Here is a 57,671-nt window from a genome sequence, read left to right on the forward strand (position 1 = left end):
TGGTATATCTGACAGACCTCTTATGGCTGTGCATACAGATATAACCATTGATAAGAATACTGAAATTAATTTTATTCCAACATATATAGTATCATCCATAGAAATAGAATTGGATAATATACCGGTTGATATCCAAAAAATACATGTTGAAATTTCTCCTGCTAGTTGCGGGTACGAAATAGATGGTGGTTATTCTGATAGGATTATGCAGTCAGTAGTGGATTGTTATCCTAAAAATAATAAATGGGTATCAGGACAGATATTTTTATTTCCTATGGAAGGCTATAAAACAGTTATAACCGTAATTTTGGATAATGGTGATTCAATTAAGAGTTATTCATATACATTGTCTGAAGGTTTTAAACAGGGACAACCTTATAAAATTACCGGTGGGTTTGATGATGAAGGTGAGCTTGGTATTAATGGAAACTTTCAAATATCCGGATGGAACTTAGAAGAAGAAATTGTACTTGACTTTGAAAATGAAATATCTGATGATGAAGGTGAAACGGATAGTGGGGATTCCTCAATAGAGGATGATGTTTATTTCGTTGATGCATTCCCTATTGCTAATTCCATTTGGGGACCGTTCTATGTATGGAAAGTAACGGAACAAGATTCAGATGAAGCTTTTGTTACGTTGATATCTCCAGATCAATGGTTTAAAATCTTTAAGGAAGGTGAGGCTATGGAATTACTTGAAGGATATGAAATAGATGGAATTACAGGTTGGAGTACTTTTTCAAGAGACGAAGCTGAGGAATTCTACAAAGAATTTTCAGATGATCTTAATGCTTTAAATACATTGTTGAGAGAAAATGGACATAATATTTTTTATACTGAAAACAGATATTTATGTGAAAATGGTGAGTCAGCCTTCAATATGTTTGGAGGAATTAATATTCGGCCTGCTGGATATACCGTAAAATATCATCTTAGACCTGTGATTACAATAAAGTTACGAAAAAGATAAATTGTGGTACTTAAGTAAACTTTTTGATTTATTTATCTTGGTAAAAGTTGTAAGTTATACACTTAATTGTATCTTTGCGCCATTGTTTTGTTAACTATAAAAATAATGGGAAACATGAGAAAACTGTATTTATTAGGATTGATGTTCTTTGCATCAGTAGGTGTAGGGGCTGCTTTGCCTCAAAAAATTAAAACATTTCCAGTTAGCGAGGTAAGATTGACTACCGGGGTATTTAAGAATGCTGAAAGTTTGGGCAAATGTTATCTTTTGGGACTTAACCCTGATAGATTATTGGCTCCTTATATGAAGGAGGCAGGTTTGTTGCCAAAAGCCGAAAATTATCCTAATTGGGAAAATACTGGATTGGATGGTCATATAGGTGGTCATTACTTGTCAGCTTTATCTTATATGTATGCATCTACTGGAGATGCAGAAATTAAAGCTAGGTTGGATTATTTTTTGTCTGAAATGAAACGTTGTCAAGATGCGTCTCGTAATGGTTATTTGTGTGGCGTTCCTGGTGGAAAAGCAATTTGGAAAGAAATTAAAGATGGAAAAATTAATGCCAATCCTTTTGGCTTGAATAATAGATGGGTTCCACTGTATAATATACACAAAACTTATGCTGGATTGCGTGATGCCTATGTTGTTGCCGGACAGGAAGATGCAAAAGATATGCTTATAGCACTTACTGATTGGATGATGGAACTAGTTTCTGGATTAAATGATGAGCAAATACAAGATATGCTTAGAAGCGAACATGGAGGCCTTAATGAAATCTTTGCAGATGTGTATGGTATTACTGGAGATGAAAAATACCTGGAATTGGCAAAACGTTTTTCACATAGAGTTGTACTTGATCCTCTTTTGGAAAAGAAAGATGCTCTTACAGGAATGCATGCAAATACACAGATCCCAAAAGTTATTGGGTTTAAAAGAATTGCCGATTTGGGTAGTAATAAGGATTGGAGTGAAGCTTCAGAGTTTTTCTGGAATACTGTTGTAAACAATAGAAGTGTTTCTATTGGTGGAAATAGTGTTAGAGAACATTTCCATAAGTCGGATGATTTCTCGAGTATGATGACTAGCGAACAGGGACCTGAGACTTGTAATACTTATAATATGCTTAGGTTGACAAAGATGCTTTATCAGACTTCTGCTAACACATCCTATATGGATTATTATGAGCGTGCATTATTTAATCACATTTTATCAAGCCAAAATCCGGTGCAGGGAGGGTTAGTTTATTTCACACCAATGCGTTCAGGACACTATAGAGTTTATTCTCAACCACAAAATTGTTTTTGGTGTTGTGTAGGTTCTGGTATGGAAAATCACGCCAAATATGGAGAGATGATATATGCTTTGCGAGATAAAGAACTTATTATTAATCTGTTTATTGCTTCTGAACTTAATTGGAAAGAAACAGGCATGGTATTTACCCAAAAGACTTCTTTTCCAGAGATGGAAAGTACAAAAGTTGTAGTAAATACCTCAAAAACGAAAAAAATGAAAATAAGTTTCCGTTGCCCTGAGTGGATTGATAAAGATAGAGTTGCTTTTATGGTAAACGGAAAAAAAGTTGAGGCTGTATTAAATAACGGATATTATACGCTTGACAGGAAATGGAACGATGGGGATGAAATAGAGATGTCTTTACCTATGAACTTGCGTGCAGTACAGCTTCCTGATAAGTCTTCTTATTATTCTTTTATGTATGGTCCTATTGTATTGGCTGCAGATTTGGGCAAGGAAAGACTTGATGGACAATTTGCCGATGATAGTAGAGGTGGGCATATTGCATCGGGACCGCAATTACCTTTACAAGGATTTCCTGTAATAGTAGGTGATGAAAATAATATAGTTTCTAATATAAAGAAAGAAAGTTCTGATAAACTTGAGTTTAGACTGTATGGAACATATCCTTCAAGATATGAAGGTATGACGCTTAAACCATTCTATAAAACGCACGAATGCAGATATATGATTTATTGGGAAGTTGTATCAGGTGAGGAGTTGAAAAAAAGGCAAGAGGAACTTACCAAAGCAGAAGAACAGCGCATTAAATTGGAGAAAATTACTGCTGATATGGTAGCTTGTGGTGAACAGCAACCAGAAAGTGATCACTTTATAGAAATGGAAAATTCAGTTATAGGCAGTGAACAGGGAACTCCTTGGCGTGAAACGCGTGGATGGTTCTCTTATAAGATGAAGTCTAATGGAAAACCGGTAAATGCCATAATGGTGAAAACTTTTTGGGATTCATCAAGAAATGCTGTGCTTTATGTTAATGGAACTAAGGTAGGTGATATTGATGGTAATATCACACAGAATGTACTGAAACTTCCTAAGGAATTGTTGAAAGCATCAGAATGGAATGTGAAAATTATGCGTGGGACATCTGATGTTACTCAGAAGTTCTGTTCCATCAGATTGATTTTTGAATAATAATATAACCGACCGTATTCCTTGGAGATTAAGTGAATACGGTTGGTATTTGACTTAATTCCATGTCGTTTGACAGGTGTCAAACGGTTGTCCGACACGTGTCAAATAATTGTCTGACAACTGTCAAACGATTGTCTGACACCTGTCAAACGATAGAAAAACCCAAATTTTATGTGCGTTATTACGATTGTCTGACTTATTTCTGTGAAAAAAGAAGTAAGCAAGGTCTTTTAATGCCTAAATTAAACGATGAATTCCAAATCTGAAACTTTAGTTATTTATATTCTATTGTCTGCTCCCCACATCATTTTTTCTCTGAGTGTATTGAAAAAAGTATGATTTTTTCTCTTTACAATCTTTGTAAAATGATTGGCCCTTTTTATTGTAAGCTTTGTCTCTTCGTGACAACTTTCGCTTCTGCCATCAACCGCAATCAGAAAATTATGGCTTCTGCTTGCAACCTCTAGTGTTATTTCCCAATCATCACGTATGACTATAGGACGCACGTTGAGACTGTGTGGCGCTACAGCAGTGATACTAATGGTCCCGCTTTGAGGAACCATGATAGGACCATTAACGCTTAGTGAATATCCGGTAGAACCGGTTGGAGTCGCAATAATAAGACCATCCGCCTGATATATATTTAAAAGCTCATTGTTTATGTATGCTTTTATTGTTATCATGGAAGAGCTGTCTCTTTTTAGGACTGCTATTTCATTTAAGGCATAAGGACAACCTTTTAGAATGTTGTTTTCACATGTAAGTTTAAGTACTCTTCTTGGCTCTGCAATGAAATCTCCATTATATATATCATCAAATGTTTCTTCCATTTCGTCTGGTGATATAGCTGCCAGAAATCCTAATCTCCCGGTGTTAATACCCAAAATAGGTATTTCTTTTTCTCCTACACGGCTAGCGGCTTTTAGAAATGTTCCGTCTCCACCAATACTTAATACCATGTCGGCTGTGAAATCGTTTCCATCAAATATTTGAAGAGAACTTAAATCTGTCTGAGTGTGTATTCTTAGAAATTCATAGAATTCGTGACTAATACATATTTCTGCGTTTCTTTTACGCAAAATCTTAAGTAAATGAGTTATGTGGGCTGATTTGTGTTCTTGATATGTATTTCCAAAAATGGCAAATTTCATCTCCTTTTGCATAAAGTGTAGCTTGTTATCAATCTTTTTTAACCTGTATGTTAGTTGGTTTATGATAAAACCTACTAACTTTGCATTCTGATATGCAAAGATATAAAAATCATCAATTATGACCAAACTAAGTGTAAATATAAACAAGATTGCAACTTTACGTAATGCACGTGGCGGTAATAACCCTAATGTCGAGAAGGTTGCATTGGATTGTGAAACTTTTGGAGCTGAAGGTATAACTGTACATCCCCGTCCTGACGAACGTCATATCAGGTATAGTGATGTGTATGCATTGCGTCCACTTCTTAAAACAGAGTTTAATATTGAAGGTTATCCTTCTGCCGATTTTATAGATCTGGTGCTGAAGGTTAAACCCCATCAGGTTACATTAGTTCCAGATGCTCCTGATCAGATAACATCAAATTCGGGATGGGATACAAAGAAAAATTTGGAATTTTTGTCTGATTTGATGGATAGATTTGGAGAGGCTGGTGTAAGAACTTCTATATTTGTAGGAACAGATATAGAAATGATTGAATATGCTGCTCGGGCAGGTGCTGATAGAGTGGAATTGTATACCGAACCATATGCGTCTGCATATAAAAAGAATCCTGAGGAGGCAGTAGCTCCTTTTGTAGAGGCAGCCAAAGCTGTGCGCAAGTTAGGTATGGGGCTTAATGCCGGTCATGATTTGAGCCTTGAAAACTTGGAATTTTTTCATCGTAATATACCTTGGCTTGATGAGGTCTCAATAGGTCATGCTTTGATATGTGATGCTCTATATCTGGGATTGAAGAAAACTATTGGGGAATACAGAAAATGTTTGGAGTGAACTGACATTTAAAACTAATATTAAACAACAAAAAACTCATGCAATTAATCACTCTTATGGCAGCTGCGCAGACAGTGGCCGACACAATGGCGGGTGCCAATCCGGTTCTTACTCCGGTGGTAGATGCTGAACCGCAAATGAATCTTTGGGATATGGCTCTTAAGGGCGGATGGATTATGGCTGTGCTGGCACTCATGTCGGTTGTGGCATTTTACATCTTTTTTGAACGTGCTTTTACTATAAGCCGGGCAGCGAAAGAAGATCCGTTGTTTATGGACAGAATACGTGATTATATACGTAGTGGAGAAATAAAATCGGCTATTAACTATTGTCGTATCGCTAATACTCCTGCTGCAAGAATGATAGAAAAAGGTATCACCCGTATGGGACATCCTGTGGCAGACGTTCAGGCTGCAATAGAGAATACGGGAAATATAGAAGTGGCAAAGTTGGAGAACGGACTTTCAATAATGGCTACCATTTCCAGTGGAGCCCCTATGTTGGGTTTCCTGGGAACTGTAACGGGTATGGTACAGGCTTTCTGGAATATGGCAAATGCCGGTAATAATATTGATATCACTCTTCTGTCAAGTGGCATTTATGAGGCTATGATTACTACAGTTGGTGGTCTTGTCGTTGGTATTATAACAATGTTTGCCTATAATCATCTGGTTTATAGAATAGATAAAGTTGTAAGCCGGATGGAAGCTCGTACAATGGCTTTTATGGATTTACTGAACGAACCTAACGAAAAATAATATCATGGCACTGAAGAGAAGACAAAGGATATCACCGGGATTCAGTATGTCGTCAATGACTGACCTGATATTCCTGTTACTGATATTTTTTATGATTACTTCTACCATGGTTTCGCCTAATGCCATTAAGGTGTTGCTTCCGCAAGGATCACAGCAGACATCGGCCAAGCCTATGGCAAGAATTATCATAGACAAGAATTTGAATTATTATGGCGCTTTCGGTAATGAAGATGAAATGCCGTTGTTTATAGATGAGGTGACGGGCTTTCTACAGAATTGTGCAGCCAAGGAACCTGAAATGTATGTGGCTCTGTATGCCGATGAGTCTGTTCCTTATAGGGAGATAGTACGCATTCTGAATGTAGCAAACGAAAATCATTTTAAAATGGTGTTGGCCACAAGGAGACCTGATAAAAAATGAAGAAAAGCAAAATAACAGGATTTGTAGGAACACTGTCTGTACATGTTCTTGTCGTAGTGTTGCTTCTCTTGCTTAATCTGGATATACCGGAAAAGCAGGAGGAGGGAGGTGTACCTGTTATGATGGGGAATACCGACCTTGCTCAAGGTAACGCAGACCCATATATGATGACTGAGGTGGACGTGATGCCACAGCCCCAACCTGATGTGCAGAGTTTGCCGGAGCAGCAGACGGAAGTGGAGCAGCCTATGATAACACAGCAGGATGAACCATCGCTGACGGTCAAGGAAGAAAAAACTGAGGTAGTAAGGGAGAAAACAGAGGCAGAGAAACGTGCCGAAGCCGAAAAAGCGGCAGCTCAGGCTGCAGCGAGCAAAATTGCAGGAGCTTTCGGGAAGGGAGCTCAGATGGGTAGTAAAGGTACTGCAACATCGGGTTCTGGAGTACAGGGCAGGACTGACGGTAATAATTCTACGGGAGGAATGTCAGGTATAGGAGGTTATGGAACTTTCGATTTGAATGGACGTAGTCTTGGACAGGGTGGACTACCGGTGCCAGTATATAATGTACAGGAAGAAGGACGTGTGGTAGTAACTATTGTTGTTAACCCTGCAGGGCAGGTGATAAGTACAAGTATCAATAAACGTACAAATACGGTGAATCCTGCATTGAGAAAAGCTGCTGAGGATGCAGCTCGTAAGGCTCGTTTCAATGCTGTGGATGGGCCAGATAATCAGAGTGGTACTATAACGTATTACTTCAGACTTAGATGATGGAAAATTAATACTGAAAAAAACTAAAAACCAAAAATATGAAACCAATGATTTTTCTTGCTGAAGGATTCGAGGAATCCGAAGCTTTGTTGCCGCTTGATATTTTACGTCGCGGTGGTGTGGATGCTATTACAGTTTCTGTATCCTCAGATAAAATTGTGAAAAGTTCTCATGGTGTTCAGGTTGTTGCTGATGCTGTAATGAACGAAATATCTGCTGCTGATGTACGGATGATTATTTTGCCGGGTGGACTTCCCGGGGCAACAAATCTTGATGCTTGTGAAGCTCTTGACAGAATGATTATGGACTTTGCAGCGGCCGGCAAGCCTATGGCTGCCATTTGTGCTGCTCCTATGGTGTATGGCAAACGTGGTTTGCTCAAGGGAAAGAAGGCTACTTGCTATCCTGGTTTCGATAAATATCTGGATGGAGCTGAATACACTGGCAATTTAGTGGAATGTGTAGATAATTTTATCCTTGGTAAAGGTCCTGCCGCCGCAGCAGAATTCGGTTTTGCAATATTGGAGAGCCTTGTGGGACGTGAAAAGGCTGATGAGGTGAGAAAAGGTATGCTTTACGCATGATGAAACAACATGTTATTATAGTAGCAGGAGGAAAGGGATTGCGTATGGGAGGTGATTTGCCCAAGCAGTTTCTTCCTCTTGCTGGCAAGCCTGTGCTGATGCGAACGATGGAGAATTTTTTTTCCTTTTCGCAGAAGATAAATATCATTCTGGTTCTTCCACAGGCTCATCAAGAATACTGGCATAATCTGTGTGAGGAATACTCATTCGTGGTGCCACACCGAATTGCAGATGGAGGTGAAACCCGTTTCCATTCGGTACGTAACGGCTTGGCGCTAGTGGACGATGAAGATGCAGTGGTGGCCGTTCACGATGGAGTACGCCCGTTTGTGTCGCACGATGTTATCAGTCGATGTTTTGATATGGCTGCTGCCGGAAAGGCTGTAGTACCGGTGACTGGTGTAATAGAAACGCTCAGACTGGTGGAGCATAACGGTATGAGTGTTACTGTGCCACGTGATTCTTATAGGTTAGTTCAAACTCCTCAGGTGTTTCCGGCACAGATGCTGAAAGAAGCATATTCCGCAGGTTATAGGGAAGAGTTTACAGACGATGCTTCTGTTGTTGAAGCTATGGGGCAGAGCATTGAACTGGCAGAGGGCAATAGGGAGAATATTAAAATTACCACACCTTTCGATATGGTTGTGGCCGAAGCACTGTGGAAATGTCCTTATCATCCCGCGATATAAAATTCCTGCCCGGTGTGGGACCACACAGAGCAGAAATTCTTGAAAAGGAACTGGGTATCCGTTCCTTTAAGGACTTACTGTATCATTTCCCATACAAGTATGTAGATCGCAGTCGTATATATTATGTTTCAGAAATAGATGGTACAATGCCTTACATCCAACTTAAAGGGCAGATTCTGAGTTTCGAAACTTTAGGTGAAGGAAGACAGCGCAGGTTGGTCGCTCATTTTTCTGATGGTACAGGCGTGGCTGATCTGGTATGGTTTCAAGGATTAAAATTTGTTACAGGAAAGTATAAGTGCAGGCAAGAGTATATTGTATTCGGCAGGCCGACTGTTTTCGGAGGTAGGGTGAATATTGCTCATCCGGATATTGAAAGAGCCGATGAAGTAACGCTCTCGTCTATGGGACTCAGACCGTATTATAATACTACAGAGAGAATGAAGCGCATGAATATATCATCGGGCGCGATAGAAAAACTCATGGCTACTCTCTTCAGTGTGGTAGGGGATGATATTAATGAAGAAACATTGAGTCCCGGTATAGTATCTGCACATGGATTGATGCCGATTGCAGAAGCTTTGCGTAATGTACATTTCCCGCGGAATCCGGAAGTGCTTAGGCGTGCACAATACAGACTGAAGTTCGAGGAATTGTTCTACATACAACTTAATATCTTGCGTTATTCACGTGAGAGAAGAAACCGTTTTGGTGGTATTGTTTTCAGCAGGGTGGATGAAAATTTCAACACTTTTTATTCTGAATATTTACCTTTCAGTCTTACGGGAGCACAGAAACGTGTGGTTCGTGAGATGCGTCGCGACATGGGTAGTGGACGGCAGATGAATCGTTTGCTGCAGGGAGATGTGGGGAGTGGAAAGACTCTTGTAGCACTATTGGCAATGCTTATTGCGCTTGATAATGGATGTCAGGCGTGCATGATGGCTCCTACTGAGATTCTGGCGTCGCAACATTACGAGACATTGTGTCGTTTTCTTGCCGGGATGAATGTAAGGGTGGAATTACTTACAGGTTCTGTCAAAGGAAAAAAACGCGAGACAATACTCGGAGATCTTATGGCAGGTACTGTGAATATACTTGTGGGAACACATGCTGTGATAGAGGATACGGTGGAGTTTGCATCTTTGGGATTGGTGATTATAGATGAACAACATCGCTTTGGGGTGGAGCAGAGAGCCAGACTGTGGGCCAAAAACAAGATTTTACCACATGTGCTGGTTATGACGGCTACTCCTATTCCACGTACACTGGCTATGACGCTTTATGGCGATCTGGATGTGTCTGTAATAGATGAGTTGCCTCCCGGCAGAAAACCTGTTACTACCGTGCACCGTTTTGAAAGTATGAGGGCTTCTATGTATGAGTTTGTGCGTGGACAGTTACGTATGGGGCGTCAGGCGTATATCGTCTATCCGCTGATACAGGAGAGCGAGAAGATGGATATTAAAAACCTCGAGGATGGATATGCTACCGTGTGTAACGTGTTCCCTGAATATAAAGTAAGTCGTGTACATGGGAAGATGAAACCGGTGGAGAAGGATGAGGAAATGCGTCGTTTTGTATGTTGTGAAACACAGATTATGGTTGCAACTACAGTGATAGAAGTAGGTGTTAATGTTCCTAATGCATCAGTAATGGTTATAGAAAATGCCGAACGTTTCGGACTTTCTCAGTTGCATCAGCTTCGTGGAAGAGTAGGTAGAGGGGGCGATCAGTCTTATTGTATTCTAATGACAGGATATAAGCTGTCGGAAGAAACTCGCAAAAGGATTCAGATAATGGTTGATACAAACGATGGCTTTGAAATAGCTGAAGCAGACTTGAAATTACGTGGCCCCGGCGATATAGAGGGAACTCAGCAGAGTGGGGTGGCTTTCGACTTGAAAATTGCAAATCTGGCACGCGACGGGCAGCTGTTGCAGTATGTGCGTAATGTCGCGGAACGTATTATCGATGACGATCCGCAAGCCGTAAAACCTGAGAATGCTGTGGTGTGGCGACATCTGGCGGAAATCAGGACACGCAGTGTTGATTGGTCTGCAATATCATAAAAAAATATATTTGTGGGGCGCGATGTAACATACAGCAAAGTTTTTGTTACATTCCGTCTTCCCCATGTAACCTCTCACAAACCCTTTGTATCATACGGACAATCCTCTGCCACGGGTTTTAGCTATCTTTGCCTTAAATAAAATATTATCATGAAGACACATAGTTTATATTCTGTTATTACCGCTCTGCTATGGATGGTGGCACCGCTGTCCGGAATTGTGGCAGGGGTGAGGATGTCCCCTCTGTTTGCCGATGGCATGGTGCTTCAACGCGGACGCGTGGTGGAGATAGGCGGATGGGCGGATCCGGGAGAGAAAATCAGTTTCAGTATGGCAGGCACGAACAGCACTGTATATGCCGACAGCCTTGGCCGATGGACCGTAAGGCTTCAGCCTATGAAGGCAGGTGGGCCGTATGTGATGAAGGTGAACGATGTTACCTTGAGGGATGTGTTGGTGGGCGATGTGTTTCTGTGCTCAGGACAGTCGAACATGGAACTCACTGTGGCCAGGGTGATGGACAGGTTTGCCGACGAAGTGAACGGATATGAGAACACGCGCGTGAGGTATCTCAAGGTGCCTTATGCATGGCGTTTCGATAATCCGGCAGACAGCATACGCCGCGAGCCCTGGAAGGCTATGACGGAGCGAAACGTGCCGGGATTCTCGGCCTTGTGTTATTTCTTCGGCAGATTGCTGCAGGAGCGCACGGGTGTGCCGGTGGGTATTGTGAATGCCAGTTGGGGTGGCACGCCGGTGGAGGCATGGACCGGCGAGGATGCGCTGAAGGATTTCCCCGAATATATAAATCTGAAATCAATGTATGAGAACAAACAGCTGACGGACGAGATTACGCGTATGGAACGTTTGCGCTCGGCGCAGTGGGGCAGGCAGCTGTACATGACCGATCCTGGTATTCATGCTCCTGTACCCTGGTATGCGGCTGATATGGACGACAGCAGCTGGCAGAGGGTGGATATGTTCTCGCCATCATGGGCTATGCGCCGGGGGCGTCCGGCAGCAGGTTCGCATTGGCTCAGAAAGGATTTCACACTGACGGCACAGATGGCGCAGGGCGAGGCTGTGTTGCGCCTGGGGTGCATGGTGGATGCAGACTCGGTGTATGTGAATGGCCGTCTGGTGGGCTCTACAGGCTATCAGTATCCTCCACGCATATATAAGGTGCCTGCCGGATTGCTCCGCGAGGGTAGGAATCAGGTCACCATACGCCTGGTGAGTTATGGTGGAAAGCCGTCGTTCGTACGCGAGAAGCCTTACAAAATTATATGTCGTGGCGGTGAAGTGTCGCTGGAGGGAGAGTGGAAACACTGTGCCGGGGCACAGATGCCGTCGGCTCCACAGTCCACGTCTTTTCAGAATATGCCAACGGGACTTTATAATGGCATGATTTATCCACTCAGAGACTACACGTTCAAGGGGGTGGCATGGTATCAGGGCGAATCGAATGTGGGACGCTGGAATGAATATGCAGCCTTGCTCTGTGCGATGATGAAGGACTGGCGATGTACTTTCGGCGATAATCTTCCTTTTTATATAATAGAACTTGCCGATTTCCTTGCTCCTGAAGATCCTGGCAGAAAGGCGTGGGCTGAGATGAGAAAGCAGCAGGCTATGGCGGCACAGCAGGATGGCAATGCTACTCTGATAAAGAACAGCGATACGGGTGAATGGAATGATATCCATCCGCTGGACAAGAAAACGCCGGCAGAAAGACTGGTCAGAGCTGTACTCTCTTCTCTTAATGAATAATTAAGAATTAAGAATTCAAAACTTAAAACTAAAAAACTAATAACCTCACACTCATGAATATTCTTAACAAAAAAGTGTCCATGGCCGAGAAGGTAGGCTACGGACTGGGAGACTGCTCGGCAAACCTCGTCTTCCAGATGATGATGATTTATCAGACAAAGTTTTATACCGATGTGTTCGGGTTGGAGGGTGCCATAGCCGGCACCGTGATGCTCGTGGCACGCATAGTGGATGCGTTTGTGGATCCCACTGTGGGTATTATCTCCGACAGAACCAACACTCGCTGGGGAAAGTATCGCCCGTGGGTGCTATGGACCGCACTGCCATTTATGGTGTTCTATGTGCTGGCGTTCTATAACCCCGGCATCGAGGATAAAGGGCTTGTGGCTCTGTATGCCACTATATCGTACACTTTGCTCATGACTATGTACTCTTTCAACAACACTCCTTATTCTTCATTGGGAGGAGTGATGTCGGCCGATATAAAAGAACGTACCAGTATCACTTCGGTGAGGTTCGTATTCTCCACCATAGCGCAGTTCGTGGTGCAGGGACTTACTCTCCCACTGGTGAGCAAGTTCTCAGAGGGAGCGGACAAGGCGCACGGATGGCTGTGCACCGTCTCGCTGTTTGCAGCTGTGGGACTGGTGTTCCTGCTCGTGGTGTTCTTCTCTAGCAAGGAGCGTATCACTCCTCCGGCAGGACAGAAGAATGACACCCGCCAGGATATAAAGGATGTGCTTGGCAGTGTGCCTTGGAAGGCGATGTTCGTACTTACCCTCTTCGTCTTTATTACCCTGGCCATGTGGGGAAGTGCCATGAATTACTACTTCGAGAATTATGTGGACCCGGTGGCTTTGTATGCTTTCCTGGATAATATAGGATTGGCTTCGGCCGAGGTATCCGACTCTTGGGGATATACCGTGCTCAATGCCTTTGGACTGATTGTGAACTCGCCTGATAAGGCTTACGAGGTAGGTTTCGGCGTGTTTAATATGCTGGGTGCGCTGGTTCAGTTCTTCGGCGTGATTTTCCTGTCGGAATATCTGGCAGCCAAGTATGGCAAGAAACGTACGTTCATAGTGTGTCTTGCTCTCACTGCAGTATTCACAGCCATGTTCTATTTCCCTGCCAGGGACAACATCGGATTTATGTTTGCACTTAACTTCCTTAAGAGTCTGGCTTATGCACCTACTGTTCCTCTGCTTTGGGCTATGATAGCCGATGTGGCCGATCATTCGGAATATGTCCACTATCGCCGTGCCACAGGCTTCGTGTTTGCCGGAGTGGTGTTCGCCCTAAAGGCAGGCTTGGGTGTTGGAGGTGCCATCCTTGGTTTCCTGTTGTCCGGCTTCGGGTATGTGTCCGGCGCGGGTGTGGCACAGACGGAATCTGCAGTGAACGGTATCGTACTTTCTTCAAGTATCATCCCGGCAGCATGTTTCTTCGTGGGAGTGATAGCACTCTTCTTCTATCCTATCAGTAAGGAATATAACGAAAAGATGCAAGCAGAACTGAAAATCAGAAGAAGCCGAAACGACTACTAACAACTAAAAACCAACAACTAACAACTAAAAACTCATACTCATGAAATTCAAAAACATTTTTGCCGCGTCAGTTTGCGGTGCCATGATGGCAGCTTGTGCAGGAAACTCTGCAGATGTAACTGTAGAAAAAGGGCTTAAAGATGCCGTAGGCGACAAGTTCCTTATCGGAACAGCACTTAACGTATGGCAGTCTGGTGGTATTGATACTTCGGCAGTGAAGATTGTGAAACGACACTTTAATGCCATTGTTGCAGAAAATTGCATGAAGATGGAGGAAGTGCATCCGGCGGATGGAGTGTATGACTTCAAGGAAGCCGACAAGTTTGTCAACTTCGGTATTGAGAACGGACTGACTGTGATAGGTCACTGTCTGATATGGCACTCACAGTGTCCCAAGTGGTTCTTCCTCGATGAAAAAGGAAATACTGTTTCACCGGAAGTGCTTAAGCAGAGAATGAAAGAGCACATCACTACAGTGGTTACCAGATATAAAGGAAAAATTAAGGGATGGGATGTGGTGAACGAAGCCATTGTGGAAGATGGTTCGTACCGCAAAAGCAAGTTCTATGAGATTTTGGGCGAGGAGTTCATCCCATTGGCATTCCAGTATGCTCACGAGGCTGACCCGGACGTGGAACTTTATTATAACGACTACGGCATGAATGTGAAGGGCAGACGCGACGGCGTGGTGAAGATGGTGAACCGGCTCAAGGAACGTGGATTGCGCATCGATGCCGTTGGTATGCAAGGACACATGGGAATGGATTATCCTGATATAAAGGAATTTGAAGAGAGTATGCTTGCTTTTGCAGCTACCGGCGTGAAAGTAATGATTACTGAATGGGACATGAGTGCACTGCCTACAGCACGTCAGAGTGCCAATATCTCGGATACCGTGGCGTTCAAGAAATCTCTCAACCCTTATCCGGAAGCATTGCCAGACTCGGTAAACAAGGCCTGGAATGACAGAATGATGCAGTTCTTCAATCTATTTGAGAAACATGCCGACATCGTTACACGCGTCACAGCATGGGGAGTGAGCGATGGCGATTCGTGGAAAAACAACTTCCCGGTGAAAGGTAGAAAGGATTATGCATTGCTGTTTGACCGTAACTATCAGCCTAAAGAATTCGTAAAAGAAATTATTAACAGGGACTAGATACTAGGAACCTAGTCAACTAGTACCTGGTGTCTAGTATCTGAAAATAAATAACAACTAACAACTAAAAAATCATGAAAAAAGAAGAAAGATACCTTTTCCCTGCCGACTATATGGCAGACCCATCAGTACATGTATTCAACGGCCGTCTGTATATCTATCCTTCGCACGACCGCGAGTCCGGTATTCCTGAAAATGATAACGGTGACCATTTTGATATGAATGATTATCATGTTCTCTCTACCGACGATGTCATGCATGGCGAAGTAACCGACCACGGTGTAGCACTGCGTGTGGCAGACATCCCTTGGGCAGGACGTCAGCTTTGGGACTGCGATGTAGCTTATAAAGACGGAAAGTATTATCTTTATTTTCCTTTGAAAGACCGTAATGACATTTTCCGTATGGGTGTAGCCATTAGTGACAAGCCTGAAGGTCCTTTTATCCCTCAGCCTGACCCTATCCGCGGAAGTTACAGTATCGATATGGCTGTGTTCCGCGATGACGACGGCAGCCACTATATCTATTTTGGTGGTATCTGGGGCGGACAGTTGCAGCGCTATCGTGACAACAAGGCTATCGAGAATCCTCACCTTCCTGCCGATGATGAACCGGCATTGCCTAGCCGAGTGGTTAAACTTGCCGATAATATGCTTGAGTTTGCTGAAGAACCACGTCCGGTAATAATTCTTGGAGAGGATGGAAAGCCTCTTACTGCAGGCGACCCTCACCGTTTCTTCGAAGCTTCTTGGATGCATAAGTATAACGGCAAGTACTATCTGTCATACTCTACAGGCGACACTCATCTGTTGTGCTATGCTGTGGGGGATAATCCTTACGGACCATTTACATATCAGGGAGTTATTCTTACTCCTGTCATCGGATGGACTACCCATCACTCTATTGCCGAGTATAAAGGAAAGTGGTATCTTTTCCATCACGACTGTGTACCATCAAACGGAAAGACATGGCTTCGCAGCCTGAAGGTTGTGGAATTGGAGTATGATGCCGACGGAAAGATTATAACTATTGAAGGAAGTGAGGATATAAGTAAGTTTGGACAGAGATATTGATAGGTTACAAGGCTTTTCTATAGTTGATAAGGTCTCTATCCGGAAGGCAACCTTGTCAATTTAAAATTATATGACATAAGTACATAAGAACATATACAAGTAAAAAATCTGTTCTTTTGTTCTTTTGTCAAAAAATATATTCACAAGCTTAACACTTTTTCATGCTGAAACGAATATTATTAGCTTTGTTTATATGCACTGCAGCGCTGCCATCCCATGCCGAGGACGGCAGCCGTCTGTGGTTGCGCTATGACACTGTGTCCGTCTGTCCACAGATAGAAAATGATGTAGAATCACCCACCATGCGCATTGCCGTGAACGAGCTGTCAACCTTCTGGCATGGAGGTAAAGTCTCACTACAGCTAATGGCAGATGATAAATACTACTCTCTGGGCAAAGACGGATATACCATTACTGCAAAGGACAATGTTATAACCTTGCGTTCACTTTCCGAAACAGGACTTCTTTATGCAGTCTATCATCTGTTGCGCTTGCAGGCCTCAGGAAAAGACTGTTCTGCTTTGGATATCTGCGAGAAACCGATGAACGATATTCGCATACTTAATCATTGGGATAATCCCGACGGAACCATTGAACGAGGATATGCCGGACGTTCACTATGGAAATGGGATGAGCTGCCTGCCACCCTCTCGCCAAGGTATGCAGAATACGCTCGTGCCAATGCATCAATAGGAATTAATGGCACTGTGCTGAATAATGTCAATGCCTCACCAGATGTCCTTTCGTACGACAATCTGAAAAAAATCAAGGCATTGGCAGACCTCTTCCGCCCTTACGGGATAAAAGTCTACTTGTCTGTGAATTTTGCTACACCGATGAAACTCGGCGGACTTACCACAGCCGACCCACTAGACAAGAAAGTGGCTGACTGGTGGAAAATGAAGGTGCATGAAGTGTATTCATTGATTCCAGATTTCGGTGGATTTCTTGTTAAAGCCAATTCCGAAGGACAACCTGGCCCGTGCGATTATAACCGTACTCATGCTGAGGGAGCTAACATGCTGGCTTCTGCTATGAAACCTTATGGAGGTATCGTGATGTGGCGAGCCTTTGTCTACAGTCCTACGGATGATGACCGTGCCAAGCAGGCATATCTTGAGTTCAAACCTTTGGACGGTAAGTTCCTTGACAATGTCATTGTTCAAGTCAAGAACGGACCTATCGACTTCCAGCCACGCGAACCATACAGTCCGCTTTTCGGTGCTATGCCCCATACCCGGCTAATGGTAGAGTTTCAGGTCACACAAGAGTACCTGGGACACTCCAACCATCTGGCATACCTCGCCCCCATGTGGAAAGAGTTCTATCAGTACTTTCCCCCATCGGCTATGCGCGCGGCCGCCGGAGTGGCAAACATAGGCGACGACACCAACTGGTGCGGAAACGACCTGGCACAGTCCAACTGGTATGCTTTCGGCCGTTTGGCATGGAATCCCGCGCTCACATCTCAGGAAATTGCAGAAGAGTGGCTGGCACAGACATTTACTACTGACAGACGTTTCCTTCGCCCTATGACTGAAGTTATGCTGCAAAGCCGTGAGGCCGTGGTAGACTATATGATGCCGCTCGGTCTGCATCATATATTTGCCTGGGGACATCATTATGGCCCTGAACCTTGGTGTGAGATAGAAGGTGCACGTCCTGACTGGCTCCCTACATACTATCATCGTGCTGATATCGAAGGCTTAGGTTTCGACCGTACCACAGAGGGTAGCGATGCCGTTTCGCAGTATCCTGATTCTCTGGCTGCAGTATTAAATAATATTGATATTTGTCCTGAGGAATTCATTCTATGGTTTCATCATGTTCCGTGGAAGTATGAAATGAAGTCCGGGCGTACTATGTGGGATGAACTTTGTATGCACTATCAGCATGGTGTGGATGCAGTACGAAGTTTTCGTGATACATGGACTGCCATGTCACCTTACGTGGATGCTGAACGTCATGCCGCTGTGTTGCATCGTTTTGAGATACAGGCATCAGATGCAGTATGGTGGAAAGACGCCTGCCTGGAGTATTTCCGCACATTCTCACATATGAAATATCCAAAGGGAGTGGAGAAACCCCATTTCAGTTTGAAGAAATTGAAGAAAGTAAATCTCCCAATAGATAATTATACTTGTCCGTCTGCAGAGATGCTCCCCGGATTCAAGAAATAAAGGAACATTGTTTAGGTTTGATTATAGGAATAGAGGCTGCTGCATATTTGGGATGCGGTAGTCTCTTTTCGTATTCCACTTCATCTTAACTGACATACTACATGGTTTCTGCCTGTTTTTCGTTTTCGCGTAACCTGAAGTATCTGTTGCTGTAATAAGTTGAAATAATGATGTAACGTAAAGAACACTATATGTAACAATAACTTTTTGTGATAGCCGCCCGGTATGTGTGGACAGGCTATATTACAATCCCGACGGAACTATGAAGCCTGTGATACAGACTCAGGAAGGAATAAAGTAGAAAAGTATTAGAGTAATAAAGAATAAAAGGAGACAGAGCTACACATTTTGGCCCTGTCTCCTTTATATTTTATTGTCTTACAGTCTTTTGGAATTATTTCTTTCCTGCAAGTTCCAGCAGCTTGTCTACAGCCGCATTCAGTCCATCGGTATTCTTGCCACCCGCTGTAGCGAAGTGAGGCTGACCGCCACCGCCACCTTGAATCAGTTTCGCAGCTTCGCGAACCATAGCTCCTGCATTCATTCCGGCCTTCACCAGGTCCTCGCCAAGCATCACAGTAAGCATAGGCTTGCCTTCGTATGCGCTACCTATAGCTACAAGCAAGTTGGCACCCAATTCGCCCTTCAGCTGGAATGCCAGGTTCTTCACTGTGTCGGCAGGCAGAGGAAGCACTGCGCTCACCACTTTCATTCCTTCCACGTCTTTTGCGTTTTCTATCAGCTTGGCCTTAACAGTAGCCTCTTTCTCTTTCATGAACTCTTCAACCTGCTTTTTCAGACCCGAGTTCTCTTCAATGTATTTGTTTATTGCCACTTTAAGGTCCGGAGCATTATTGAACAGCGCCTTCAGGTCAGTCAGAGTATCCTGTATAGTGTCCAGCATCTCTTCCACCTTGGCACCCGTCACAGCCTCGATACGGCGTACGCCAGCAGCCACAGAGCTCTCGGAAATGATTTTCATCATACCTATCTTGCCGGTAGCCGATACGTGAGTACCACCGCAGAATTCTATGGACGAACCAAATTGAACCACGCGAACTTCGTCACCGTATTTTTCGCCGAAGAGTGCGATTGCACCAAGTTCCTTAGCCTTTTCTATAGGCAGATTGCGATATTCAGTCAAAGGTACATTCTCACGTATCCTGGCGTTTACCAGATGTTCCACCTCGCGGATCTGTTCAGGAGTAACCTTCTGGAAGTGAGAGAAGTCGAAACGCAAGGAGTCAGGAGTCACCAGAGAACCCTTCTGCTCTACATGCGTACCAAGCACGCTGCGCAAGGCCTCGTCCAGCAGGTGAGTACAAGAGTGGTTGGCAGCACAAGCGCTGCGTTTGTCCGTATCCACGCACGCCATCATCGGAGCCTCAGGATGTTCCGGCAATTTCTTTGCGATGTGTATAGGCAGATTGTTTTCCTTCTTCGTGTCGATAATGTCGATAGTCTCAAACTCGCTCACCAGCACACCCGTGTCGCCCACCTGGCCACCACTTTCGGCATAGAAAGGAGTGTCGCTCAGTACAATCTGGTACAGAGTCTGATTTTTCTGTTTCACCTGCCTGTAGCGCAGGATGGAAGTCTCATATTCAGTATAGTCGTATCCCACGAACCGAGTTTCGCCTTCCTTCAGTGTCACCCAGTCGCCGGTCTCCACAGCTGCAGCATTACGCGCACGCGCTTTCTGCTTTTCCATCTCCGCCTCGAAACCCTTCACATCGGCAGTAAGACCGTTTTCGCGGAGGATAAGTTCTGTAAGGTCGAATGGGAAACCGAATGTATCGTACAGAGTGAAAGCATCCACACCGCCGATTTCAGTCCGTCCGGCAGCCTTAGTTTCGTTCATCGTCTTGTCCAGCAGGCGTATACCGGTTTCAAGAGTACGCAGGAATGATTCTTCCTCTTCCTTAATAACCTTCTCTATCAAGCTCTGCTGAGCCTTCAGTTCAGGATAAGCGCCACCCATGTTTTCCACCAGTACAGGAACCAGACGATACATGAAAGCCTGCTTCTGTCCCAGGAAAGTATAAGCATAGCGCACAGCACGACGCAGGATACGACGGATCACGTAACCCGCCTTTGCATTAGATGGCAGCTGTCCGTCAGTGATAGAGAAAGAGATAGTACGTATATGGTCTGCAATAACGCGCATTGCCACGTCAGTTTTCTCCTCTTTTCCGTAAGTCACACCTGCCATGTCGCCTATCACTTTGATGATTGGCTGGAACACGTCAGTATCATAGTTAGAACGTTTTCCCTGCATAGCCATACACAGACGTTCGAATCCCATACCTGTGTCGATAACCTTTGCAGGCAGCGGCTCCAGGCTGCCGTCCGCCCTGCGGTTATACTGCATGAACACCAGGTTCCAGATTTCTATCACCTGTGGATGGTCGTGGTTTACAAGTTCACGTCCCGGCACAGCCGCACGTTCTTCTTCCGTGCGAAGGTCGATATGGATTTCCGAGCAAGGTCCGCACGGTCCTGTATCTCCCATTTCCCAGAAATTGTCATGTTTGTTGCCGTTTATGATATGATCTTCCGGCATATACTGTGCCCAGTAGCCTGCAGCCTCGTTGTCGCGTTCCAATCCTTCTTCAGGACTTCCTTCGAACACTGTTGCATAAAGGTTCCGTGGGTCAATCCCCAGTACGTCTACCAGAAATTCCCATGCCCATGAGATAGCTTCCTTCTTGAAATAATCTCCGAAAGACCAGTTTCCCAGCATTTCGAACATTGTGTGGTGGTAGGTGTCGTGTCCCACCTCTTCCAGGTCATTGTGCTTTCCACTTACACGCAGACACTTCTGAGAGTCTGTAACACGTTTATATTTTGCCGGATGATTTCCCAGAATAATATCCTTAAACTGGTTCATACCTGCATTGGTGAACATCAGCGTAGGGTCATCTTTTATCACCATAGGTGCCGAAGGCACAATCTGATGCCCTTTCGACTCGAAAAATTTTACGAACGAGTCGCGGATTTCATTTGCTGTCAACATATTTATATTTGATGATGGTTAATATTCTAAAAATTGATTTGCAAAGATAACTTGTTTTATTATTTTTGTCGTTAAAATTGGTGCAAAATATTGATATCTTGTATCTTATTTTTTCATAAAACAGGAAAGAATGCGCAAAGTTTATTACATATATAATCCAAAGACCAGAACTTACGATCGCATTTATCCCACTTTACGTCAGAGGATAATGAGTTATTTGAGGCGTTTGTTTGTAGGTATGGGATTAGGGGCCGGAAGTTTTCTGGTTTTCTTTATTATTTTTGGTTCTCCGTCCGAGAGAGGGTTACGTACAGAGAATTCTCAGTTGCAAGCACAGTATCACATTTTATCTAGCCGCCTTGATGAAGCTCTTAATGTTATGAAGCAAATTCAGCAGCGAGATGATAATTTATACAGGGTAATTATGCAGGCTGATCCTGTGAATGATAGGTTACGACTAGCAAGTTATGGTAATACCAACAGATATGGCGAACTTATGGATATGGCTAATTCAAGACTTGTAGTTAATACATCAAAGAAAATGGACTTATTGGCCAGACAGTTATACATACAGTCGGAATCCTTTGACGAGATAGTTGAACTGTGTAAGAAACATGATGAAATGATTGAATGTATTCCAGCCATCCAGCCAGTTTCTAATAAAGATTTAAAACGTACAGCTTCAGGTTACGGAACACGAATAGACCCGATATACAAAACTGTCAAGTTCCACGAAGGTATGGACTTTTCGGCTAATATAGGTACTCCTGTGTATGTTACTGGAAACGGTAAGGTGATAAAAGCCGGCTGGGAAGGACTTTACGGTTACTGTATTAATGTAGATCATGGCTTTGGCTATGTAACCAAGTATGCACATCTTAGTAAAATAAAAGTAAGAGCGGGTCAGAATGTTGTCAGAGGTGAGATAATTGGTGAAGTAGGAAGTACCGGAAAAAGTACAGGACCGCATTTGCACTATGAGGTTCATGTAAAGGGTAAAGTGGTCAATCCGGTAAATTATTATTTCATGGATTTGAATGCTGAAGATTACGACAAGATGGTTGAAATAGCTTCCAATCATGGAAAGGTTTATGATTGATTTTAAAGTATTATTCTATGGTTTTACGTCCTGATAAAGAACTGAAAATATATTATTCTATAAGTGAAGTCGCACAAATGTTTGATGTGAATGAGTCTTTACTTAGATACTGGGAAAAGGAGTTTCCTTTTATAGCTCCAAAGAAAACCGGTGGTAATGTACGTCAATATAGAAAAGAAGATATTGATAATATAAGACTGGTATATCATCTTGTGAAAGAAAAAGGACTTACACTGGCAGGAGCCAAGCAGAGGTTGAAGCAGGAAAAAGAACTTGAGGCTAAGAATGTAGATATAATAGAACGTTTGAAGGATATAAAAGAAGAGCTCCTTAGTATTCGTAAGGAGCTCGATTATATGACTTAATCGGTTGTGTCATCGTCGAAGTTTTCAATTCTTGTCACACGTTTTACGTTTTCTATTTTCTTTAGATTATTGCATATTGTATTTACATCATCCACATCGTGTACATACAACTGTATTCTTCCTACGAATATACCGTCGTTCGATTCTATATGTAATTTATGGATATTAACGTTAAGTTGTTGTGAGATAATTTCAGTAACTTTATTCAATATTCCTATACCGTCAATACCTTTTACAAAAACATTCACCGGGAAGTAAAGGGCTTTTCCTGTTTCCCATTGTACTGCCAGAAGTCTGTTGCCGAAGCTTGATTTCAGTTGTGCAGCAATAGGACAGTGCAGTTTGTGTATAATAACCCTGTTGTTATCATCTATATATCCCAACACATCATCTCCTGGAATTGGTTTACAACAGTCAGCTATTATATAATTCTTTTGTATAGTGTCCGGAGTTAGCTTTACTATCTTTTTCTTGTCAATGTTTATGGCAGGCGTAATTTCTTTTTCCTGTTTTGAAGTTTTGTTTTTGTTATTTCCTCCAAAATTGAAAGGTATGAATTTTTTCCAGCCGTTGTTTGTTGTTTTTTCTTTGAATTCCTCAATGTCATTATCGCCTAGCTTTACAACTTTCTGGCCAATAAGCAACATAAGTTCTTCATTTGATTTTGCATTGTGAAGTTTGCATAGTCTTGATATGTTTTCTTCGTTTACCTCAATCTTTGCGTTTTTGAGGAATTCATTAAGCATATCTTCACCAATTTGTTGGGTCTCTTTACGTTCTCTCCTTAAAATAGCCTGTATTTTGGCTTTTGCTTTTGCTGTAGTGGCAAAATTTACCCAGTCAGGCTGTACTTTTTGTGATTTAGATGTAAGTATTTCCACCTGATCGCCACTTTGTAGTTTGTGGCTTAGTGGTACTAATTTATGATTAACCTTTGCTCCTATACAGTGGCTTCCCAGGAATGTATGTATTGAGAAAGCGAAATCCAGTGCCGTGCAGTTTTGTGGCATGGTTTTGATTTCACCTTTAGGAGTAAACACAAATATTTCCGAAGCGAAAAGATTAAGTTTTATGGTGTCAAGAAAGTCAAGTGCATCCGGTTGTGGATCGTCCAGAATTTCTTTGATGGTATGCAGCCATTTTCCAAGTTCTCCCTCGTCTTCGCTTATTCCTCCTTCTTTGTATTTCCAGTGTGCCGCAAATCCTTGTTCGGCTATTTCGTCCATTCTGTTACTTCTTATCTGGACTTCAATCCATCTACCCTGATTGCTCATGAGTGTAACATGTAAGGCCTGATAACCATTAGCTTTAGGATGGCTTACCCAATCTCTTAATCTATCCGGATGAGGCTTATATATGCTTGATATTGATACGTATATGTTAAAGCAGTCGATGGCTTCTTTATCAGGACTTTCAGGTTCGAATATAATTCTGACTGCAAGAATATCATATATTTCCTCAAAAGTAATATGTTTGGTCTGCATTTTATTCCATATGGAATACGGAGATTTTACTCTTGCCAGAATTTTATATTTCAGTCCCATATTGTTCAATTGTTCTTTTATAGGGGCTGTAAATTCTTCAAACAGTGAATCGCGTTCAGCCTGAGTGGCTTCCAGCTTTTTCTGTATTTGATTATATGCATCAGGATGCTCATACTTGAAACTGAGATCTTCCAGCTCTGTTTTGATTTTGTTCAAGCCGAGTCTGTTTGCCAATGGCGCATAAATATATAGTGTCTCACCGGCTATTTTATATTGTTTGCTTGGCAGCATTGAACCAAGCGTACGCATGTTATGAAGACGGTCGGATATTTTTATCAATATTACCCTTATATCGTCATTCATAGTGAGCAGCAGTTTCTTGAAGTTTTCTGCTTGAGCCGATGCTCTGTCTCCAAATATACCTCCTGATATTTTTGTCAGTCCATCTACTATCAGTGCTATTCTTTCTCCAAAAAGATTTTGAATATCTTCTACTGTATAGTCTGTATCTTCTACTACATCATGGAGTAGTGCGGCACATATGGATGTTGATCCTAATCCTATTTCGCAGCATGCTATTCTTGCCACAGCAATAGGGTGTAAAATATACGGCTCGCCTGAACGTCGCCTAACGCCTTTGTGTGCTTGTTTGGCGAAGTTGAAAGCTTTGGTGATAATTTCTACTTTTTTTCTATGTCGGCTTTCCAGATATCTGTCAAGTAATTCTTCGAAAGCTTCGTTTATTATTTTTTCGTCAGCTTGTTCTTGAGTAAGTTTCTCATCCGTCATATACGTATTCCTCCAAAAATAACATAAGTGCAAAAATATGAAATAATCAAAAAAAAGCAAGTATTTCTGTGTAATTAATTGAAATACTTGCTTTTTATTTTTCAGCTTATCTTATTCTGATAGTTTTTCCGGCACGTATGTTGCTACCCTTTATTCCGTTTAATCTTCTTATTTGGTTAATACTTACTCCATATTTGGCTGCTATTCCACCTAAAGTTTCTCCACTTCGTATTTTATGATATACTTCAGCCGATTTTGGAGTGGTAACTTTTACTGTAGCTCTTCTGTTTTGATAAACTTGAGGTTTATAATTATAAATGCTATCCTCATGTTCCAGAAAACAACTTACCATATTGTTTGGTAGTCTTAAAGCATACGTTTTCTGATTACCCGGAATAATATCTTTTCTGAATTCCGGATTTAATGCACGCAACTGCTCAATATCAATTTTACATACTTCGGCTATCTGGTTCAGATTAAGGCTTTTGTTTATATGTATTGTGTCTGTGCCTTCCGGCATTTGCATAGCCATTGGTCGGATGTTGTGCTCGCAGTAGTAAGTCATTATGTAATTAGCTGCAATGAAAGCAGGAACATACCCTCTTGTCTCTTTAGGCAGAAAATTATATATAGACCAGAAATCTGTTGCCCCTCCGGCACGTCTTATTGCCTTATTGATATTTCCAGGTCCGCAGTTATAGGCAGCCAATACAAGATTCCAGTCATGATAAATATCATATAAGTCTTTCAGATATCTTGCTGCTGCATATGTTGATTTTATCGGATCTCTTCTTTCGTCTATCAGAGAGTTGACTTCCAGACCGTATATTTTTCCTGTGCGTAGCATAAACTGCCATAGTCCTGTCGCTCCCTGTCGTGAAACAGCGTTAGGATTCAGGGCTGATTCTATTACTGGCAGATATCTTAGTTCGAGTGGTAGATTGTATATTTCAAGAGCCTCTTCAAAAATTGGCATGTATAGATTGTTTGCACTTAGCATGAATGCCACCGTCTCACGCAATCTTCCGGTATATTGGTCTATGAATTTCCTTATTATGTCGTTATAAGGCATCTCAATTACAGCCGGTATCCTCTGGAGCCTGTCAATGTATACAGAGTCACTTATATTGGGATTGGAGTTTCCTGATTCACAGTTTATAGGGGTGATATAGTTCTTTGAAATCCAGTCAAGGTAAAGGCTGTCTGTCGATGACAACATACCTTGTGGAAGTTCTATTTCCTCACTTTCTCCCTGCTCGTTCTTTACAGTTATGGTTTCTGTTTTTTCTTGTGCATATAAAGTGGAAAATCCCAATGATAAAAGGCAAATAATAATCTTCTTCATAATTTAAAATTTAATATTGCATTGTAGTCCTACTCCCTGAGGACGGTTACGAAACGCATCGTTGAACAATGTTGGTTCAAGTTTTAAACTTAAATCTTTTGATATGTCGAAATCAGACAACTCAGCATCTACATAAGCATCTATAACTGAAAGTAGGTATACACCTATAAATGCAAAAATACTGAGGTCTCTTTGTCTTCTATATACATCCTTGGCATTCTTGAATGTTTCCTGATAATATTCCAGATTACTTTCTATATCAACGTATGAAGGAATAAAATCCTTGTAACTGTCATTGTTAGGATTGTCGCTCATTATGTCCTGATATGCCTGTGAATAGTCATTATACATTTTGGTATTCCAGGTCAGGGCGTAAGCACAACCCACGAATCCTCCATATATTATAGGAAGTTTCCAGTATTTCCTGTTATAGATTTGTCCGGCTCCTGGAAGAACCATTGCCATCCATAATGACTTGTTTGAATCCGGTATCCATCTTTTGGGCGTTTTTGCCGGTGTATTCAATACGGAGTCCGATTTGGATGATAATAATGCAGTATCTACGGGAGATTCCAAATTCATAATTTTTTCGTTTATCTCCTCGTCGAAATTCTTGATGGTTATACTATCATTGTCGGTCTTCCTTACGATAGTATCGTTTGCTATCGTATCATTAGGGTAGATAGTTTCATAATTTGCTACACTGATAGCTTGTATCTCGACTGATAACAGCAGAGAGATACAAAATATAATGAAACTTGTATATGTAAGGAATTTCGGTTTCAAGACAATTATCTTTATTCAGTTTGTTTTAATGAATCAAGTATTTCCATAATTCTTTCAAGATCGGCTTCGTCCTTGAATGGAATACTTATTTTTCCTTTTCCCTTTGCACTGCACGACAATTGCACTTTTGTTCCAAAAAAACTTGACAGGTGGTTTTGAAGCACACCGAATGTTTCCGGAAGTTTATTACCTTTTGTTTCTTTTCCGCTTTTTTCGGTGTTCAAAGTCTTTACCAGTTCCTCCACTTTTCTTACGGAGTATCCGTTGGATATTATTTCATTGAAGATTTTCAACTGTGTTTGAGAATCCTCTATAGCAAGAAGTGCTCTGGCGTGCCCCATGTCTATTTCCTTGTTTTTCAAGGCAACCTGTATAGTGGCAGGCAATTTCAGTAATCGAAGATAATTTGCAACGGTTGTTCTGTTTTTGCCAACACGTTCGCTCAGTCGTTCCTGAGTCAGTTCGTATTGTTCTATCAGATGTTGGTATGCAAGAGCTATTTCCAAAGAGTTCAAGTCTTCTCTTTGTATATTTTCTATAAGAGCCATTTCCATTACGTTCTCATCATCTGCTGTTTTTATATATGCCGGTATGGTTTTAAGTCCGGCAAGAGCAGATGCCTTGAATCGTCTTTCTCCCGCTATAATCTGATATGAATCGTCGCTAATCTTTCTTAAAGTTATAGGTTGGATGATACCTACCTCCGCAATAGAATCTGCCAGCTCCTGTAAGGCAACCGGGTCGAACTCGCGTCGTGGCTGGTTAGGATTGGCAGAAATTTTGCTCAATTCTATTTCGCCGATATTTGATGAACCGGAAGTTTTTACTTCCTCATTGGATATCAGCGCATCCAAACCTCTTCCTAAAGCAAATTTTTTCTGTACTGCCATATTCCTATTTCGTGTTTCTTGTTATTATTTCATTGGCCAGTGCCAAATGGTTCTTTGCACCTGTCGATTCTGCATCATATAGTATAGCTGGTATACCATGACTTGGTGCTTCACTCAATTTTACGTTACGTTGTATAATTGTTTTAAACACCAGCTCCTGGAAATGTCTTTTCACATCATCGTAAATCTGGTTTGCCAGACGCAACCTTGAATCGTACATTGTCAGGAGGAATCCCTCTATTTCAAGTGCAGGATTAAGTTTCGTTTTAATAATTTTTATTGTATTAAGCAGCTTGCTTATTCCTTCCAGTGCAAAATATTCGCATTGCACAGGTATGATAACAGAGTCAGCTGCAGTTAGTGCATTGATTGTTATCAGTCCTAATGATGGTGAACAGTCTATAAGAATATAGTCATATTCATCTTTCATTGGTTCCAGAGCTTTTTTCATTATTTTTTCTCTGTTGTCCAGATTAAGCATCTCTATTTCAGCACCTACCAGGTCAATATGCGACGGTATAATGTCTAATCTGTCAATATCGGTCGTATAAATGGCTTCCCTTATGTCTGTCTGGTTTATCAGGCATTCGTAGATGGAACAGTCGATTTCATTTACGTTTACCCCAAGTCCTGAAGAAGCATTAGCCTGTGGATCAGCGTCTATAACTAATACCTTCTTTTCAAGAGTTGCCAATGATGCAGCCAAATTTATTGTTGTGGTTGTTTTTCCCACACCGCCTTTTTGATTGGCTAAAGCAATTATTTTTCCCATATCAATCAGTTTTATCCGGATGCGAAGTAACTAATAATTAGTGATACGACCTATTAAAATAATGTTACTTTTGCGGAAAGTGTTGATAACTTACTGCTTTTGTTAATAACTAAATCGGGACAAAGATAGTGCAAACTAAGTGAAATACAAAGTGAAAACATAGTTTTCGACTTTTAATACCTAAGTGTAGCAAATCTTATCCAAAGATACTGAAAACCATGTAAAAAACTAATGGACTTTGTGAAGATTAATATTTGAAAACGTATTGTCACATAGTTTTTTTGTTCCATATTCCGAAAGGTTGTAACTTTACATCGTTTTTAGTTGAATATGAATAAACATTGTTTAAATATGGCAAACTGCAAACCACTTATTCTGCTGTCGAACGATGATGGCTATCAGGCTAAAGGAATCAATGAGTTGATAAAGGCTTTACGTGATGAGGCTGATTTGGTTGTCGTTGCTCCGGACGGACCTCGCTCGGGAGCTTCGGGGGCTATTACATCTGCTGTTCCTGTACATTACGAAAAAATGAGCGAGGAAGAAGGTCTTGTGGTGTATAAGTGTAGCGGTACTCCGGTAGACTGTACTAAACTGGCTCTGCATGCTATAGTAGACCGAATTCCTGATATGGTTATAGGAGGTATAAATCATGGAGACAATTCTTCTGTAAATGTACATTATTCCGGTACAATGGGCGTAGTGATAGAAGGATGTCTGAAAGGTATTCCATCAATTGGTTTTTCTCTTTGTAACCATGCTGCGGATGCTGATTTCTCTTTTACATTGCCATATGTGAAAAGCATTGTTAAAAACACATTGGCGAACGGCCTTCCATACGGGACATGTCTTAATGTGAATTTTCCGGATACTGAAAATCTTAAAGGTATTCGTATATGCCGTCAGACTGATGGCGTGTGGATAAATGAGTTTGCCGAATGCAACCATCCGAGACATAACGGTTATTACTGGCTTACAGGTTCCTATAAGAACTATGAACCAAATGCTGAAGAAACGGACCATTGGGCACTTGATAATGGTTATGTAGCTATTACACCTACCAAAATAGATGTCACCGCATATGAACTAATAGATAAGATGAGGTCGTGGAACTGGTCTCTTTAAGTGGACAAGGCTACAGTTACAAGTTGACAAGGTTCGCTATTCGGATAGTAAGCCTTGTCACCTTGTCACCTCGTTAACTTGTAACTAAAAAATCAAAACTCACATGAAATATTATTTGATAGTAGGAGAGGCTTCAGGCGACTTGCACGCTTCGAATTTGATGCGCTCGCTTAAGAAATATGACAGGAATGCTGAGTTCCGTTTCTTTGGAGGAGACTTGATGAAGTCTGTAGGAGGAACACTGGTAAAGCATTATAAGGATATGGCATATATGGGATTTATTCCTGTGTTGTTACATCTGCGTACCATCTTCCGCAATATGAGCCTGTGTAAATCGGATGTAGTGGGATGGAAACCTGATGTGTTGATTCTGATAGATTACCCTGGATTTAATCTGAAAATAGCCCAATATATCAAGCAGCATACGGATATACCAGTCTATTATTACATCTCTCCGAAGATATGGGCATGGAAGGAATACCGCATAAAGAATATTAAGCGTGATATTGACAAGATGCTTTCCATACTCCCTTTCGAGGTGGATTTCTACAAGAAACATAATTATCCGATATCTTACGTAGGAAATCCTAGTGTAGATTCTGTCTCGGAATATCTTGCAAATCATCCTTCTGACAGACTTTCTTTCATTAAAGAAAACGGGCTGTCGGACAAACCTGTAGTGGCTATACTTGCCGGAAGCCGTAAGCAGGAGATAAGGGACAATCTGACTCGTATGATGGAAGTGACACGTTTTTTCCCCGACTATCAGTTTGTTGTGGCAGGAGCTCCAGGCATATCGCATGACTATTATAAACAATACATCACTTCCGAAACTAAGATAGTGTTCTCGCAGACATACAGATTGCTTCAACATTCTGTGGCAGCTATGGTTACGTCCGGAACGGCAACGCTTGAAACGGCATTGTTCGGAGTTCCGCAAGTGGTGTGCTATTATATGTCGGCTGGAAAACTTGTTTCTTTCTTAAGGAAGTTCCTGCTAAAAGTTAAGTATATTTCGTTGGTAAATCTTATCACAGGCGAGGAAACGGTGAAAGAACTTGTTGCCGACGGGATGACAGCCTCTAATCTGAAGCAAGAGTTTGCGGCAATATTACCCGGAGGGAATAAACGTGATTGCGTACTGAATGGATACTCGGAGTTGAAACGTATATTGGGCAATCCCGGAGCATCAGAAAAGGCAGCAGAATGTATAGTGAAATCATTGAAATCAAGGTAAAGGCTGTCTTTAAGATAGGGGTTGTGTAAAGTAAATTCAGTTATAGTCAGAGTCATTTTGAATAAAATAAAGTGCTTTGCCTCCACACGAACGTGCGGAGAACTACACACGTTCGTGTCGGGTTCTCCGCACGGCCGTGTGGAGATAATAATGTCTCATTTTTTATGAATCATATCCAATGTTTTGAAATCTATAATTGACAGAGTAAAAATAAAATTATAAATTTGGGGGAAAATACGGATTCTATGATTAATACTTTGTTTAATTCTCTGATGTACATTATGCCTGTGCTGGCTATAATAGTGTTCATCGCTCTCTTCTTCGTTAAGGCAGGATATGGTATATTCCACACCAAAAGTTGGGGTCTGAGTCTTCCAAATAAAGTAGGGTGGGTGATAATGGAATGTCCTGCTTTTATTCTTATGGCTGCAATGTGGCTTACAGGGCAATATTCCATGATGTCTGCTCCTGCTGTCTTCTTTATCCTTTTCGAAATACATTATTTCCAAAGGGCGTTTGTTTTCCCTCTTCTGATGAAAGGTAAGAGCAAGATGCCAGTGAGTATAATGCTTATGGGAGTAGTGTTTAATCTAATCAACGGTTTTCTGATAGGATATTCATTGTTCCATATTGAGAATTCTGACAAATATACTGCCGAATGGCTTTATTCACCTTGTTTCATAATAGGTACGTTGGTATTTATTGCCGGGATGGTGATAAACCTTCATTCGGACAATGTGATAAGACATCTTCGCCCGAAGGGTGATACAAGACATTATTTTCCACAAAAAGGGATGTACCGTTACGTCACGTCTGCCAATTATCTGGGAGAGCTGATGGAATGGACAGGATTTGCCATACTTACATGCGATGCAGCGGCATGGGTATTCGTGGTATGGACTTTCGCCAATCTCGCTCCGCGTGCATATGCCATAAGGAAACGCTATGTGGAGGAATTCGGAACAGAAGTAGTAGGAAAAAGAAAATGTTTGATACCTTATATATATTAGGAATATGGAAATATCAAAACTGTTTACAGAATATAAGATTGGTCCTTTGACGCTGAGAAACCGTACCATACGTTCGGCTGCGTTCGAAAGTATGTGTCCCGGCAACAAGCCGTCGAAGGCTTTGTATGACTATCATGTGTCGGTTGCTCATGGTGGAGTGGGAATGACTACTGTGGCATACGCTGCAGTGACACGAAGCGGACTTTCGTTCGACCGACAGTTGTGGATGCGTCCTGAGATTGTTCCCGACCTGAAGAAACTTACTGATGCAATCCATAGTGAGGGAGCTGCTGCCAGCATTCAGCTTGGACATTGTGGAAACATGTCGCACAAGAGTATCTGTGGAGAAACACCTGTCGGTGCATGTACCGGATTCAACCTGTATTCGCCTACATTTGTCCGCGGACTCCGCAAGGATGAACTTCCTGTCATGGCTAAGGCATACGGCGATGCGGTGAGATTGGCTCGTGAGGCAGGTTTTGATGCTGTAGAGATACATGCTGGACACGGATATCTGATAAGCCAGTTCCTTTCTCCATACACCAATCACAGAAAGGATGAGTATGGCGGTTCGTTGGAGAACAGAATGCATTTCATGGACGAGGTTATGGCAGAGGTGATGAAAGCTGCCGGAAGCGATATGGCTGTTCTGGTAAAGATGAACATGCGCGACGGATTCAAGGGAGGAATGGATATAGACGAGAGCCTGAAGGTGGCACAGCGGTTGAAAGAGGACGGCGCGCACGCACTTGTTCTCAGTGGAGGTTTCGTAAGCAAGGCGCCTATGTACGTCATGCGTGGAGCTATGCCTATAAAGACTCTTACTCATTACATGGACTGCTGGTGGCTGAAATACAGTGTGAAACTTTTCGGACGCATGATGATACCTACAGTGCCTTTCAGCGAGGCTTATTTTCTTGAAGATGCACTGAAGTTCAGGGAGCAGATTAAGGATATTCCGCTTGTATATGTAGGCGGACTTGTTTCAAGAGAGAGAATAGATGAGGTGCTGAACAAGGGATTTGAGTTTGTACAGATGGGGCGTGCCCTGTTGAATGAACCTGGATTCGTCAATCGCATGAAGACTGAAGAATGTGCCAGATGCAATTGCGGACACAGCAACTACTGTATAGGCAGAATGTACACAGTTGATATGGCATGTCATAAGCATCTGAAAGAGGAACTTCCGCCTTGTCTGAAAAAAGAAATTGAAAAACTGGAGAACAAATGATGAAGAAGACTGCTGTAATAACGGGAGCCGACGGAGGTATGGGCTCGGAAATAACCAAGGCCGTTGCGCTGGCAGGTTATCATGTGATAATGGTGTGTTACACCAGTTTCAAGGGTGAGGAAAGAAAAAGCAGGATTGTTCTTGATACCGGTAATGATGATATAGAGGTGGTTCAGGCAGACCTGTCTTCGATGGAGTCGGTGGTTGAGGCTGCAAGAAAGATTAAGAGCAAGACTCCTTCGGTGGAACTTCTGATGAATAATGCCGGCACAATGTGTACGCATTTCACACGTACGGAAGATGGTTTTGAACATACTGTAGCTGTAAATTATTTGGCTCCGTATCTTCTTACCTTTTTATTATTGCCACTGATGCATGAAGGAAGCAGGATTGTAAATATGATTTCGTGTACATATGCCATCGGTAAGATAGGTCCTAGTTTCTTTACGAAAGGACGTGAGGGCGGTTTCTTCCGTATTCCTATATACAGCAATACCAAACTTGCACTCTGGCTTTTCACCCGTGAACTCTCCGAACGCATAAAAGACAGGGGAATAACGGTAAACGCTTCCGACCCGGGAATAGTTTCTACCAATATCATCAGAATGGATATGTGGTTCGATCCTCTTACGGATATTCTGTTCCGTCCGTGTATCCGTACTCCACGACAGGGAGCGGATACGGCGATACATCTTCTGCTTGATGAAAAGTACGAAGGTGTTACCGGTGAAATGTTCGCCTCTTGCAAGCAGAGGAAATTAAGCGACAAGTATCTGCATCATCCTCAGATGAAAGAACTGTGGGAACAAACAGAGAAGAAGCTGGAACGTTTTTTAGTTCCTGAAAATTTGTAATGTAATAATCAAATAAGTAATTTTGTGTTGCTAAACTTAAAAACTTGCGAACTCAAGACATAAGTACAAAAGAACATATATAATATAAAAATTTGTTCTTCTGTTGACTGCGTCGATTTTCAATTCTTTTGTCGAAAAAATAAAAACAAACTAATAAACTCAAAAAAAACAATTATGGCTAAATTCAAAAGAATCCTCCTCAAACTGAGCGGTGAAAGCCTGATGGGAGAAAAGAAATACGGTATAGACGAAAAACGCCTTGGCGAGTATGCACAGCAAATTAAGGAAATACACGATATGGGTGTGCAGATTGGTATCGTGATAGGTGGTGGAAATATTTTCCGCGGACTGAGCGGTGCTGGTAAGGGATTCGACCGTGTAAAAGGCGACCAGATGGGAATGCTTGCTACAGTTATCAACAGCCTTGGACTTAGCTCTGCTCTTGTAGCTGCAGGTGTGAAGGCACGTGTACTTACAGCAATCCGTATGGAACCTATAGGTGAGTTCTATACCAAATGGAAAGCCATTGAGGCAATGGAAAACGGCGAAGTGGTAATTATGTCTGCCGGAACAGGAAATCCGTTCTTCACTACAGATACAGGTTCTTCGTTGAGAGGTATCGAAATTGAGGCAGATGTAATGTTGAAGGGAACACGTGTAGATGGTATCTATACAGCTGACCCTGAAAAAGATTCTACTGCAACTAAGTTTGACGAAATTACATACGACGAGGTTCTTGCACGCGGACTAAAGGTTATGGACCTGACAGCTACATGTATGTGTAAGGAAAATAACTTGCCTATAATTGTGTTCGATATGGATACTGTGGGTAATCTTAAGAAAGTAATGTCTGGCGAGAACATTGGAACTTTGGTTCATCCTTGATTTCCCCGGATAATACAAGGACTCAATAAAAAACGCATGATATTCAGCCCTATTACTTGCTGTTAATATCATGCGTTTCTTTATTATTATATTGTAAATTTTCTTACCTCGGCATTCTTCATATGCTGGATGTTGTATAACTCATCTATTCCTACACCCATAATGTGTGCCTGGATGGAGCGGTTGATAAGACCGTGAGCAACTACAAGAACGTCTTTCCCTTTGTATTTTTCTTTTATATACTCTACTATTTGTTTGCCTCGTTCGTAAAGCATTTCTTTTGTTTCGGCATCATCGGGTATATTCTGTTTATCAACAGAATCTATTTTGAGTCCGGTCCATGCCCCCCAGTCTATTTCCCTAAGAAGTGTGTTCTGTTCCCAAGGCAGATTTCTGTCTGCCATAGCCAGATTTACTGTGTCAACAACACGTTTCAAATCGCTGCTGAGTATGCAGTCAAGATGTATGTCGCGGAGTTCTTTTCCTAGGTTTAGTGCCTGTTCTATTCCCTCTTTGGTAAGATTTCCCGGCATATGTCCCTGAAATATCCGCATCAGGTTTTCTTCCGTCTGTCCGTGGCGGGTGAGGTAGATTGTAGTCATATTTAAGATAAATTTGTTATAAACAAAAATAGCTAACCTGACGTTGTGACAGATTAGCTATTGTCTTTTAAAGTTCCGTGGAGCTGGAGGGAGTCGAACCCTCGTCCAAACAAGGAAGCCATATGCTTTCTACATGCTTATCTCTGCCTTCGGTTTTCGTGCATAAGCAAGACCAGAGCCACCCACTTATACCTTAGTCCTTAAATTTCACCGGAGCCGCAGGACTAGACTCAAGCTATTCCCGATTTTGCTGCACCGCTATATCAAACGCTTCGGAACAAGAGCTTTTGAGCGATGTCTCGTTTCTATCACTGTGACAGAAATAAAGCTAATCTACTGTACTTCGATTAAGCAGCGAGAGCATAGTTTTCGTTGCCAGATAATTGTTCAGTAACTGAGATTATAGTGCAAATCACTGACGCACTGCATGCTTACATACCACATCTCTCGCTGTCAAAACCAAACAACCCCGGATGTTAGTATTAAATTGTATGCAAAAATAATAAAAATATCTCTAAGTACCAATTCCTAAAGATAAAATGTATATTTTTGAGTGTTCAACCAATGATTTAAATTAATTATATAATGAATAAGAAGAAGCAAATTTTTTTCTTGTCAGTTTCATTAATGTTTATGGGATGTACATCTGCAGAGAAAAAGGATAAGACATTTGATATAGTAGACTCAGATTCGTTGGTGTTTGTATCAGGAAGTTATTCCTCGCAAGAGGAGGAGGGAATAAAAGTCTTTACATTTTCTCAAAAGAATGCAGATTTCAGCTATAAGTCGGGGGTTAAGGGAGTTCCTAATCCTTCTTTCCTTTCAGAATTGACATCGGGTAATATCATATATTCTGTAGCTGAAGGTGGAGGTGATGACTCTTTCCTTTATTCACTGAAATATAATCCTGACAGTTTGAAACTGACGGTAATAGGTCGTGACAGGACTAATGGCTCTTCCCCGTGTTTTGTCATGGCAGACGAAAATGCAGGCAAGGCTTTTACTGCCAATTATTCAGGTGGAAACTTTTCAGTTTTCGATATAGATAAAGAAGGGGGAGTCTTTCTAAGTAAGAATATAGATTTTAGTGGTCATAGTATACATCCTACAAGACAGAAAGTACCACATATCCATTCTGTATATTATTCGCCAGACAGTACACAACTTTGGGCGAGTGATCTTGGAACAGACAGAATCAGAGTTATTGATACTGCAGATTATTCGCATGATGATGAAGATGATATTGTATTGCCAGGCGGTAGCGGACCGCGACATATGTGTTTTCATTCCAGTGGAAAGTATGCTTACGTCATAACAGAACTTAGTGGAGATGTTATGGTATTGGAAATAAAAGAAAATAATAAAGTCAATATAATTCAGACTGTGAAGGCCGATACTGTAGGAGGTGAGGGGAGCGCTGATATTCATTTATCACCCGATGAGAGATTCCTTTATGCGTCGTGCAGGATAAAGTCTGATGGTATAGCAGTTTTCAAAGTTTCATCTGAAAATGGAAGGGTAGAACGTGTAGGATATTGTCTGACAGGAAAGCACCCTCGTAACTTTGCTATTACGCCAAATGGTAAGTATATTCTTGTGGCATGTCGTGATGAGAATGCTATTGAGATATATGAAGTGAATCAGGAAACGGGTATACTTAAGGATACAGGAAAAAGAATATATACCAAGGCTCCGGTTTGTGTGCGTTGGATATTATAAAAAAAAACAATCCCGTTGTGGGATTGTTTTTTTATGTGTGTTTATACGTAAGTTTCCAGGAACTTTACTTCGCCCGAAGGTATAACTTCAAGATTTTGTGTGGTAGCAGAGAAAAGAACTGATTCTCCGGCCTGCATTTCTATGCTGTTACCTTCATTGTCCGTTATAGTACATGAACCTTCCATGCATATATAGATTACGAAAGAATCAAGTTCAGAATAGTCCATAGTCATAGATTCGGTAAGATGGTATACTGAAGTAGTGAAATATGGACATGATACCAAATCTACAGGACGATCCTTGCATGGAGTGTACGGCGTACGGTAGTCTTGTTCCACACTGTAGTCAATTGCTTCTTTTGAAAGTTCTGTATGCAGCTCACGTGTATTTCCGTTCTTGTCTTTACGGTTGAAATCGTAAATACGGTAAGTTATGTTTGATGTCTGCTGAATTTCTGCAATGAAACATCCTGCACCTATACTGTGGATTCGTCCTGCAGGAAGGAAGAATACGTCGCCTGGTTGTACGGCATAATCAGCTAAAGCATCGCATATTGTATTGTCTGCTATCATCTGTTCATATTGTTCAGGAGTAATGCTCTTGCTAAGTCCCGAACGCAGATGAGCTTTTCCACCGGCATTGTCAATTACATACCACATTTCTGTTTTACCCATAGAGTTGTGACGTTTCATTGCCAGTTCATCGTCCGGGTGTACCTGAATAGACAAGTCGTCTTGCGCGTCAATGAATTTAATCAATAGAGGAAATTTACCATTAAATCTCTTATAGTTTGCTTCGCCTACCAGTGCTCCTTTATATTCCTGAACCATCTGTGTGAGGTTCTTTCCCGCATCAGTACCGTTGGACACTACTGATTCGTCACCAGGAACGTCCGATATTTCCCAGCTTTCGCCCACGTTCTGTTGTGTGCAGTCAAGGTGTTTGAAAGGAATGATCTTGTCGCCACCCCATATTGTAGATTTCAGGATGGGGTTGAATTTTAATGGATACATAGTTTTATGGTTTATTAGGTTATGATTATGGCGTAAATTTAAGCAAAAACTTCTTTAACTCCTCTAATTCCTTTAACATCTTTACTTCTGTACTTCTTTGTCTTATAAAAAAAAGACCTGCATACGTCTGTACGCAAGTCTTTCCGTAATTTTATATTCGTGTGTTTTTAAGTGTGTATCAGATTATATTTCATATCCTGTCCATCCGAAGATATCGGCATTACATCCTGTGTTGCCTGCTTCAATCTTGATAGAAGGGTATGTCTCGTCACCACTGTTGATATCTACTCCACCTTCAACTCTTGTTCCTTCGTTAGCGTTAGTAAGGCTGATGGAAGTTTCAGTTGTAGCATTTCCTTTTTTGTCAGTTACGTCGATAATATCTTTGCAAGCTCCGTTGCCTGTAAGCAGAGCGTTAGTGATAGTAGCTGTGGCTCCACGACGTACTTTGATTGCTTCGTGCATATAGTAACCTTCTTCTGTATTATTTGCCAGACGGAGATCTATAGTCATATTTTCTACAGTGAAGTTGGACTGTGGAGTGTGGTCTGGGCCATTACCGTCAAGATTGCCGTCGGCTTCAATACCGCGTGGGTCTTCTTCTGTGCTGCTGTAGCCTTCTGCCCAGATACCATAGCAGTTGCTCAATTTTCCGGCATATCCCTGAGTGAAGTCGAACATATCATCGTCTGGATTTACAGCAAGAAGTCCGTTTACATTTACTGTTCCTCCGAAGAATTCGATAGCATCGTCTGCACTTTCAAGTACGTAGATGTTTTCTATTTTTGTTCCGTTTCCTACGCCATTAAGTGTAAGACCGTTGTGTTCCACATCGGCACTTGAACGTGCTCCTGCATATTCTATTTTGACATATTTCAGTACACCTGAGTTGTCGGCAGCATTTGTGCCGCCATATGCATAAGCATTATTCACTTCTGTGGCACCTGTGCTTCCAGCTTCTTCGCCTGAGATAGGAGCTTTACCGTTGATAATTATACCACCCCAATAACCAGACTTGGCTCCGGTTTCTGCAGCTGTGAAAGTGATAGGTTTTTCTGCAGTACCTTCTGCATTGATTTTACCACCCTGAAGAACGATAAGATAGTTACTGAAACCTTTCTTACATTTGATAACTGTTCCTGCAGGGATAACGAGTTCTCCACCTTCTTCAACAGTAACAGTACCGTTAAGTGTATATTCCTTTGTTGCGTCAAGAGTTACTGTATTTGTTATAGCTCCTGAGAGGGTGTTTTCTTCTGTTGTAGGGTCCTTTGGGTCGTTTTCATTGCTGCAAGAAGAAAGAACAGCTGCGCTCATTGCGCAAAATGCCATAGCATTGATAAAAAACTTTTTCATTTGTTTAAGTTTTAAGTTAGTGAGTCTTTTTGTATATAATTCTATGTTTAAAATTTATAAGTTAGTCCAATAGAAAAGTTTCTTCCCTTTGTATAATCGTTAAGGATAATCTTTTCATTGTTTTCGCCTGAAGCTTCGCGGAAAAGCTGGTACGAAGGATTAATCAGATTCTTCATCTTGAGATCAAGGCTCAGATGTTTGTTTATCTGTCCCCCTATTACTATGTCTAGCGTAGGAACACCTTTTTCAATAATGTCCTTATATCCTTGAGTTCCTATGGTATAAACGCGGTCGGAAAAATAGTTGCAGACTATAGTACCTGTAATTCCGAAATCATTGCGTTTGAACTGGTATGTGATGTCGGCATTCCCGATGAATGGTGCTGCACCTTCAAGTTGCGAGCCGGTTGGGTCTGTAGCCTGTTCTACTTTAGCCATAGTGTATGTGTATGCTCCGTTAAGTCCGAAATTCATTTTGTGGAGAGCTTCGCCAGCTGTGTGCTTGAATATGTCTTTTCTGAGTTCGAACTCCACTCCTGCCGCTGTGGCACAGTCTGATATATTTTCGTATGAGAGATATCCACCGGCACTTGCAATCTCTATTCGTGAGATAGGATTCTGGATATATTTATAGAATACCCCCACAGATATTAACTCGCCTGCAGATGGATAGAAATCCCATTTTAAATCAATATTATAGTTATCACTTGGTTTCAGGTTCTGATTACCCTGACTCTTGAAGTTCACCCCAATATAGCGGAATGGAGATATTTCCTTACTTTGTGGCAAAGTGTATGTTTTACTAAGTCCAAGACGAAGACTATGCTTTTCTGCCACGTCGTACTTGAAGTTCAGGCTTGGAAGAATAAATGGCTTGTTTATATCTTCGCTGCCTTGGTCGCCACCACGGTTTACGTTATAGTCAATGTTCATCAGTACATAATCCATACGTACCCCCACGTTTGCTGTGAATGATTCTGCAAGGCGATATGTGGCATCGGCATATACGGCATTGATATATTTTTTTACATCGTATATATCGTTGTTTCTATCAAGACTGAATTTCCCGGCTGTCAAGTTATTCTGATTAAAGAAATTGTCAAGCTTAAGTTCGTTTAAGTTGAAAGACTCAGAACCTATTGCAGACATATCGTATTCTACAGCTTCGAAAGCATCTTTTACCATTCGTCCGGTATAACCGAATTTCAGCATAGAACTGCCATCTATTTTGTCCGGAAGATTGAAAATGGCTTCAATTTTCATGTTTAGGTCATGCTCTGTAAGTTCAGAGAAATATCTTTGCTGCGAACCAGTACCACGTGTAGGAGTGTATAAGTTTTCAGTTTCAGTTTCTGAAAGATAATTTATCCTTCTGTCTGGTTCATTACCGGATACATAGTTGTATGCTAAACCGGCATTTAATTTCCATTTATCAGAAAGTTTCCATGAAGAGTTTATTTGGTTTACAACTAATAGGTTGTCGTTGGCTTGCTGACGACGCATGAAACCTTGGCTTCTGTCAGAACTTTGAAACTTGTCTGACATCCCTAAATAGTCGGCAACATATTGGTTGTTCGAATGAATCATCATTAGGTTGTATGATAATTCGTTGTCATTTTTCATCAGGTAGTTGACATTCCCCAGAAGCATCTGAGAGATGTTACGTTCGTATTTTTCCCCTTTCTGATCCTGATATATAGTTCCGTTTGTAGTTGTGTTTCTTACAATCTCATCAGTGAAAGTATTGCTCTGCGAATAGTTGGCAAGTACAAGCACGTTCAATGGATTTAAATCTTCGCCTACATAGAATTTATTTCCTGCAGCGACAGAATAACTATGGTCTGGGTTGAAATTTGTATGTTTAGGGTCAAGGCTGTTTTTAAATCCGAATGTTGACAGATCTGTTCCCGGTTGAGCCTTATTGGAAATACCCATATATCCGGCACCGTTCTGTATATAGAAAGGCTGGCTTACAGTTTGTGTATTCAGACCAAAAGAACCGCCTACTTCAAGCATGTCCTGTCCGATCAGTTCTTTCGACTGGATGTCTATTACTGCTCCTGCTGCATCGCCTGCTCCTGAAGCGGAGAAAACTTTATTTACACCTACCGACTGTATCACATCGGTGTCGAAAAACGAAAGCGAGATATTTTTGTATTCCGGATCTTCAGAAGGTATAGGAAACCCGTTCAACATCGTAGTGTTATATCTGTCGCCCAGTCCGCGTACAAATACATTCTTTACGCCTTCCTGTTTGCTGATACCTGAGATTTTCTGTACAGCACCTTCCGCATCGCTTACACCTTTTCTTGAAAGTTCCTTGGCTCCAACAGCTTGACGGGAAAGTACAGATTTTTTTTGCTCTAGGAGAAGGAAGTTTTCGCTTTCACGATTGAGGCTTGCTACTACCTCTATACCTCCCAGCACTACTGATTCTTCCTCTAATTCTATATTATTGATAGTTTCCCCTTTTACTTTTATATTATCTAGTACCAGATTTTTATAACTTACGTATCTTACTTCTATTTCGTATTCTTCTCCGTCTGGTACATTGATTTCATAATTACCATCATAGTCTGTAATGGCACCTATATTGGTTCCTGCCACTGTGATGGTAGCACCAATAATCGGCTCACCTGTTTTCTTGTCAACAACACTTCCTTTCAGTATTCCTGCGCTGGCATCCATCGCAGATGTCATTGCTGTAACTCCTAAAAATAGTCTGATAAAATTATTCATTCTTTTTACCCTTTTGTTTTCGAGGGCAAAATTACAGCTGTGGTATTACTTGGATGTTTCCGTTGTTTTATAAAACGTTTACGTATTGATTACATATCGGTTACATTGTATAGTTCAATGTAGGAGCAGACAAAATACGGGCGGACCGGATACAATTAGACGAGTTGATAAGGTTCCGTCTGGATGGGAAACCTTGTCAACTCGTCAATTGAATACTGTTTTATATTAAGTAATTATAGTCCTGCTACAGCTTCTATTCCTCCGTATACACTGCTCAGTATACCAAGTAGAATTATTCCGGCAAGACAGATGGCAAGCGAAGTGCGTGTGAGCCATGAGCTACGGAAATGAGGAAGCGGATTGTCGTTTGGTGTGATATACATGGCTTTAACTACCAGCAGGTAGTAATAGAGCGAAATCACAGTATTGACAAGTGCTAGGAACACTACAAGCCAGTGGCCAGCATTGAATGCCGATGCAAATACGAAGAACTTACTGAAGAAACCTGCAAACGGAGGTATTCCGGCAAGGGAAAACATGGCTATAGTCATGACGAAAGTAAGACGTGGATTCGTGCGGTAAAGTCCGGCATATACGCTACGGCTTACGGCATTTTCCGATTTTACTATTTCTTCAGAACGTGACAGGGCATTTTCCATATGTTCTCCTTCTACCTTGTCTGCTTTGGCATAGTTCTCGCCAAGAACATGTCTTTCAATTACTCCGATAACTCCGAATACGGCTAGGTTTGCTACTATATATACTGTGATGTAATATACCAGTGAAGTTGTACCCTGAGTGTTTCCTGCTATTACTGCCAGCATGATATACCCTGCTTGTGAGATACTACTGTAGGCCATGAAACGTTTCATGTTGTCCTGAAGTATCGCAAAGATATTTGCCAGCGTTATTGTAACTACTATCACGATGCTGAGCATCAGTTCCCAACGGTCTGACATTGGCGCGAATACTTTTGTAAGAATACTCATAAGAGCAAAGGCTGCAGCTCCCTTAGAGATGACAGACAGATATCCTGCAACAGCTGTAGGTGCACCTTGGTATGTGTCCGGTGTCCACATATGGAATGGTACAAGGCTGAGTTTGAATCCCAAACCTGCAAAAAAGAACACCATTGCAAGTATCTGTAGAGGTGTACCTGTGATATTGGCAGTCATGTCTGCAAAATAAGTAGTTCCACATGTTCCGTAAATTAGCGAGAGTCCGTAAAGCATCAATCCGGAAGAGAACATAGAATTAAGTATGAATTTTGCTCCTGCCTCTGCACTGTGGTGTTTCCACTTGTCGAAAGCTATGAGACATGCCATAGGGATACTGGCAAGCTCAAGTCCAACATAGAACAGGATAAAACTTCCGGCACTGACCATAAAATACATTCCCAGTAGAGTGCTTATTGTTATTACGTAAAACTCGCCAGCTTTGTGGCGTGAGTCGGGCGATGAAATCCATTCGCCAGCCTGCATAAACACCAGAAGAGTACCTGCAGTAAGTATTGTTTTTACAACAGAAGCAACCGGTGTGCAATGGTACATTCCACCGAAATATTCTCCGGCGGATGGTTGTATGTTCAGAATTAATTGTATCACCATCAAAATGCAGGTCATTGTCTGCAATGCTTTGTGGTGAGGCCCTTTCATAATCAAGTCTGCCAGAAGGATTATAATCATTATGGCTGCCAGACCGATTTCTGCCTGCATTGGTATAAATTGAAACATATATTTGATTTTTTAGTCCTTGGTTTTTAGTTGTTAGTCCTTAGTTCTAACAACTAAAAACTAACAACTCGTAACTTAATAATTCTGTTTATTTTACTATTGCCGAAATTATAGGTTCAACACTATAGTTTATAACATCGCTTACCCAAAATGGTGCCAAACCGAGTCCTGCTACAGCAGCTATAAGACATATTACAGTGAAGCGCTCATCCCATGTAGCATCTGTAAGTTTCAGATGTTCAGGGTTCTCGCATGTACCGTACAGAATTTTTCCTACTACACGGAGAATGTATACAGCTGTTATCACAATACTCATTGTGGCAATCACTGTACATACACGATGGAAATTGTCCGGATTTTGGAAAGAACCAACAAATACTGTCATTTCGGCAATGAAACCACTCAATCCCGGAAGTCCTAGGTTGGCAAGACCGGCAATGACATATCCCACAGCCAGGAATGGCATAATCTTCATCAACCCTCTCAACTGGCGGATATCGCGTGTGTGGGTTCTACCGTAGATCATACCGATAAGGGCGAAGAATAGGGCTGTCATAAGTCCGTGGCTCAACATCTGAAGAATAGCACCAGTGGCACTAACCTTGGTCATCATCAATAGTGCGAAGAGCACCAGACCGCAGTGGCTTACTGAAGAATACGCATTGATATATTTCAAGTCAGTCTGAACGACAGCACTGAATGCTCCGTAAACAACAGAAATAGTAGTAAGTACAAGGAAGAAATCTCCCCATATAGCAGCACCAGTAGGCATAAGATACATGGCTATACGAAAACATCCGTAACCGCCGAGTTTCATCAAGACTCCTGCATGAAGCATAGATACAGCTGTAGGGGCTGAAGCGTGACCGTCAGGACTCCATGTGTGGAAAGGGAAAAGAGCTCCCAGCACACCGAAACCGATAAAAATCAGCGGGAAGAACAGACGTTGAAACTCAGTAGGTATCTTGTGGTTTACAATCTCAAGTATGTTCATTGTTTCCGCGCCAGCTCCGTAGTAGATGCCAAGGATACCGATAAGCAGGAATGCAGAACCACCCATCAGCATTAGGGTAAGCTTCATAGCTGCATATTCCTTCTTTCCGCTTCCCCATACTCCGATGAGCAGATACATAGGGATGAGTGCAACCTCGTAGAACATGAACATGGTGAAGAGGTCGGTAGATATAAAGAAACCGAAAACTCCTGTGCTAAGAAGCGTAAACCATAGGAAGTACTCCTTAGTCATCGGTTGCAAACGCCATGAAGCGAACGTACCGGTGAAAACTATAATGGAACTAAGCAGAAGCATAACCACAGATATTCCGTCCACTCCAACGGAGTAGCAGATATTCAGTGGTTTGTACCACGGGGTACTTGCAGTGAAGAGCATTTCTTCTGTAGCTCCTCCGTTTCTCAATCCGATGTATGCTATGGTTAGCCATACGGACAGTCCCAAAAGGATGGTAGAACCGGTCACCATTACCGCCCTAACCTGGTTAATGCCTTTTGCCAGCCAAAGGCCTAAAAGCATTATCAGAGGGACTATTACAAATAAACTTAGTATATTCATTGTTTCAATTAATAATTAAGAATTAATAATTAAGAGCTGAAAGCTTGTCAAACAAATGTGCTTATCACAGCAGGATAAGTGCTGCGGTAAGTATGATGATACCACCTAAGAACCACATCGTGTAAGTCTGAATCTTTCCGCTCTGTACAGGCTGTGCTGCTTCTCCGGCTGCATTAGTACCCCATGCCATGAAGTTCATGAACTGGTCTATGACGTGACGGTCGAACCATGCGAGAGGTGTAGATATACAGCGGAAGATAATCTTCTTTGTTACGAACAGCCAAATTTCGTCCATGAAGAAACGGCGATATGCAGCGTGGTGCAGACGGCTGAACTTCTTTTGAAGCATATCTGCCACAGGCTGAGTCTTTCCTGCATACATCCATGTAGCCAGGATTATGGCCAATATTGCTACTACGATGCTTGTAGTTGCTACTGTAGCATCAAGATGAATGTCGTATGCATGTCCGTTGCTTGAAACGAAATGTCCGAAAGGCATTGCCCAGCCAGCTACAACTGTAATGGCAGCCAGGATAACCAGAGGTAATGTCATCACCACAGGGCTTTCATGTGGAGTGTGATGAGTATAATTATCATTTGTTTTTCCCCAGAATATGCAGTAATACAGACGGAACATATAGAAAGCTGTCATTCCTGCAATAATTGTCATTATCCATCCTGCTACAGGACTGAATCGGAAACAAGCCGCAAGAATTTCATCCTTAGAGAAGAAACCTGAGAAAGGAGGAATACCTGCTATGGCCAGGCACGCTACAAGGAATGTGATGTGAGTGACAGGCATATATTTTCTGAGTCCGCCCATGAATGACATTTCGTTGCTGTGAACTGCATGTATTACGCAACCTGCACCAAGGAATAGAAGTGCCTTGAACATGGCGTGAGTAAACAGATGGAACATTGAAGCCATATATCCCAATCCGCCTTCGTGTGGATCAAGACTGGTTGATACACCAAGCGCCACCATCATGAAACCAATCTGTGAGATAGTTGAGAAAGCCAGCACACGCTTGATATCGCTCTGTACACAAGCTACGGTAGCTGCATAGAATGCTGTGAACATACCGATGTATGCCACCCAGTGAAGAGTTTCAGGTGCAAATCCGATAAACAAAGGGAACATTCTTGCTACCAGATATACACCGGCAACAACCATTGTAGCAGCATGAATCAGTGCAGATACAGGGGTAGGACCTTCCATAGCATCAGGCAGCCAGATGTGAAGAGGGAACATTGCACTCTTTCCGGCACCACCCACGAACATCAGTCCGAGAGCCCAAGGCAGAACCATACCTGCCTTCATAAGCTGTTCCTCTGAAGGTGAGAAAGTGAAAGTCTGCATATAGTAACCGTAAATCAGGATACCGATAAGGAAACCCAGGTCGGCAAAACGAGTCACGATGAAAGCTTTCTTCGAAGCTGCTATAGCCTCTGGCTTAGTGTAATAGAAACCAATGAGAAGATAAGATGATACACCCACAAGTTCCCAGAATACGTACATCTGGAAGATGTTTGTTGCAACTACCAGTCCGAGCATTGAGAATGTGAACAGCGAAAGGAAAGCATAATAACGCTGGAACCCACGCTCGCCCTTCATATACCCGAAAGAATAGATGTGTACCATGAGTGACACAGTGGATATAACCACCAACATCATTACCGAAATAGGGTCAAGCATGATACCCATATCAATGTGGAGTGATTCAGTGAACGGCAGCCACTGGAAGTTCCAAGGTGTAGAGACAGGTAGTATCCCTTCGGCTGTGCGTGGTGCACTGAAATATCCAATGGCCGTGATATAGCTCAGCACTGTGACAGCTGCCAGCGACAATGTACCTATCGCTCCTGCTACCTTGTGAGGCATTTTCATTCCTGCCAGAGCCAGAACAAGGAAGCTCAGTATAGGCAGAACCAGTATAAGTATTGTATATTCCATTATGAGTTTTAAGTTTTTAAGTTCTTAAGTTTTAGTTGTTAGTTCTCTGTTTTTTAGTTATTTGTTCTAACAACTAAAAACTCTGTATCTAACAACTTATTACTTTTATTTTTATCCTTTCATTTCCGAAATGTCATCGGTCAGAATCTTATTGATATTCCTGTAAACATTAATGATGATAGCTATGGCTACAGCTGTTTCTGCTGCGGCAATGGCTATTCCGAACAGACTGAAGAAATGTCCTTCCAACTGTTCCGGGAAAAGATATCTGTTGAACACTGCGAAATTTATATTGGTGGCATTAAGCATCAGTTCGGCTGATATGAGTAGTGCCAACAGGTTCTTGCGTGTGAAGAAACCGTAAATTCCGCAGAACATCATTACCGTGCTTATAACCAGGTAATGCAAAACGTGTACTTCTATTTCCATTTTCCTATTTTTTATTTGACAAGTTAAAGAGGTTTTTAGTTGACAAGTTGACAAGTTGACGAGGTTGCCATCCGGATGGAGGACCTTGTCACATTGTAACTGAAGCCTAGTAACTAAAAAGAATCCTCGTAACTGATAATCTATTTCCTTTTTCTTGCAATCATAATAGCTCCTATCATGCAGGCCAGCAACAGTACACTCATTACTTCGAAAGGCAGTACGAACTGATATTTTTCTGTACCGATGAGTGCATTACCTATTTTCTCAACTGGTAGCTCTACTCCCTGTGGGATAATGTTCAGAGCAAAACCATTTGTTGCCAGGATGAACATCACCAATGCCATACCAACTAGAGTGGTGAGCAGAACGCTGATCATTTTTCCGCAGCGTATTTTGTATTTCATTGTTCCTGACGAACGCGTGAGTAGTATAGAGAATACGTATAACACTATGATACCTCCTGCATATACCATTAGCTGTACGGCACTGAGGAAAGTATATCCCAGTATGGCATAGATTCCTCCTGTTCCAAGCAGAACAAACAGCAAATAAGTGGCAGAGCGCAGAATGCTGCTTGTTGTTACAGCAAGCACTGAGAATACTATAATACACAGAGCTACTGCATAAAATGCTATTTCAAAAAGTGAGAACATATTGTTTAATTAAAAATTAAGAGTTAATAATTAATAATTGGTTGATGTCATCCACCCATTATTAATTTTTCATTATTAATTATTCATTTAATGTAAGTATCAGCTTTTCTCTTTCGAACACTGCGTTTTCGAAATGATTGCTGAATTGGATAGCATCGTGCGGACATGCATTGACACACAGCTGGCAGAACATACACGAACCGAGATCGTATTCATATTTCACCAAGAATTTCTTTTTCTTTCCATCCTCGGTTTCGCGTGTTTCGCTTGTGATGTGTATCGTATCGTTAGGGCATGCCATCTGACACAGTCCGCAAGCTATACACTTGTTATTCCCGTTTTCATCTTTAGGCATCACCAGCATGGCGCGGTGGCGTTCCGGGATGTACAGTGTGGTATGTCTGTTCTCAGGATAGCGTTCTGTAATTTTCTTTTGCATGAACACCTTCATCGATGTACGCATACCAACCAGAAGACTCTTTATTCCAAAAGCGTATCCGTTTATATAATCTTTAAAAGTAGACATTTTTTTAAGTTTTTAGTTTTTAGCTTTTTAGTTGTTAGCCCTTTTAGTTGTTATCTTTTAGTTCTAACAACTAATATCTAACAACTTAATATTAAAATACCAGTCCGAATACCTTCATTACTGTCATTATTACAAGTACCAGTAGTGAAAGCGGCATCAGATACTTCCATTCCAGTATAAGTACCTGGTCTATTCTCAGTCTTGGGAATGTCCATCTTATCCACATCAGCAGGAACACTACGAAGAATGTTTTTCCCACGAACCATATTACGCCAGGTATGTAATCCATAACAGCGTTGAAACCCTCAAGTCCAGCAATATGTAGCGGCATCCATCCTCCGAAGAACAGTGTAACGGCTATACCTGCTGTGATGAACAGGTTAAGATACTCTGCCAGATAGAAGAAACCAAAGTGCATTCCGGAATATTCGGTGTGGTATCCGGCGGTAAGCTCCTGTTCTGCCTCTGCAAGGTCGAATGGAGCACGGTTTGCTTCTGCATTTCCGGCTATCAGATAAATTATAAAAGCCATCACAGCAGGCAGATGTCCCTTGAATATGTTCCATCCGTTTTCCTGGTAAGCTACAATTTCCTGAATATCCATTGTTCCACACAGAATAACCATTGTAAGAACACTCAGTCCGATAGAAAGCTCGTAACTGATGATCATAGCTCCGCTTCGTACGGCACCAATCAGAGTATACTTACTGTTACTACTCCATCCTGCAAGCAGAATACCTAATACTCCGATAGATGAGGCTGCCAAAACGAAGAAGACACCAATGTTCATATGCAGAATTTCTCCACCTTTGTTCCAAGGAAGGCATGAGAAAGTTAAGATTGAAGCCATGATAACCAGGAATGGTGCCAGTCCGTACAAAAACTTGTCGGAGTTTTTCAGGCTGATAATCTCCTTTGTCAGAATCTTTATAACATCGGCAGGAACCTGTAGCAATCCGCCACGTCCACCAACACGGTCCGGTCCGATACGGCATTGGAATGCCGCACATACCTTACGCTCCATATATATCAGAATGATGGCCAACACTGCATACATCACCATGATGAATATTCCCACGGCAATACCCTCTATGGTGAAAGCCAGCCATTCCGGCATCAAGCCACACATAGTGCTGTGAATCCACATCAGCACCGGCTCAAGATTGTAATAGTCAAACATTTTTCTTTCAATTAAAAGTTAATAATTAATAATTAAAAATGAACTGATGTTATCGCTCTTTGTTAATTACATACGCTCATTATTAATTTTTAATTTTTAATTATTCATTGTTTTCATCTGTCAATGTCCGGAATAACGAAGTCCAGCGTACCACCTATTGCTATCAAGTCCGCAATCTTCTGTCCGCGACACACAGTGTCCATTGTATCTACCAGTGGCAGTCCTGTTGAACGGTAGTGCAGACGGTAAGGATATTTGTCGCCATGACTTTCTATCATTACCCCAAACTCACCACGGCTGCTTTCCACTGAAGTTGAGAAGTTTCCTTCCGGAAGTTTTATTATAGCCTTAGTCTTCACACGGTATTCACCTTCAGGAATATTGTCTATAAGCTGTTCTATGATATGGCATGATTCCATTATCTCATCCATGCGCACCATATAGCGTGCGAAAGAGTCACCTTCTGTACGTGTGATTTCTTTAAAATCTACTTTGTCATACATGGCATAAGGATGATGCTTTCTAACATCGTTGCTCCATCCTGAAGCACGTCCTGTACCACCTGTAGCACCTAGTGATATTGCATCTTCGCGCGAGAGGACACCTACGCCTATAAGACGTTGACGAGCTATCACGTTACCGGTGAAGATATCATGATAATCTTTTATCACGCTGCGCAGATGCTTGATAAATTCCTTTACCTTGCGCTGGAAATCAGGATGCAAGTCTGCTTGCACACCACCTATCACATTGTAATTCTGTATCAGACGTCCACCTGTTGTCTCTTCCATAATGTCGAGAATCATCTCTCTCTCTCTGAAGCCATAGAAGAATGGAGTAAGTCCGCCCATATCCATCACCAGACAAGAGTAGAACAGCAAATGTGAGTCAATACGTTGCAACTCATCCATTATTGTACGGATGTATTGGGCGCGTTCCGAAATCTCTATACCGGCAGCTTGCTCGATACACATACATAGAGCATGACGATTATGATGGGCACTCAGATAGTCAAGCCTGTCTGTCAAAGCCAGAGTCTGAGGGTAAGTAAGACTTTCGTTCATTTTTTCTATACCACGGTGGATATATCCCAGAATAGGGTCGATTCGGCGGATATTTTCACCGTCGATAGAAGTACGCATACGGAGTACACCGTGGGTGGAAGGATGCTGAGGACCTATGTTCACTACGAAATCTTCGCTTCCGAACACTATATTTTCTTTGCCTTCTATTGTACCGTCAGGCATTAGGGTATATTCTTCAGTCACATCGGCGTTCTCTTCGTTCTCCATATTCAGCGGATTTGAATCCATGTCATAATCCTTGCGCAGCGGATAGCCCTTCCAGTCCTCTCGTAGGAACAGACGGCGCATGTCCGGATTACCTGTAAAGCGGATTCCAAAAAAGTCGAACACTTCGCGTTCCTTTATTTTGGCTGTTTTCCATAGGCTGCATACAGATGGCAGGAAAGCGTTATCCCTATCTGTAGTGACTGCTTTTAGCACCACGCGTTCGCCTGTAGAAGTACATTCCAGATAATATAGTGCTCCAAGTCCTTCTTCCCCCCAGTCCATACCTACGATGTCGCGCAGATAGTCCATAGGTCGCTTTGCGTCAAATCTTAGTCGTGAAGCTTCATTAAACAAATCTTCAGCCTTAACCAATATTATATTGTCTGCAATCATGTTGTTTAATTAAGAATTAATAGTTAATAATTGAGAATGAGTTGATGTCATACTTTAGTTATTAGTTCTAACAACTAACGACTTTCATTCTTCATTATTTTTTTCCTTGCGGTTTGCTCCACCAAGGAAACGTTCCACCTTAATCTTCCTTTGCAGCTGCATCATGCCGTAATAGAAAGCTTCAGGACGTGGAGGACATCCGGGGATGAATACATCAACAGGAATGATTTTGTCTATACCGTTCACCACATGATATGATTTTCTGAACGGACCACCGCTAATGGTACATCCACCTACGGCTACCACGTATTTAGGCTCTGCCATCTGGTCATACAGACGTTTCAGTACCGGAGCCATACGGTGTGTTATTGTACCCAACACCATTATCATATCCGCCTGTCGCGGAGAGTTACGTGTTACTTCGAACCCGAAACGGGCCATATCGTATCGTGCAGCTCCCAATGCCATAAACTCTATGGCGCAACAGCTGGTTCCGAAGGTTAACGACCAAAGCGAGTTACTTCTTCCCCAGTTTATCAGTTCGTCAGCTGTTCCAACTATCACTCCGGCTCCATCATCATTGAGTTGTTTTACCATTCGTTCCAGATAGTCGTTGTTGCGGAACTCTTCATACTGCATGCTGCGTATCTGCGTACGTTTTTTTACTTCCATTCCAGTGCTCCTTTCCGCCATGCATATGCCAGGCCTAAAATAAGAATACCTACAAAGAATGCAGCTCCACATAGTGCATACACCCCTGTGTGTGCCACTACTACTGCCCACGGAAAGAGGAATACAGTCTCTATGTCAAACATCAGGAAGAGGATGGCAAAGAGATAGTAGCCTGCCTTGAATTTTACCCACGATTCACCTCTGGTGGGGATACCACATTCGTAAGGCTCTCCTTTCTGTGGATTGAATGATCGTGGAGCGATTAGTTTGGCAATAGTCATGGCTGCTACAACCAATGCGATTGCCGTGAGAATCACTACGATTAAAAAAATAAAATACATGATTTATTTGTTTTATAGTTATTGTTTATTCTAGATAATCTATATGTTGTATGTGTGCGTACACGTCGCGCGTTTTCATGTATATATTACATTAAAAAAGATATCTAAATGATAATCTTTTCCAATGTATATATGTAATAATCTTTAGGTGAATGAATAAGATTTTGCGAGTTGGAGTAACATCCCGATTCAAAACGGTAGAGATTGTTGATACTATTGTTCTTTTGTACTCCGCCTATTAATGGTAGTATAGATTTATTGTTGTTGTTATCCTTACTGCTTGAATATATAATGCAAACAGGTATAGACAAATCAGCGTATATGGATTTGAGTATGTGGTTAATTGTGCGTATCAGGTAATTGTCTGAAGAAGATTCTTCGAAAGATAAGTTCTTTTCATTATTGGTTGATAGTATGTTTTCCGTACAGATATTTGTATTACATGCGGAAGCAACATCTTCCGAAATGCCTTGCAATACAAATAAAGACAGTAAAGTTACGAATATTATCCTCAACCAATAAATCATATAAAAAAACTCTTACCTATTCAATTACGCTTGCAAAGTTAGGATATATTTTGCGTATAAAGGTTTTTTATTATGTTAAAAAACAGATTATCCGAAATATTTCTCCAATTTTTTTATCATTGCGCCCAGACAGAAAACTACAACATGGTCATCTTTTTGAATTGTAGTGTTACCTGTAACAAGTATACCTTCTCCATTTCTTATCAGACCTCCAATTGTTGCTCCTTTTGGCAAACCTATATCCTTTACCGGTGCTTTGGTTATCTTTGAACCTTCTTTGACAATGAATTCAGCAACATCGGCATTGGCAAAAGTAAGACATTTTACATTGGATACATCAGCCTTAAGCATCATTTGGTAAATGTGGCTTGCTGCAATGTATTTTTTGTTTATCACAGTGCCAATGTCCAAACTTTCTGCCATACTTATATAATCTACATTTTCTACTTCTGCAACAGTTTTGCTTACTCCCATGCGTTTTGCTGCCAAACATGCCAGAATGTTTGTTTCAGAATTACCTGTCAATGCCACGAAAGCTTCAGTGTTCTTAATTCCTTCTTCCACCAGTAGCTCCATGTCTCGTCCGTCGCCATTTATCACCATAACATCGTCATCAACAATCTCTGTCAGCCTGTTGCATCTGTTTTCGTCCATTTCTACAATTTTGATTTTCATGTACTCAGGCAGATATTGAGCAGTACGTACGGCAATTCTTCCTCCACCCATAATCATTACGCTACGTACATCTGCTTCGTTTTCGCGTCCTGATATTTTTCTGATGTATGGAATATATTTTTTTGTGGTTGTGAAATATACTATGTCATTTAGTTTCACATAGTCGTCACCTCTTGGGATTATAGTTTCATTTCCTCTTTTTATGGCTACTATATGGAATGGAATACCTTGTCCTCCCAGTTCATGAAAAGGAACATTCAGAATTTCGGCCTGTTCCCTCATCTTGACTCCAATCATTATTAGTGAACCTCCGGCAAATTCCCACCATTGTTTTACCCAACTCATTTTCACGGCATCCACAATCTCTTTTGCTGCCAGCATTTCCGGATAAATAAGCGAGTGTACACCGAGTCCGCTAAAGAATTCCTTATGCTTTGGCAATAGATATTCATAGTTGTCAATACGTGCTACTGTCTTTTTGGCTCCAAGGTTATTTGCAAGCATGCATGCAGTCATATTTCTGCTTTCGTCTGGAGTAACGGCAATAAAAAGATCAGCACCTGCCACCCCAGCTTCCTTAAGGCCATTGATTGAAGTAGGAGAGTAGTTTACTGTCATCATATCAAGGTTGCTGCTCATTTTGCCAAGTCTTTCCTGATTTTCGTCAATCAGTATTATGTCTTGATCTTCACCCGCTAAAAGTTTTGCCAAATGTGTACCAACTGCACCTGCACCAGCTATTATTATTTTCATGAGTAATGTCTTTTATTTCAAACTGTTCGTTAATTGGATGATGGAACTGTAGATACTGTCTTCGTCAAGTCCACATATTTTATATAGCTCGTCTACACTGCCATGCTGCACAAAATTATCTTTGATTCCTATCCTTTTAATGGATACATCATATCCATTGTCGGACATAAATTCCATTACAGCACTGCCGACACCGCCAGCTAGAACGCCGTCTTCTATAGTAAGTATTTTTTTGAATCGCTTACCTATTGAGTCAAGCATTTCATAATCTAGTGGTTTGACAAATCTAAGGTCATAATGTGCTATGCTTACGTTTTTTTCACTTTCTACTCTTTCTATAGATTTTTTTGCTTTATATCCTATAGGACCAAGCGATATTACTGCAAGATCTTTTCCGTCCTTAAGCATTCTTCCCTTTCCTACAGGTATGGCTTCAAGATTACATCTCCAGTCGGTTAATACTCCTCTTCCCCTCGGATATCTTATCACGAATGGTCCCATATCCGGCAGTTGGGCTGTGTACATGAGTTTTCTCAGTTCATGTTCGTCCATAGGAACAGAAACTGTCAAGTTAGGGATTATTCTCATGTATGCTATGTCGAACATACCATGATGTGTGGCTCCATCTTCACCCACTAGTCCTGCGCGGTCAAGGCACATAATAACATTCAGTTTCTGTATGGCAACGTCATGTATCACATTGTCGTAAGCCCTTTGCATGAATGTGGAATATATGTTACAGAATGGTGTAAGACCATCTTTTGCCATACCACCGGAAAAGGTTACAGCATGTCCCTCTGCTATGCCTACATCGAAAACCCTGTGAGGCATTTCTTTCATCATAATATTCATGGAACACCCTGTAGGCATAGCAGGAGTAACTCCTACAATCTTATCGTTTTGTTGTGCCAGTTCAAGTAGTGTATTGCCAAATACATCTTGAAATAGTGGAGGTAGTCCTTCTGTGGCTGGCTTGATTTTTTCTCCGGTTGTCTTATCGAATTTTCCGGGAGCATGCCACTCGGTAGCGCACTCTTCGGCAGGTTTATATCCTTTCCCTTTTATTGTATGTATGTGCAACAGTTTTGGCCCGCTCATGTCCTTTATTTCATTTAGGACTTTAATCATAGACATAGTGTCGTGCCCGTCTATAGGACCAAAATATCTGATGTTCAAGCCTTCAAAAATATTTTGCTGTTGCATAAGCAATGATTTCAGACTGTTGTTGAATCTGATAATTGCATTTTTTCTTTCATCTGTAAGCAACCCCCATCTGGCCATTTGCTTCGACATCGTATTCCGGAAGCGATTGTATCCTTCTGAGGTGTGTAAGTTTAGCAGATATTGTTTCATGCCACCGACGCTACGGTCGATAGCCATATTATTGTCATTCAGTATAATTAATAGATTGTTGGGAGTGGCAGACGCATTGTTCAGACCTTCGAAGGCCAGTCCTCCACTCATTGAACCATCGCCAATTACAGCTACTATGTGTCTGTTTGTCTCTTTTTTGATGCTTGCACTTACAGCCATACCCAATGCTGCGGAAATGGAATTTGAGGCATGTCCGCATGTAAATGTATCATATTCGCTTTCAGACGGCGTAGGGAATGGAGCCAAACCATTTAATTTCCTGTTGGTGAAGAATTTGTCGCGCCTTCCTGTAAGTATTTTATGGGCATATGCCTGATGGCCTACATCCCATACAATGCGGTCGTAAGGTGTTCTGAATGTGTAATGTAATGCGACGGTAAGTTCTATTACTCCCAAACTGGAACCGAAATGCCCCGGATTGCGTGAAAGCTCATCTATTATCATCTCGCGCAACTCTTTACAAACCTCAGGCAGGTCTTCTATCGGTAGTTTGCGAAGATCTTCAGGACTGTCAATATTGTCAAGAAATTTATATGATGCTTTATGTTCCATCTATACATTAAATTAAACATTTCTTCCACAAAAGTAGTACAAATATATATATAGTCGTTACATTTGCAGTAAAAAATAATAAATATACAATGATATGGAACTGATTACCAAGGCTGAATTACCTGTAGGACAATGTGAAATAAAGCACTCTGACAGATTGATGCTGATAGGTTCCTGTTTTACGGAAAATATTGGTAATAGACTGATGGCCAGTAAATTCAGATGTGATGTTAATCCATTTGGAATACTTTATAATCCAATGTCAATACATGAAGCTCTTACTCAGCTTATAAATAAAAAA

47 protein-coding genes and 1 other RNA gene (1 of these 48 running past the window's edge) are annotated in these 57,671 nt (G+C 41.6%); 24 read left to right on the top strand and 24 right to left on the bottom strand.

Features of this window, described 5'->3' with window-relative positions:
• Both I6E11_RS05065 and I6E11_RS05070 read left to right on the top strand, forming a co-directional pair.
• On the top strand, positions 1-973 hold a 973-nt coding region (locus tag I6E11_RS05065; RefSeq protein WP_235336767.1), incomplete at its 5' end, for a hypothetical protein.
• Positions 974-1,078: 105 nt separating this feature from the next.
• Positions 1,079-3,421, top strand: coding sequence for a glycoside hydrolase family 127 protein (locus tag I6E11_RS05070; RefSeq protein WP_394800101.1), 2,343 nt, complete (start codon positions 1,079-1,081; stop codon positions 3,419-3,421).
• A gap of 278 nt (positions 3,422-3,699) precedes the next feature.
• Here the strand turns inward: I6E11_RS05070 and I6E11_RS05075 are convergent, their stop codons facing one another.
• A complete protein-coding gene (locus I6E11_RS05075; protein ID WP_394800102.1) occupies positions 3,700-4,572 on the bottom strand; it encodes an NAD kinase in 873 nt (290 codons plus the stop codon).
• A 118-nt stretch (positions 4,573-4,690) separates the two neighbouring features.
• On the opposite strand from I6E11_RS05075, the gene I6E11_RS05080 reads away from it, so the two are divergent.
• From I6E11_RS05080 to I6E11_RS05135, 12 genes are all read left to right on the top strand, one after another.
• Entirely contained in the window at positions 4,691-5,404 is a 714-nt protein-coding gene (locus tag I6E11_RS05080) for a pyridoxine 5'-phosphate synthase (protein WP_235336771.1), read from the top strand.
• A 38-nt stretch (positions 5,405-5,442) separates the two neighbouring features.
• Positions 5,443-6,162, top strand: a complete 720-nt coding sequence (locus I6E11_RS05085; protein WP_235336772.1) for a MotA/TolQ/ExbB proton channel family protein — start codon at positions 5,443-5,445, stop codon at positions 6,160-6,162.
• Between the two features lie 4 nt (positions 6,163-6,166).
• The gene (locus I6E11_RS05090; protein WP_235336773.1) at positions 6,167-6,583 is read left to right on the top strand and encodes an ExbD/TolR family protein; all 417 of its coding nucleotides are present in this window, start codon (positions 6,167-6,169) and stop codon (positions 6,581-6,583) included.
• On the top strand, positions 6,580-7,356 hold the full coding sequence (locus I6E11_RS05095) for an energy transducer TonB family protein (RefSeq protein WP_235336774.1): 777 nt from the start codon (positions 6,580-6,582) through the stop codon (positions 7,354-7,356). Before I6E11_RS05090 ends, I6E11_RS05095 begins: the two co-directional genes overlap by 4 nt.
• Positions 7,357-7,394: 38 nt before the next feature.
• Positions 7,395-7,940 carry a DJ-1 family glyoxalase III gene (locus I6E11_RS05100; protein WP_235336775.1) on the top strand — a complete coding sequence of 182 codons (546 nt, stop codon included), beginning with the start codon at positions 7,395-7,397 and terminating at the stop codon, positions 7,938-7,940.
• Positions 7,940-8,629: a 2-C-methyl-D-erythritol 4-phosphate cytidylyltransferase gene (locus I6E11_RS05105; RefSeq protein WP_235336826.1), complete on the top strand. Its 690-nt coding sequence runs from the start codon at positions 7,940-7,942 to the stop codon at positions 8,627-8,629. The genes I6E11_RS05100 and I6E11_RS05105 overlap by 1 nt, the downstream gene beginning before the upstream one ends.
• Positions 8,605-10,701: an ATP-dependent DNA helicase RecG gene (gene recG, locus I6E11_RS05110; protein ID WP_235336778.1), complete on the top strand. Its 2,097-nt coding sequence runs from the start codon at positions 8,605-8,607 to the stop codon at positions 10,699-10,701. Before I6E11_RS05105 ends, recG begins: the two co-directional genes overlap by 25 nt.
• 150 nt (positions 10,702-10,851) lie before the next feature.
• The gene (locus I6E11_RS05115; protein WP_235336780.1) at positions 10,852-12,471 is read left to right on the top strand and encodes a sialate O-acetylesterase; all 1,620 of its coding nucleotides are present in this window, start codon (positions 10,852-10,854) and stop codon (positions 12,469-12,471) included.
• Positions 12,472-12,524: 53 nt separating this feature from the next.
• Positions 12,525-14,018 (top strand): MFS transporter, encoded by a 1,494-nt coding sequence (locus I6E11_RS05120; protein WP_235336781.1) that lies wholly within the window; start codon positions 12,525-12,527, stop codon positions 14,016-14,018.
• Positions 14,019-14,058: 40 nt separating this feature from the next.
• Positions 14,059-15,177, top strand: a complete 1,119-nt coding sequence (locus I6E11_RS05125) for an endo-1,4-beta-xylanase (RefSeq protein ID WP_394800103.1) — start codon at positions 14,059-14,061, stop codon at positions 15,175-15,177.
• Positions 15,178-15,251: 74 nt separating this feature from the next.
• The gene (locus I6E11_RS05130) at positions 15,252-16,250 is read left to right on the top strand and encodes a glycoside hydrolase family 43 protein (RefSeq protein WP_235336783.1); all 999 of its coding nucleotides are present in this window, start codon (positions 15,252-15,254) and stop codon (positions 16,248-16,250) included.
• A 161-nt stretch (positions 16,251-16,411) separates the two neighbouring features.
• Positions 16,412-18,430 carry an alpha-glucuronidase gene (locus I6E11_RS05135; protein WP_235336784.1) on the top strand — a complete coding sequence of 673 codons (2,019 nt, stop codon included), beginning with the start codon at positions 16,412-16,414 and terminating at the stop codon, positions 18,428-18,430.
• A gap of 394 nt (positions 18,431-18,824) precedes the next feature.
• Here I6E11_RS05135 and alaS read toward each other — a convergent pair whose 3' ends face one another.
• Positions 18,825-21,446 (bottom strand): alanine--tRNA ligase, encoded by a 2,622-nt coding sequence (gene alaS / locus I6E11_RS05140; protein ID WP_235336785.1) that lies wholly within the window; start codon positions 21,444-21,446, stop codon positions 18,825-18,827.
• Positions 21,447-21,576: 130 nt separating this feature from the next.
• On the opposite strand from alaS, the gene I6E11_RS05145 reads away from it, so the two are divergent.
• On the top strand, positions 21,577-22,545 hold the full coding sequence (locus I6E11_RS05145) for a M23 family metallopeptidase (RefSeq protein WP_235336786.1): 969 nt from the start codon (positions 21,577-21,579) through the stop codon (positions 22,543-22,545).
• 17 nt (positions 22,546-22,562) lie between these two features.
• Positions 22,563-22,910, top strand: a complete 348-nt coding sequence (locus I6E11_RS05150) for a MerR family transcriptional regulator (protein WP_235336787.1) — start codon at positions 22,563-22,565, stop codon at positions 22,908-22,910.
• On the opposite strand, the gene I6E11_RS05155 is transcribed toward I6E11_RS05150, so the two are convergent.
• The 5 genes from I6E11_RS05155 to I6E11_RS05175 form a co-directional block, all read right to left on the bottom strand.
• The gene (locus I6E11_RS05155; RefSeq protein WP_235336788.1) at positions 22,907-25,183 is read right to left on the bottom strand and encodes a RelA/SpoT family protein; all 2,277 of its coding nucleotides are present in this window, start codon (positions 25,181-25,183) and stop codon (positions 22,907-22,909) included. The two genes, I6E11_RS05150 and I6E11_RS05155, sit on opposite strands and share 4 nt — an antisense overlap.
• Before the next feature lie 106 nt (positions 25,184-25,289).
• The gene (locus tag I6E11_RS05160; protein ID WP_235336790.1) at positions 25,290-26,528 is read right to left on the bottom strand and encodes a lytic transglycosylase domain-containing protein; all 1,239 of its coding nucleotides are present in this window, start codon (positions 26,526-26,528) and stop codon (positions 25,290-25,292) included.
• Between the two features lie 3 nt (positions 26,529-26,531).
• The gene (locus tag I6E11_RS05165; RefSeq protein ID WP_262911673.1) at positions 26,532-27,314 is read right to left on the bottom strand and encodes a DUF5683 domain-containing protein; all 783 of its coding nucleotides are present in this window, start codon (positions 27,312-27,314) and stop codon (positions 26,532-26,534) included.
• An 11-nt stretch (positions 27,315-27,325) separates the two neighbouring features.
• Positions 27,326-28,204, bottom strand: a complete 879-nt coding sequence (locus tag I6E11_RS05170; RefSeq protein WP_235336791.1) for a ParB/RepB/Spo0J family partition protein — start codon at positions 28,202-28,204, stop codon at positions 27,326-27,328.
• A gap of 4 nt (positions 28,205-28,208) precedes the next feature.
• Positions 28,209-28,976, bottom strand: coding sequence for a ParA family protein (locus tag I6E11_RS05175; RefSeq protein ID WP_235336792.1), 768 nt, complete (start codon positions 28,974-28,976; stop codon positions 28,209-28,211).
• A 351-nt stretch (positions 28,977-29,327) separates the two neighbouring features.
• Between I6E11_RS05175 and surE the strand changes: the two genes are divergently transcribed.
• The 6 genes from surE to pyrH all read left to right on the top strand — a co-directional run bounded on the left by surE (position 29,328) and on the right by pyrH (position 35,318).
• Positions 29,328-30,101 carry a 5'/3'-nucleotidase SurE gene (gene surE, locus I6E11_RS05180; protein ID WP_235336794.1) on the top strand — a complete coding sequence of 258 codons (774 nt, stop codon included), beginning with the start codon at positions 29,328-29,330 and terminating at the stop codon, positions 30,099-30,101.
• A gap of 103 nt (positions 30,102-30,204) precedes the next feature.
• The gene (lpxB, locus tag I6E11_RS05185; protein WP_235336795.1) at positions 30,205-31,338 is read left to right on the top strand and encodes a lipid-A-disaccharide synthase; all 1,134 of its coding nucleotides are present in this window, start codon (positions 30,205-30,207) and stop codon (positions 31,336-31,338) included.
• A gap of 245 nt (positions 31,339-31,583) precedes the next feature.
• Positions 31,584-32,348, top strand: a complete 765-nt coding sequence (locus I6E11_RS05190; RefSeq protein WP_235336796.1) for a DUF1295 domain-containing protein — start codon at positions 31,584-31,586, stop codon at positions 32,346-32,348.
• A 4-nt stretch (positions 32,349-32,352) separates the two neighbouring features.
• Entirely contained in the window at positions 32,353-33,579 is a 1,227-nt protein-coding gene (locus I6E11_RS05195; protein WP_235336797.1) for an NADH:flavin oxidoreductase, read from the top strand.
• Positions 33,579-34,433: an SDR family NAD(P)-dependent oxidoreductase gene (locus I6E11_RS05200; protein ID WP_235336830.1), complete on the top strand. Its 855-nt coding sequence runs from the start codon at positions 33,579-33,581 to the stop codon at positions 34,431-34,433. The genes I6E11_RS05195 and I6E11_RS05200 overlap by 1 nt, the downstream gene beginning before the upstream one ends.
• Before the next feature lie 174 nt (positions 34,434-34,607).
• Complete coding sequence (gene pyrH, locus I6E11_RS05205) at positions 34,608-35,318, top strand: UMP kinase (RefSeq protein ID WP_235336798.1); 711 nt, start codon at positions 34,608-34,610, stop codon at positions 35,316-35,318.
• A gap of 86 nt (positions 35,319-35,404) precedes the next feature.
• Here pyrH and I6E11_RS05210 read toward each other — a convergent pair whose 3' ends face one another.
• The gene (locus I6E11_RS05210) at positions 35,405-35,920 is read right to left on the bottom strand and encodes a histidine phosphatase family protein (protein WP_235336799.1); all 516 of its coding nucleotides are present in this window, start codon (positions 35,918-35,920) and stop codon (positions 35,405-35,407) included.
• A gap of 75 nt (positions 35,921-35,995) precedes the next feature.
• Positions 35,996-36,391: a transfer-messenger RNA gene (gene ssrA / locus I6E11_RS05215) on the bottom strand.
• Positions 36,392-36,505: 114 nt separating this feature from the next.
• Between ssrA and I6E11_RS05220 the strand changes: the two genes are divergently transcribed.
• Positions 36,506-37,639: a lactonase family protein gene (locus tag I6E11_RS05220; protein ID WP_235336800.1), complete on the top strand. Its 1,134-nt coding sequence runs from the start codon at positions 36,506-36,508 to the stop codon at positions 37,637-37,639.
• Positions 37,640-37,680: 41 nt separating this feature from the next.
• Here the strand turns inward: I6E11_RS05220 and I6E11_RS05225 are convergent, their stop codons facing one another.
• The 15 genes from I6E11_RS05225 to dxs form a co-directional block, all read right to left on the bottom strand.
• Positions 37,681-38,652, bottom strand: a complete 972-nt coding sequence (locus I6E11_RS05225) for a type I phosphomannose isomerase catalytic subunit (RefSeq protein ID WP_235336801.1) — start codon at positions 38,650-38,652, stop codon at positions 37,681-37,683.
• A gap of 183 nt (positions 38,653-38,835) precedes the next feature.
• The gene (locus I6E11_RS05230) at positions 38,836-40,008 is read right to left on the bottom strand and encodes a beta-helix domain-containing protein (protein WP_235336802.1); all 1,173 of its coding nucleotides are present in this window, start codon (positions 40,006-40,008) and stop codon (positions 38,836-38,838) included.
• Between the two features lie 47 nt (positions 40,009-40,055).
• Positions 40,056-42,746, bottom strand: a complete 2,691-nt coding sequence (locus I6E11_RS05235) for a TonB-dependent receptor (protein WP_235336803.1) — start codon at positions 42,744-42,746, stop codon at positions 40,056-40,058.
• Positions 42,747-42,979: 233 nt separating this feature from the next.
• Complete coding sequence (locus tag I6E11_RS05240) at positions 42,980-44,479, bottom strand: NADH-quinone oxidoreductase subunit N (RefSeq protein ID WP_235336804.1); 1,500 nt, start codon at positions 44,477-44,479, stop codon at positions 42,980-42,982.
• Between the two features lie 88 nt (positions 44,480-44,567).
• A complete protein-coding gene (locus I6E11_RS05245; RefSeq protein WP_235336805.1) occupies positions 44,568-46,049 on the bottom strand; it encodes a complex I subunit 4 family protein in 1,482 nt (493 codons plus the stop codon).
• A gap of 64 nt (positions 46,050-46,113) precedes the next feature.
• Positions 46,114-48,003, bottom strand: a complete 1,890-nt coding sequence (gene nuoL / locus I6E11_RS05250) for an NADH-quinone oxidoreductase subunit L (RefSeq protein ID WP_235336807.1) — start codon at positions 48,001-48,003, stop codon at positions 46,114-46,116.
• Between the two features lie 111 nt (positions 48,004-48,114).
• Entirely contained in the window at positions 48,115-48,432 is a 318-nt protein-coding gene (gene nuoK, locus I6E11_RS05255) for an NADH-quinone oxidoreductase subunit NuoK (RefSeq protein ID WP_235336809.1), read from the bottom strand.
• Positions 48,433-48,572: 140 nt separating this feature from the next.
• On the bottom strand, positions 48,573-49,085 hold the full coding sequence (locus I6E11_RS05260; protein WP_235336811.1) for an NADH-quinone oxidoreductase subunit J family protein: 513 nt from the start codon (positions 49,083-49,085) through the stop codon (positions 48,573-48,575).
• Between the two features lie 79 nt (positions 49,086-49,164).
• Positions 49,165-49,611, bottom strand: coding sequence for a NuoI/complex I 23 kDa subunit family protein (locus I6E11_RS05265; protein WP_235336812.1), 447 nt, complete (start codon positions 49,609-49,611; stop codon positions 49,165-49,167).
• 91 nt (positions 49,612-49,702) lie between these two features.
• A complete protein-coding gene (nuoH, locus tag I6E11_RS05270) occupies positions 49,703-50,791 on the bottom strand; it encodes an NADH-quinone oxidoreductase subunit NuoH (protein WP_235336813.1) in 1,089 nt (362 codons plus the stop codon).
• Between the two features lie 113 nt (positions 50,792-50,904).
• Positions 50,905-52,476 (bottom strand): NADH-quinone oxidoreductase subunit D-related protein, encoded by a 1,572-nt coding sequence (locus I6E11_RS05275; protein WP_235336814.1) that lies wholly within the window; start codon positions 52,474-52,476, stop codon positions 50,905-50,907.
• A gap of 84 nt (positions 52,477-52,560) precedes the next feature.
• Positions 52,561-53,148 carry an NADH-quinone oxidoreductase subunit B gene (locus I6E11_RS05280; protein ID WP_235336815.1) on the bottom strand — a complete coding sequence of 196 codons (588 nt, stop codon included), beginning with the start codon at positions 53,146-53,148 and terminating at the stop codon, positions 52,561-52,563.
• Positions 53,139-53,489 (bottom strand): NADH-quinone oxidoreductase subunit A, encoded by a 351-nt coding sequence (locus I6E11_RS05285; protein WP_235336816.1) that lies wholly within the window; start codon positions 53,487-53,489, stop codon positions 53,139-53,141. Before I6E11_RS05285 ends, I6E11_RS05280 begins: the two co-directional genes overlap by 10 nt.
• 614 nt (positions 53,490-54,103) lie before the next feature.
• A complete protein-coding gene (trkA, locus tag I6E11_RS05290) occupies positions 54,104-55,444 on the bottom strand; it encodes a Trk system potassium transporter TrkA (RefSeq protein WP_235336817.1) in 1,341 nt (446 codons plus the stop codon).
• A gap of 12 nt (positions 55,445-55,456) precedes the next feature.
• Complete coding sequence (gene dxs, locus I6E11_RS05295) at positions 55,457-57,370, bottom strand: 1-deoxy-D-xylulose-5-phosphate synthase (protein ID WP_235336818.1); 1,914 nt, start codon at positions 57,368-57,370, stop codon at positions 55,457-55,459.
• A 94-nt stretch (positions 57,371-57,464) separates the two neighbouring features.
• On the opposite strand from dxs, the gene I6E11_RS05300 reads away from it, so the two are divergent.
• On the top strand, positions 57,465-57,671 hold the 5' portion of the coding sequence (locus I6E11_RS05300; RefSeq protein WP_235336819.1) for a GSCFA domain-containing protein. The gene runs 780 nt beyond the window's last position; only the first 207 of its 987 coding nucleotides appear in the window; its start codon is at positions 57,465-57,467; its stop codon lies beyond the right edge, outside the window.

Source organism: Bacteroides caecigallinarum (assembly GCF_021531075.1).
GTDB classification, from domain to species: Bacteria; Bacteroidota; Bacteroidia; order Bacteroidales; family Bacteroidaceae; genus Phocaeicola; species Phocaeicola caecigallinarum_B.

Coding starts and splice junctions, on each gene's coding strand:
- I6E11_RS05070 (WP_394800101.1), top strand. CDS start 1,079: ATGGGAAACATGAGAAAACTGTATTTATTAGGATTGATGTTCTTTGCA.
- I6E11_RS05075 (WP_394800102.1), bottom strand. CDS start 4,572: ATGAAATTTGCCATTTTTGGAAATACATATCAAGAACACAAATCAGCC.
- I6E11_RS05080 (WP_235336771.1), top strand. CDS start 4,691: ATGACCAAACTAAGTGTAAATATAAACAAGATTGCAACTTTACGTAAT.
- I6E11_RS05085 (WP_235336772.1), top strand. CDS start 5,443: ATGCAATTAATCACTCTTATGGCAGCTGCGCAGACAGTGGCCGACACA.
- I6E11_RS05090 (WP_235336773.1), top strand. CDS start 6,167: ATGGCACTGAAGAGAAGACAAAGGATATCACCGGGATTCAGTATGTCG.
- I6E11_RS05095 (WP_235336774.1), top strand. CDS start 6,580: ATGAAGAAAAGCAAAATAACAGGATTTGTAGGAACACTGTCTGTACAT.
- I6E11_RS05100 (WP_235336775.1), top strand. CDS start 7,395: ATGAAACCAATGATTTTTCTTGCTGAAGGATTCGAGGAATCCGAAGCT.
- I6E11_RS05105 (WP_235336826.1), top strand. CDS start 7,940: ATGAAACAACATGTTATTATAGTAGCAGGAGGAAAGGGATTGCGTATG.
- recG (WP_235336778.1), top strand. CDS start 8,605: ATGTCCTTATCATCCCGCGATATAAAATTCCTGCCCGGTGTGGGACCA.
- I6E11_RS05115 (WP_235336780.1), top strand. CDS start 10,852: ATGAAGACACATAGTTTATATTCTGTTATTACCGCTCTGCTATGGATG.
- I6E11_RS05120 (WP_235336781.1), top strand. CDS start 12,525: ATGAATATTCTTAACAAAAAAGTGTCCATGGCCGAGAAGGTAGGCTAC.
- I6E11_RS05125 (WP_394800103.1), top strand. CDS start 14,059: ATGAAATTCAAAAACATTTTTGCCGCGTCAGTTTGCGGTGCCATGATG.
- I6E11_RS05130 (WP_235336783.1), top strand. CDS start 15,252: ATGAAAAAAGAAGAAAGATACCTTTTCCCTGCCGACTATATGGCAGAC.
- I6E11_RS05135 (WP_235336784.1), top strand. CDS start 16,412: ATGCTGAAACGAATATTATTAGCTTTGTTTATATGCACTGCAGCGCTG.
- alaS (WP_235336785.1), bottom strand. CDS start 21,446: ATGTTGACAGCAAATGAAATCCGCGACTCGTTCGTAAAATTTTTCGAG.
- I6E11_RS05145 (WP_235336786.1), top strand. CDS start 21,577: ATGCGCAAAGTTTATTACATATATAATCCAAAGACCAGAACTTACGAT.
- I6E11_RS05150 (WP_235336787.1), top strand. CDS start 22,563: ATGGTTTTACGTCCTGATAAAGAACTGAAAATATATTATTCTATAAGT.
- I6E11_RS05155 (WP_235336788.1), bottom strand. CDS start 25,183: ATGACGGATGAGAAACTTACTCAAGAACAAGCTGACGAAAAAATAATA.
- I6E11_RS05160 (WP_235336790.1), bottom strand. CDS start 26,528: ATGAAGAAGATTATTATTTGCCTTTTATCATTGGGATTTTCCACTTTA.
- I6E11_RS05170 (WP_235336791.1), bottom strand. CDS start 28,204: ATGGCAGTACAGAAAAAATTTGCTTTAGGAAGAGGTTTGGATGCGCTG.
- I6E11_RS05175 (WP_235336792.1), bottom strand. CDS start 28,976: ATGGGAAAAATAATTGCTTTAGCCAATCAAAAAGGCGGTGTGGGAAAA.
- surE (WP_235336794.1), top strand. CDS start 29,328: ATGGCAAACTGCAAACCACTTATTCTGCTGTCGAACGATGATGGCTAT.
- lpxB (WP_235336795.1), top strand. CDS start 30,205: ATGAAATATTATTTGATAGTAGGAGAGGCTTCAGGCGACTTGCACGCT.
- I6E11_RS05190 (WP_235336796.1), top strand. CDS start 31,584: ATGATTAATACTTTGTTTAATTCTCTGATGTACATTATGCCTGTGCTG.
- I6E11_RS05195 (WP_235336797.1), top strand. CDS start 32,353: ATGGAAATATCAAAACTGTTTACAGAATATAAGATTGGTCCTTTGACG.
- I6E11_RS05200 (WP_235336830.1), top strand. CDS start 33,579: ATGAAGAAGACTGCTGTAATAACGGGAGCCGACGGAGGTATGGGCTCG.
- pyrH (WP_235336798.1), top strand. CDS start 34,608: ATGGCTAAATTCAAAAGAATCCTCCTCAAACTGAGCGGTGAAAGCCTG.
- I6E11_RS05210 (WP_235336799.1), bottom strand. CDS start 35,920: ATGACTACAATCTACCTCACCCGCCACGGACAGACGGAAGAAAACCTG.
- I6E11_RS05220 (WP_235336800.1), top strand. CDS start 36,506: ATGAATAAGAAGAAGCAAATTTTTTTCTTGTCAGTTTCATTAATGTTT.
- I6E11_RS05225 (WP_235336801.1), bottom strand. CDS start 38,652: ATGTATCCATTAAAATTCAACCCCATCCTGAAATCTACAATATGGGGT.
- I6E11_RS05230 (WP_235336802.1), bottom strand. CDS start 40,008: ATGAAAAAGTTTTTTATCAATGCTATGGCATTTTGCGCAATGAGCGCA.
- I6E11_RS05235 (WP_235336803.1), bottom strand. CDS start 42,746: ATGAATAATTTTATCAGACTATTTTTAGGAGTTACAGCAATGACATCT.
- I6E11_RS05240 (WP_235336804.1), bottom strand. CDS start 44,479: ATGTTTCAATTTATACCAATGCAGGCAGAAATCGGTCTGGCAGCCATA.
- I6E11_RS05245 (WP_235336805.1), bottom strand. CDS start 46,049: ATGAATATACTAAGTTTATTTGTAATAGTCCCTCTGATAATGCTTTTA.
- nuoL (WP_235336807.1), bottom strand. CDS start 48,003: ATGGAATATACAATACTTATACTGGTTCTGCCTATACTGAGCTTCCTT.
- nuoK (WP_235336809.1), bottom strand. CDS start 48,432: ATGGAAATAGAAGTACACGTTTTGCATTACCTGGTTATAAGCACGGTA.
- I6E11_RS05260 (WP_235336811.1), bottom strand. CDS start 49,085: ATGTTCTCACTTTTTGAAATAGCATTTTATGCAGTAGCTCTGTGTATT.
- I6E11_RS05265 (WP_235336812.1), bottom strand. CDS start 49,611: ATGTCTACTTTTAAAGATTATATAAACGGATACGCTTTTGGAATAAAG.
- nuoH (WP_235336813.1), bottom strand. CDS start 50,791: ATGTTTGACTATTACAATCTTGAGCCGGTGCTGATGTGGATTCACAGC.
- I6E11_RS05275 (WP_235336814.1), bottom strand. CDS start 52,476: ATGATTGCAGACAATATAATATTGGTTAAGGCTGAAGATTTGTTTAAT.
- I6E11_RS05280 (WP_235336815.1), bottom strand. CDS start 53,148: ATGGAAGTAAAAAAACGTACGCAGATACGCAGCATGCAGTATGAAGAG.
- I6E11_RS05285 (WP_235336816.1), bottom strand. CDS start 53,489: ATGTATTTTATTTTTTTAATCGTAGTGATTCTCACGGCAATCGCATTG.
- trkA (WP_235336817.1), bottom strand. CDS start 55,444: ATGAAAATAATAATAGCTGGTGCAGGTGCAGTTGGTACACATTTGGCA.
- dxs (WP_235336818.1), bottom strand. CDS start 57,370: ATGGAACATAAAGCATCATATAAATTTCTTGACAATATTGACAGTCCT.